50 protein-coding genes and 1 rRNA gene (1 of these 51 running past the window's edge) are annotated in these 57,671 nt (G+C 48.4%); 25 read left to right on the forward strand and 26 right to left on the reverse strand.

The features are described from left to right. Positions 1-93: ribosomal RNA gene (gene rrf / locus HC229_RS00005) — 5S ribosomal RNA — on the forward strand; the annotation flags it as partial. 74 nt (positions 94-167) lie between these two features. Here rrf and HC229_RS00010 read toward each other — a convergent pair. Next, positions 168-464, reverse strand: coding sequence for a hypothetical protein (locus HC229_RS00010; protein ID WP_191018392.1), 297 nt, complete (start codon positions 462-464; stop codon positions 168-170). A 78-nt stretch (positions 465-542) separates the two neighbouring features. On the opposite strand from HC229_RS00010, the gene HC229_RS00015 reads away from it, so the two are divergent. Next, the gene (locus HC229_RS00015) at positions 543-1,586 is read left to right on the forward strand and encodes a T9SS type A sorting domain-containing protein (protein ID WP_191018393.1); all 1,044 of its coding nucleotides are present in this window, start codon (positions 543-545) and stop codon (positions 1,584-1,586) included. A gap of 28 nt (positions 1,587-1,614) precedes the next feature. On the opposite strand, the gene msrB (HC229_RS00020) is transcribed toward HC229_RS00015, so the two are convergent. From msrB (HC229_RS00020) to HC229_RS00030, 3 genes are read right to left on the reverse strand one after another with little or no spacing between them, the layout of a single operon-like run. Continuing rightward, positions 1,615-2,004, reverse strand: a complete 390-nt coding sequence (gene msrB / locus HC229_RS00020; RefSeq protein ID WP_191018394.1) for a peptide-methionine (R)-S-oxide reductase MsrB — start codon at positions 2,002-2,004, stop codon at positions 1,615-1,617. 28 nt (positions 2,005-2,032) lie between these two features. Further along, positions 2,033-2,527 (reverse strand): peptide-methionine (R)-S-oxide reductase MsrB, encoded by a 495-nt coding sequence (msrB, locus tag HC229_RS00025; RefSeq protein ID WP_191018395.1) that lies wholly within the window; start codon positions 2,525-2,527, stop codon positions 2,033-2,035. Beyond that, positions 2,524-3,399, reverse strand: coding sequence for an alpha/beta fold hydrolase (locus HC229_RS00030; protein WP_191018396.1), 876 nt, complete (start codon positions 3,397-3,399; stop codon positions 2,524-2,526). The genes msrB (HC229_RS00025) and HC229_RS00030 overlap by 4 nt, the downstream gene beginning before the upstream one ends. A gap of 178 nt (positions 3,400-3,577) precedes the next feature. On the opposite strand from HC229_RS00030, the gene glgB reads away from it, so the two are divergent. Further along, positions 3,578-5,485, forward strand: coding sequence for a 1,4-alpha-glucan branching protein GlgB (gene glgB / locus HC229_RS00035; protein ID WP_191018397.1), 1,908 nt, complete (start codon positions 3,578-3,580; stop codon positions 5,483-5,485). On the opposite strand, the gene HC229_RS00040 is transcribed toward glgB, so the two are convergent. Continuing rightward, the gene (locus HC229_RS00040; RefSeq protein WP_223845475.1) at positions 5,486-6,517 is read right to left on the reverse strand and encodes a glycosyltransferase family 9 protein; all 1,032 of its coding nucleotides are present in this window, start codon (positions 6,515-6,517) and stop codon (positions 5,486-5,488) included. It lies immediately after the preceding gene. A gap of 184 nt (positions 6,518-6,701) precedes the next feature. Here HC229_RS00040 and HC229_RS00045 point away from each other — a divergent pair, with 184 nt between their 5' ends. The 3 genes from HC229_RS00045 to HC229_RS00055 all read left to right on the forward strand — a co-directional run bounded on the left by HC229_RS00045 (position 6,702) and on the right by HC229_RS00055 (position 11,450). Next, positions 6,702-9,098 (forward strand): glycoside hydrolase family 31 protein, encoded by a 2,397-nt coding sequence (locus HC229_RS00045; protein WP_191018398.1) that lies wholly within the window; start codon positions 6,702-6,704, stop codon positions 9,096-9,098. Positions 9,099-9,195: 97 nt separating this feature from the next. Further along, entirely contained in the window at positions 9,196-10,011 is an 816-nt protein-coding gene (locus tag HC229_RS00050) for a M48 family metallopeptidase (protein WP_191018399.1), read from the forward strand. Positions 10,012-10,127: 116 nt separating this feature from the next. Beyond that, entirely contained in the window at positions 10,128-11,450 is a 1,323-nt protein-coding gene (locus tag HC229_RS00055; RefSeq protein ID WP_191018400.1) for an MFS transporter, read from the forward strand. 100 nt (positions 11,451-11,550) lie between these two features. Here the strand turns inward: HC229_RS00055 and HC229_RS00060 are convergent, their stop codons facing one another. From HC229_RS00060 to HC229_RS00080, 5 genes are read right to left on the reverse strand one after another with little or no spacing between them, the layout of a single operon-like run. Next, on the reverse strand, positions 11,551-12,252 hold the full coding sequence (locus HC229_RS00060) for a head GIN domain-containing protein (RefSeq protein ID WP_191018401.1): 702 nt from the start codon (positions 12,250-12,252) through the stop codon (positions 11,551-11,553). Positions 12,253-12,255: 3 nt separating this feature from the next. Beyond that, positions 12,256-12,933 (reverse strand): head GIN domain-containing protein, encoded by a 678-nt coding sequence (locus HC229_RS00065; RefSeq protein WP_191018402.1) that lies wholly within the window; start codon positions 12,931-12,933, stop codon positions 12,256-12,258. Between the two features lie 32 nt (positions 12,934-12,965). Continuing rightward, positions 12,966-14,030 (reverse strand): hypothetical protein, encoded by a 1,065-nt coding sequence (locus tag HC229_RS00070; RefSeq protein ID WP_191018403.1) that lies wholly within the window; start codon positions 14,028-14,030, stop codon positions 12,966-12,968. Continuing rightward, the gene (locus HC229_RS00075; RefSeq protein ID WP_191018404.1) at positions 14,014-14,553 is read right to left on the reverse strand and encodes an anti-sigma factor; all 540 of its coding nucleotides are present in this window, start codon (positions 14,551-14,553) and stop codon (positions 14,014-14,016) included. Before HC229_RS00075 ends, HC229_RS00070 begins: the two co-directional genes overlap by 17 nt. Positions 14,554-14,579: 26 nt before the next feature. Continuing rightward, complete coding sequence (locus tag HC229_RS00080; RefSeq protein ID WP_191018405.1) at positions 14,580-15,131, reverse strand: RNA polymerase sigma factor; 552 nt, start codon at positions 15,129-15,131, stop codon at positions 14,580-14,582. 284 nt (positions 15,132-15,415) lie between these two features. Here HC229_RS00080 and HC229_RS00085 point away from each other — a divergent pair, with 284 nt between their 5' ends. The 6 genes from HC229_RS00085 to HC229_RS00110 all read left to right on the forward strand — a co-directional run bounded on the left by HC229_RS00085 (position 15,416) and on the right by HC229_RS00110 (position 23,154). After that, positions 15,416-16,306: a DUF6252 family protein gene (locus tag HC229_RS00085; RefSeq protein WP_191018406.1), complete on the forward strand. Its 891-nt coding sequence runs from the start codon at positions 15,416-15,418 to the stop codon at positions 16,304-16,306. A gap of 190 nt (positions 16,307-16,496) precedes the next feature. Next, positions 16,497-18,947 (forward strand): endopeptidase La, encoded by a 2,451-nt coding sequence (gene lon / locus HC229_RS00090; protein WP_191018407.1) that lies wholly within the window; start codon positions 16,497-16,499, stop codon positions 18,945-18,947. A gap of 89 nt (positions 18,948-19,036) precedes the next feature. Continuing rightward, positions 19,037-20,065: a type IX secretion system protein PorQ gene (gene porQ, locus HC229_RS00095; protein ID WP_191018408.1), complete on the forward strand. Its 1,029-nt coding sequence runs from the start codon at positions 19,037-19,039 to the stop codon at positions 20,063-20,065. An 89-nt stretch (positions 20,066-20,154) separates the two neighbouring features. Further along, positions 20,155-20,844 (forward strand): (d)CMP kinase, encoded by a 690-nt coding sequence (gene cmk / locus HC229_RS00100; protein ID WP_191018409.1) that lies wholly within the window; start codon positions 20,155-20,157, stop codon positions 20,842-20,844. Positions 20,845-20,957: 113 nt separating this feature from the next. After that, complete coding sequence (locus HC229_RS00105; RefSeq protein ID WP_191018410.1) at positions 20,958-22,331, forward strand: nucleoside permease; 1,374 nt, start codon at positions 20,958-20,960, stop codon at positions 22,329-22,331. 388 nt (positions 22,332-22,719) lie between these two features. Beyond that, on the forward strand, positions 22,720-23,154 hold the full coding sequence (locus HC229_RS00110; protein WP_191018411.1) for a hypothetical protein: 435 nt from the start codon (positions 22,720-22,722) through the stop codon (positions 23,152-23,154). Between the two features lies 1 nt (position 23,155). Here the strand turns inward: HC229_RS00110 and HC229_RS16700 are convergent, their stop codons facing one another. Beyond that, positions 23,156-26,503: a T9SS type B sorting domain-containing protein gene (locus tag HC229_RS16700; RefSeq protein WP_191018412.1), complete on the reverse strand. Its 3,348-nt coding sequence runs from the start codon at positions 26,501-26,503 to the stop codon at positions 23,156-23,158. A 242-nt stretch (positions 26,504-26,745) separates the two neighbouring features. Here HC229_RS16700 and rpsA point away from each other — a divergent pair, with 242 nt between their 5' ends. From rpsA to HC229_RS00130, 3 genes are all read left to right on the forward strand, one after another. Then, a complete protein-coding gene (gene rpsA, locus HC229_RS00120) occupies positions 26,746-28,512 on the forward strand; it encodes a 30S ribosomal protein S1 (RefSeq protein WP_191018413.1) in 1,767 nt (588 codons plus the stop codon). A gap of 153 nt (positions 28,513-28,665) precedes the next feature. Continuing rightward, positions 28,666-29,628, forward strand: a complete 963-nt coding sequence (locus HC229_RS00125) for a GlxA family transcriptional regulator (RefSeq protein ID WP_191018414.1) — start codon at positions 28,666-28,668, stop codon at positions 29,626-29,628. After that, a complete protein-coding gene (locus tag HC229_RS00130; protein ID WP_191018415.1) occupies positions 29,625-30,089 on the forward strand; it encodes a DoxX-like family protein in 465 nt (154 codons plus the stop codon). Before HC229_RS00125 ends, HC229_RS00130 begins: the two co-directional genes overlap by 4 nt. Before the next feature lie 174 nt (positions 30,090-30,263). Here the strand turns inward: HC229_RS00130 and fumC are convergent, their stop codons facing one another. The 3 genes from fumC to HC229_RS00145 form a co-directional block, all read right to left on the reverse strand. Continuing rightward, on the reverse strand, positions 30,264-31,667 hold the full coding sequence (gene fumC, locus HC229_RS00135; protein WP_191018416.1) for a class II fumarate hydratase: 1,404 nt from the start codon (positions 31,665-31,667) through the stop codon (positions 30,264-30,266). A gap of 611 nt (positions 31,668-32,278) precedes the next feature. After that, positions 32,279-34,732 carry a TonB-dependent receptor domain-containing protein gene (locus HC229_RS00140; protein ID WP_191018417.1) on the reverse strand — a complete coding sequence of 818 codons (2,454 nt, stop codon included), beginning with the start codon at positions 34,730-34,732 and terminating at the stop codon, positions 32,279-32,281. 91 nt (positions 34,733-34,823) lie between these two features. After that, a complete protein-coding gene (locus tag HC229_RS00145; RefSeq protein WP_191018418.1) occupies positions 34,824-35,162 on the reverse strand; it encodes an ArsC/Spx/MgsR family protein in 339 nt (112 codons plus the stop codon). Positions 35,163-35,230: 68 nt separating this feature from the next. Here HC229_RS00145 and HC229_RS00150 point away from each other — a divergent pair, with 68 nt between their 5' ends. Both HC229_RS00150 and HC229_RS00155 read left to right on the forward strand, forming a co-directional pair. Further along, positions 35,231-36,181, forward strand: coding sequence for a CPBP family intramembrane glutamic endopeptidase (locus HC229_RS00150; protein WP_191018419.1), 951 nt, complete (start codon positions 35,231-35,233; stop codon positions 36,179-36,181). Next, positions 36,156-37,202 carry an AMP-binding protein gene (locus HC229_RS00155; RefSeq protein ID WP_191018420.1) on the forward strand — a complete coding sequence of 349 codons (1,047 nt, stop codon included), beginning with the start codon at positions 36,156-36,158 and terminating at the stop codon, positions 37,200-37,202. Before HC229_RS00150 ends, HC229_RS00155 begins: the two co-directional genes overlap by 26 nt. A gap of 89 nt (positions 37,203-37,291) precedes the next feature. Here HC229_RS00155 and HC229_RS00160 read toward each other — a convergent pair whose 3' ends face one another. Continuing rightward, positions 37,292-38,917: a M1 family metallopeptidase gene (locus HC229_RS00160; protein ID WP_191018421.1), complete on the reverse strand. Its 1,626-nt coding sequence runs from the start codon at positions 38,915-38,917 to the stop codon at positions 37,292-37,294. A gap of 70 nt (positions 38,918-38,987) precedes the next feature. After that, entirely contained in the window at positions 38,988-40,616 is a 1,629-nt protein-coding gene (locus HC229_RS00165) for an acyl-CoA carboxylase subunit beta (protein ID WP_191019059.1), read from the reverse strand. 184 nt (positions 40,617-40,800) lie between these two features. Here HC229_RS00165 and HC229_RS00170 point away from each other — a divergent pair, with 184 nt between their 5' ends. The 3 genes from HC229_RS00170 (at position 40,801) to HC229_RS00180 (ending at position 43,513) form a co-directional block, all read left to right on the forward strand. Continuing rightward, complete coding sequence (locus tag HC229_RS00170; RefSeq protein WP_191018422.1) at positions 40,801-41,445, forward strand: DUF47 domain-containing protein; 645 nt, start codon at positions 40,801-40,803, stop codon at positions 41,443-41,445. Between the two features lie 20 nt (positions 41,446-41,465). Next, entirely contained in the window at positions 41,466-42,551 is a 1,086-nt protein-coding gene (locus HC229_RS00175) for an inorganic phosphate transporter (protein ID WP_191018423.1), read from the forward strand. Between the two features lie 65 nt (positions 42,552-42,616). After that, positions 42,617-43,513 carry a phospholipase A gene (locus HC229_RS00180; RefSeq protein WP_191018424.1) on the forward strand — a complete coding sequence of 299 codons (897 nt, stop codon included), beginning with the start codon at positions 42,617-42,619 and terminating at the stop codon, positions 43,511-43,513. Here HC229_RS00180 and HC229_RS00185 read toward each other — a convergent pair. The 3 genes from HC229_RS00185 to HC229_RS00195 form a co-directional block, all read right to left on the reverse strand. After that, on the reverse strand, positions 43,508-44,047 hold the full coding sequence (locus tag HC229_RS00185) for a DUF1697 domain-containing protein (protein ID WP_223845476.1): 540 nt from the start codon (positions 44,045-44,047) through the stop codon (positions 43,508-43,510). The two genes, HC229_RS00180 and HC229_RS00185, sit on opposite strands and share 6 nt — an antisense overlap. After that, the gene (locus HC229_RS00190) at positions 44,047-45,243 is read right to left on the reverse strand and encodes an outer membrane beta-barrel protein (RefSeq protein ID WP_191018425.1); all 1,197 of its coding nucleotides are present in this window, start codon (positions 45,241-45,243) and stop codon (positions 44,047-44,049) included. Before HC229_RS00190 ends, HC229_RS00185 begins: the two co-directional genes overlap by 1 nt. 74 nt (positions 45,244-45,317) lie before the next feature. Continuing rightward, positions 45,318-46,151, reverse strand: a complete 834-nt coding sequence (locus tag HC229_RS00195; RefSeq protein WP_223845477.1) for an endonuclease/exonuclease/phosphatase family protein — start codon at positions 46,149-46,151, stop codon at positions 45,318-45,320. Between the two features lie 149 nt (positions 46,152-46,300). Here HC229_RS00195 and HC229_RS00200 point away from each other — a divergent pair, with 149 nt between their 5' ends. Beyond that, complete coding sequence (locus tag HC229_RS00200) at positions 46,301-46,837, forward strand: pyridoxamine 5'-phosphate oxidase family protein (protein ID WP_191018426.1); 537 nt, start codon at positions 46,301-46,303, stop codon at positions 46,835-46,837. A 93-nt stretch (positions 46,838-46,930) separates the two neighbouring features. Here the strand turns inward: HC229_RS00200 and prfB are convergent, their stop codons facing one another. After that, positions 46,931-48,025 (reverse strand): peptide chain release factor 2, encoded by a 1,095-nt coding sequence (prfB, locus tag HC229_RS00205; protein ID WP_191018427.1) that lies wholly within the window; start codon positions 48,023-48,025, stop codon positions 46,931-46,933. A 179-nt stretch (positions 48,026-48,204) separates the two neighbouring features. Between prfB and HC229_RS00210 the strand changes: the two genes are divergently transcribed. Then, entirely contained in the window at positions 48,205-49,230 is a 1,026-nt protein-coding gene (locus HC229_RS00210; RefSeq protein ID WP_191018428.1) for a threonine aldolase family protein, read from the forward strand. A gap of 158 nt (positions 49,231-49,388) precedes the next feature. On the opposite strand, the gene HC229_RS00215 is transcribed toward HC229_RS00210, so the two are convergent. After that, a complete protein-coding gene (locus tag HC229_RS00215) occupies positions 49,389-49,712 on the reverse strand; it encodes a YbaB/EbfC family nucleoid-associated protein (RefSeq protein ID WP_191018429.1) in 324 nt (107 codons plus the stop codon). 129 nt (positions 49,713-49,841) lie between these two features. Here HC229_RS00215 and HC229_RS00220 point away from each other — a divergent pair, with 129 nt between their 5' ends. Next, positions 49,842-51,902, forward strand: coding sequence for a S9 family peptidase (locus HC229_RS00220; protein WP_191018430.1), 2,061 nt, complete (start codon positions 49,842-49,844; stop codon positions 51,900-51,902). Between the two features lie 78 nt (positions 51,903-51,980). Beyond that, positions 51,981-53,021, forward strand: coding sequence for a PLP-dependent cysteine synthase family protein (locus HC229_RS00225; protein WP_191018431.1), 1,041 nt, complete (start codon positions 51,981-51,983; stop codon positions 53,019-53,021). A gap of 304 nt (positions 53,022-53,325) precedes the next feature. Here HC229_RS00225 and HC229_RS00230 read toward each other — a convergent pair whose 3' ends face one another. Then, positions 53,326-54,045, reverse strand: coding sequence for a YebC/PmpR family DNA-binding transcriptional regulator (locus HC229_RS00230; RefSeq protein ID WP_191018432.1), 720 nt, complete (start codon positions 54,043-54,045; stop codon positions 53,326-53,328). Between the two features lie 156 nt (positions 54,046-54,201). Beyond that, positions 54,202-55,287, reverse strand: a complete 1,086-nt coding sequence (gene gcvT, locus HC229_RS00235) for a glycine cleavage system aminomethyltransferase GcvT (protein ID WP_191018433.1) — start codon at positions 55,285-55,287, stop codon at positions 54,202-54,204. Positions 55,288-55,649: 362 nt separating this feature from the next. Between gcvT and HC229_RS00240 the strand changes: the two genes are divergently transcribed. Then, positions 55,650-56,519 carry an NAD(P)H-hydrate dehydratase gene (locus tag HC229_RS00240; protein ID WP_332871616.1) on the forward strand — a complete coding sequence of 290 codons (870 nt, stop codon included), beginning with the start codon at positions 55,650-55,652 and terminating at the stop codon, positions 56,517-56,519. Here HC229_RS00240 and HC229_RS00245 read toward each other — a convergent pair. The 3 genes in view from HC229_RS00245 to thrC are tightly spaced (at most 15 nt apart) and all read right to left on the reverse strand, a layout consistent with a single transcriptional unit that may run on beyond the window. After that, the gene (locus tag HC229_RS00245) at positions 56,497-56,922 is read right to left on the reverse strand and encodes a class I SAM-dependent methyltransferase (RefSeq protein WP_191018434.1); all 426 of its coding nucleotides are present in this window, start codon (positions 56,920-56,922) and stop codon (positions 56,497-56,499) included. The two genes, HC229_RS00240 and HC229_RS00245, sit on opposite strands and share 23 nt — an antisense overlap. A 15-nt stretch (positions 56,923-56,937) precedes the next feature. Continuing rightward, entirely contained in the window at positions 56,938-57,105 is a 168-nt protein-coding gene (locus tag HC229_RS00250) for a hypothetical protein (RefSeq protein WP_191018435.1), read from the reverse strand. Continuing rightward, positions 57,102-57,671, reverse strand: partial view of a threonine synthase gene (gene thrC / locus HC229_RS00255; RefSeq protein WP_191018436.1) — the 3' end only. 729 nt of this gene lie beyond the right edge of the window; only the last 570 of its 1,299 coding nucleotides appear in the window; its start codon lies beyond the right edge, outside the window; its stop codon occupies positions 57,102-57,104. The genes HC229_RS00250 and thrC overlap by 4 nt, the downstream gene beginning before the upstream one ends.

The raw sequence follows: 57,671 nt of genomic DNA on the forward strand, positions 1-57,671 counted from the left end.
CGGGGCTCACCTCTTCCCATCCCGAACAGAGTAGTTAAGCCCGCCTGCGCAGATGGTACTGCAATTTTGTGGGAGAGTATGTCGCTGCCTTTCTTTTAGAAACCCTTCCCGGAAACAGGAAGGGTTTTTTGTTTTATACGGTTGCTCCAAATGTGACGGGAGCGTTGTCAGCGCGAACGGGCATGGCAAACAAAAGGATTTTTTGTAGAAAAATGACCGCCAACTTCTTGTGGCGCATCCGGACGGGTTGCTTGAGGGATGGAAGCGGCATCCTTTTGCCTAACCTCAAAGGTTTTTACCCGAAAAAGCGACGAAAAAGAGGCTGAACCTTTGCGGTTTGGCAAAAGATACAGCGGACAGCCCGACGGCGGCCCAACCGCTTCTTCCACTTGATGTGCTTGTGAAGACGCCGCCGGCACGCCAAAACTGCAAAATCCGATGCCAAAATCCGGGCATATATCCATCCCCAAAAAAATTAAATCGAAATAGCGTCGTTTTTGTTATTTTTATGACATTCCATCTTAACCAAAACACAACTATTTATGAAGAAAATCTACGATTACGCATCAATTCTCATTATCGTCACTACGACTTGTGGTTTAAATGCTAAAAATATTGCGGAATTTGATTTGTGTTTGCAGCAGCAGCCATTGCCTGGTGTTGTAGCAGCCGCATATCATTCGGTGTCGCTAACCGGATTCAACCACGATGTCGTTGCTAACGGAAGTGGCCAGGCAAACGCCACGACCACTGAGACGATTGACTATTCCAATGAATATTATTCTGCCGATTTTGTTCCGTCGACACCGTATAATGGAGCATCGGCCGCGGCGGTGGGAGGAGGACTTCCGGCTAACGGACAGGTGCAAAGTGCTGTAACTTCCGGCCTGACGTACCAACTCTCGGATTATAACGCCCCGAACGCACTGCTGTTGCGCCCGTTGACGACGGCTTCCGGAATGCTGAATTTTGCGTCCGGATACACGGCAAATTCCGTTTACATTTTATGGGTGGCCACAGAAGCACAGGCGAACAACGTAGGGGTAACCATTCATTTTGCTGACGGAACCACGCAAGTGTCCAATAACCAGATTGCCTACGACTGGGTCGGTGGAAATACCGGAATAGCGCTTAGCGGATTGGGACGGATTGGTGCCGGAGTAACCCAATGGGCACAATTGAATGAATTTTCGGAATTGGGTGCGTGCAAGCTTTTTGAAAAGAAAATCGACATCCTGGCCGAAAACCAATCGAAGACAATTACCGGCGTAAGTTTCAACTACGCACCCTCAGGAGACTACCAGTCGTTGGCCGTTTTCGCGATCAACGTATTTGGCGAGTCGTTGGGTGTGGCGTCGTTTAATCGAAATTCAGCTACGGTCTATCCGAATCCTTCGTCGGGCAAATTCAATGTAGCGACAGATCGCCCTATCCGAACGATTACCGTTTTTGATGCGATAGGGCGGGAAATAACGTCCGGAAAAGGAGCCGAAATTTCGCTCGGAAATGTTCCAAACGGTATTTATTATTTAAAGATAGAATCAGAAACCGGGGCGAGCCAAACGATAAAAGTGCTAAAAAACTAAAAAAAGGGCGGAGATTTACTCCGCCTTTTTACTCTTTGAAATCTACCGAGAGCGAATTGACACAATAGCGCTGACCGGTTTCGGTAGGACCGTCGTCAAAAACATGGCCGAGATGGCTTCCGCAATTGGCACAGACGATTTCTGTCCTGACCATTCCGTGTGAGGTGTCCTTTATATACTCGATCTTACCCGGGATCGCTTCGTCGAATGAAGGCCATCCACAATGGGAATTGAATTTAGAATCGCTTTCAAACAAGGGCTCCATACAGGCGCCGCAAACGTATGTTCCCTTTTCAAAATGCAGGTTGTATTTCCCGGAGTGCGGGAATTCGGTTTCTTTTTGACGCAGGATGCGATAGCGCTCAAGGCCGAGCTCGTCCCGCCAGTCATCCTCGCTTTTTTCTACTTTGTAATTCATGTTGTGTTGTTGTGGGTTGTGTTGGTGTTTATTTTTTTTGTGGGATGAATTTGACACTTACGGAGTTGGTGCAATAGCGCTGGCCCGTAGTTTCCTGTGGCCCGTCGTCGAAGACGTGACCCAGGTGGCCGCCGCATTTGGCGCACGTCACCTCGGTACGCGACATTCCAAGTGTGTTGTCCTGATGATAGTCGACCGATCCTTTAATGGCGGTGTCGAATGACGGCCATCCGCAATCGGATTTAAATTTCGATTCAGAATCGAATAGTTTGTTTCCGCAGGCTGCACAGGCGTAGTAGCCTTTCTCGAACGTGTTGACGTATTCTCCAGTGTGCGGCATCTCGGTTCCTTTTTCACGAAGCACCCGGTATTGTTCGGCTGAAAGCTCTTTTTTCCATTGTGCTTCTGTTTTCAGGATCTTCCCTTTCGACGCGGTCGTGCTCGACGTCGTGACTTCCTCTTTGCGCTGCGACTGGCACGAATACACCACCGTCAGCAATAGCAATATCATCAATTTTTTCATGTAGTTGTTTTTTTTAAAAAGTCAACAGTCCTTTCGATAACTCCAGGATCGCCAAGTATTTTGCGATGTCCGAGCCCTTTTGTGAGCAGCAGTTCGCCGTTTTTCAGGTGTTTATGGATGTGAATGGCGCACTCGGCAGGAACTTCGGCATCGTCGTTGTCGTGAATTACCAAGACCGGAATGCTTACCTCTTTTGCCGCTATATACGCGGAATAACTTTCCATGGTTTCATTGGAGAACCTTGCCTCGAAGTAGCGACGCAAATTGTCGGCAAGTTTTTGCCTGACGCGTAACCGATGCACGAAATCACGCAAAATATCGCTCACTTTATCGCCGCTTCCGATGATTACGAGTCGGTCGATGGCAAGTCCGCGTTTGACTGCATTGAGCAGCGACATACCGCCTAGCGAGTGTCCGACGGCCGCCTCAAAAGGCCCGAACCGTTTCTCTACTTCCAGGATCGCGGCAATGAATTCCGTCATCAATGTCGTGTGGCCCGGTGATTTGCCATGAGCCGGAGCATCAAAACTTACGATACTATAGCCATTTTCAAGGAGACGCTCTGCAATTTTTACCAATTGTGTTCCGCGTCCTGACCAACCGTGCACCAGCAATATTTTTTTTTCCGATGTTCCGAATTCATACGTTATGATTTCTTTCGAAAGGGAAGGTACGAACAGCGATGCCTGTCGGCTGTTGGCTTCCATTTCGAGTTCGCGTTTCGGAATTTTGTGACGAATGGGCGTCGTGAACAACCGCGCGGCAAACTTAGTCAGTAACTTCGGCGCAATCGCCTGTAAAAAAGTAGCGGTGTATATGATTATCCTAGGAATCTGCAATGAATTCGAGCGCTTCTTGGACTTTTTTGACATATCACTAAATTTTACCGCAAGTTATGACAAGGGCTTATTTTTCGATAAATTTAAATGCATAAATTATACTTAAATTCCATCGGACTGGCCGATCGCCGATTCCTCTCTGCTACCAGTCTTATCGAAACTATACGCCTTATTTGACATCGAACGTCGATTTCGGTAAACACGCCAAAACATGAACAACGTACAGCCTTATAGTTTATTGACCGATTTCGACATCAGCCTTTTTAAAGCCGGCAAGCACTTCCAGCTTCACGAAAAATTAGGCGCACATCTCGTCGATGTCGACGGCGTCAGCGGAACTTATTTTGCGGTTTGGGCTCCGTCGGCCAAATCCGTCTGCGTGATAGGGGATTTCAATTATTGGACCCAGAACGAGCACACGCTTTATGTACGCTGGGACGAGTCGGGAATTTGGGAAGGATTTATCCCGGGAATCCAAAAAGGGGCGTTGTACAAGTACAAAATCCAATCCCACAACCATGGAGTCGCCACTGAAAAATCCGATCCATTTGCATTTTTTTGCGAAAGGCCGCCTAACACGGCTTCCGTAGTTTGGAACCTGAATTACAAATGGAAAGATCAAACCTGGATGGGAACGCGGGCGGTAAACAATCAACTCGATCGCCCTATTTCGGTTTATGAAGTCCATTTGGGATCTTGGAGGCGGGAAGTAGCGCAAAAACGCTTTCTTACTTACATGGAACTGGCCGACCAGCTCGTCGATTATGTGAAAGAGATGGGTTTTACCCACGTCGAATTCATGCCGGTCATGGAATATCCTTACGATCCCTCGTGGGGCTATCAGTTGGTGGGCTATTTCGCCCCGACTTCCCGCTTCGGCAAACCACAGGAACTGATGTATCTCATCGACAAATTGCACATTGCAGGCATCGGCGTGATCCTCGACTGGGTGCCGTCCCATTTCCCTTCGGATGCGCACGGCCTCGGATTTTTCGATGGCTCCCATCTCTACGAACATCCCGATATCCGCAAAGGTTATCACCCGGACTGGAAATCCTTGATTTTCAATTATGGCCGAAATGAGGTGCGCTCTTTCCTGATATCGAACGCTATATTCTGGTTGCAATATTATCATGTCGACGGGCTCAGGGTCGACGCCGTCGCGTCCATGCTATATCTCGATTACTCCAGAAACGACGGCGAATGGGAGCCGAATGTTCACGGAGGTCGGGAAAATCTCGAGACGATTTCATTCCTCAGGGATTTTAACGAAGCCGTGTATGCCAACTTCGACGGCGTCCAGACGATAGCCGAGGAAAGTACTTCGTTCCCCATGGTTTCGCGCCCGACCTATCAAGGCGGTTTGGGTTTCGGCATGAAATGGATGATGGGCTGGATGCACGACACGTTGCATTACTTTGAAAAAGAGCCGATTTATCGGTCATATCATCAAAATGACATCACGTTTTCGATGACGTATGCCTTCACGGAAAATTTCATGTTGCCGCTCTCTCATGATGAAGTAGTCTACGGAAAACGCACCATTTTAGGACGCATGCCTGGAGACGACTGGCAACGCTTTGCCAATTTGCGGCTGCTTTACGGATACATGTTCACGCATCCCGGTGCCAAACTGCTTTTTATGGGCTGCGAATTCGGCCAAAGCGAAGAGTGGAAATTCGACAGCAGCCTCGATTGGCACCTGCTCCAGCACGACTCACATAAAGGGATTAAGCGCCTGGTAAAAGACCTGAACGCGCTTTATCGTTCGGAACCTGCGCTGTTCGAAAAGCAATTTGAAGAAAGCAGTTTTGAATGGATCAACTATTCCGACACTCAAAATTGTGTCATCAGCTATATCCGGAAAGGCAATGATCCCAAAGATTATGTAGTGGTCACATGCAATTTTACACCGGAACTTCGCGCTAATTACCGCATCGGTTTACCTAAAGGCGGTTCGCTTATCGAAATCTTCAACAGCGATAAAAAAGGGTATGGCGGAAGCGAAAACCTGAACTCGGAAGCAATAGAAATCGCGGATTCTCCATGGAATGGCCGCCATTTTTCGGCGGAAGTCATCCTGCCGCCTCTCGGAATCGCGGTGTTTAAATTTAAGTGATCAGGCTGCGAGCATACGGTTGAGCATGACGAACCATTCTCGTGGATGCGTGTTGCGCGTGTCAAGACCGATGCTTCCTTTGTTGAACGGTTCGTATTTTCCAAGGTCGGTTACCGAAAAAAGCCCCAACGTCGGCGTGTGGGATGCGCTCGCCAGGTGCATGATTCCACTGTCTGCGCCTACGAACGCCTGTGTAGAGGCGATCACGGATGCGATTTCCCTTATGTCGTTACTGTAAAACGTTTTGGCCTTGAACCCGATTTGGGAAACGTTTTCGGCTGGCAAAATCTCCAAAATGTTGTAATCCACATAACGTGCCTTGAGCTGCTCGTAAAATTTTCCCCACCAACCTTCGCAATAGCATTTGCGACCGGTCGCGTAGGTGAACACGCAAATCGTTTTCTTGTCGTTTGAAAACATCGCGTCCAGCAGATCCTTACCGTGCTGCCGCTCCGCATCGGACAATTTAAGGTCGAGCGGTGCGATTTCGCGGTGCGGAATTTCAATCCCCATGCGCGTGACAAGGTTGCGGAAGTTGTAAACCGGTAATTTGGCGATATGGCGCCCGTCGGGATATTGGACAAAAGCCGGTTGCCCATAGAATTTTACGCGTGCCCTCGAGAATTTTGTCGAAAGTTTTCCGGAAGACGATTTCGGATCGACGTTGATCGCGATGTCATAACGCCTGAATCGCAACCGAAGCCAGCACCCAAAATAGCGGAACAGGTGTGAGAACGGCTTTTTGGGCAAACCGATGATCGTGTCGACGGTATTGAAATTGGTGAAGATCGCATTGGACAGACCTCCTTTTACGAAGAGATCCACCTTGGCGGCTGGAAAAGTGGCAGCGATGTCGTCAATAAGCGGCGTCAACAATAATTGGTTGCCCAAGCGGTGGTTCGGGCGGCAAACCAAGATCCTTTTTATAGGCTTTTCGACGGGCCAGGCGGCAACGGTATCACGTCCGACATTCCTGGTCAGCGTCTGCATGAGGTTGCGCCTAAAATTGTTGACGGCAATAGGTATCTTCATAGTGGTGGGCGATTGGGACATCAATAGGACGAAAAAACGCGGCTATTTCCGATTTATTTTATTGTAACAGTTAAGTTATCAATTTATTAACAAACCGAAAACGTTCTCGTAGAAATAAGTGTAAAATATTGATATACCCTTGTCTTTTTTGTACGTTTGGAGCCCTACCTCAAACTGTCCATCGATGATTACCAATACCGAATTAGAATACAAAGGAGACATTTATCCGTCCCGCATCCTATCGTTCAACAAGGAAACCGACACCGTTTTTTTTCATACCGATAACGACGTAATCCTCCAGGTGACGGTACTTCGCGATAGCATGGTGCGTTTTCGCTACACGACAAAAGGATATTTCAGCCCGGATTTTTCGTATGCGATAGATAAAAGCCAGTCCCACGGCTATAACGAGTTGGTCTTTTCAGAGAAGGACGAGCATTTCGAGATACAGACCAGTAAAATTTTGCTGAAGATCCGCAAATCGGATATGCACAAAACCATCTATGATTTGCACGGAGAAGTGCTGTTGGACGAAGAGATCGGATTTCATTGGGAGGAGAGCTACCATTGGGGCGGCAACATCGTCAAGATGAGCCTGGCGTCACGTGAAGGTGAATCCTACTACGGGATGGGCGACAAACCTACCCATTTGAACCTCAAAGGCAAGCGCATCGAAAACTGGGCTACCGACCAGTATGCGTTCCACAAAGATCAGGAGCCGCTTTACAAAGTCGTTCCGTTTTACATCGGATTGCATCAAAAGACGGCTTACGGCATTTTCTTCGACAACACATTTCGGACATTTTTTGATTTTGCCCAGGAAAGGCGTGGCGTGACAAGCTTCTGGGCAGAAGGTGGCGAAATGAACTACTATTTCATTTACGGCCCAAAAATGGACGAGGTCGTCACCACTTACACCCACTTGACGGGCAAACCCGAACTTCCTCCGTTGTGGACGCTTGGATATCATCAATGCAAATGGAGCTATTACCCGGAATCGAAAGTAAGGGAAGTCGCCTCGAAATTCCGCGAACTGCAAATTCCCTGCGATGCGATCTATCTCGACATCGATTATATGGATGGATTCCGCTGCTTTACCTGGAACAAAACGCATTTCCCGGATCCGAAAAAGATGGTTTCAGAACTGGCCGAAGACGGGTTCAAAACAGTAGTCATCATCGATCCCGGCATCAAGATCGACAAGAATTATTCGGTTTATAACGAGGCGATCGCCAACGATTATTTCTGCAAAAGAGCCGACGGCCCGTATATGAAAGGCAAAGTCTGGCCAGGGGAATGCAACTTCCCGGACTATACGAATCCCGAGGTGCGCGAGTGGTGGGCCGGATTGTTCAAGGAATTGATAGGCGAAATAGGAGTGAAGGGCGTCTGGAATGACATGAACGAACCTGCCGTAATGGAAGTTCCCGGCAAAACCTTCCCAATGGACGTGCGTCACGATTACGACGGGCATCCGTGTTCGCACCGGAAAGCGCATAATATTTACGGAACCCAAATGGCGCGCGCCACTTATGAAGGCGTCAAGCGGTTTGCGTATCCCAAGCGACCCTTTATCATTACCCGATCGGCCTATTCGGGAGCGCAACGTTATACAAGTTCCTGGACAGGGGACAATGTAGCAAGCTGGGAGCATTTGTGGATCGCCAACATACAAATGCAGCGCATGTCGATCTCGGGTATGGGCTTTACCGGATCGGACATTGGCGGTTTTGCCGAACAGCCGTCGGGAGAATTGTATGCACGCTGGATACAGCTTGGCGTATTCCATCCGTTCTGTCGGACGCATTCCTCAGGCGATCACGGCGATCAGGAACCTTGGTCTTTCGATGACGAAGTAGTGCACATCACGAGAAAGTTTGTTTCCCTGCGCTATGAATTATTGCCCTATCTCTATACGATGTTCTGGAATTACATCAACGATGCCGTGCCCATGCTCAAACCTTTGGTGTATTTCGATCAGGAAGATCCGCAAACCCATTATCGCACGGACGAGTTTATTTTTGGCGAAAACATCCTGGTTTGTCCGATACTCGAGCCGAACTCACAGGGACGTCGCATGTATATCCCGTCGGGCAATTGGTACAATTACTGGACGGATGAAGTCGTGACGGGCAAGCGGGAAATCTGGGTGGCTACCGATTACGACCAGATTCCGTTGTTTGTGAAGGAAGGCGCGATCATTCCAAAATATCCCGTTCAGCAATTTGTTGGGGAAAAGGAGATTGAGCAGGTTACCTTAGAAGTTTACTTTAAGTTGGGCAAGGAGCGTTCTTTCCTATATGAAGATGCCCAGGATGGATACGACTACAACAAAGGGCGGTTCAGCTTATTGTCGTTCACGTTGAACGGAAAGGAAAACCAGCTTGTGATCCAACAGTTCAAAGAAGGTAAATTCGATACTGCGTATTCTACCTTCCGCATCAACCTTCACGGGTTGCCGTTCAAGGTAAAAAACATATATGTTGACAACGAAAGACGGAACCTGGAGACTATATCGTTCGACGGAACATCGCTGATTTTGGAAAAAGAGTTTTCGGAGATTCACATCATCGGCGAATGAACCGACGCCAAGCGACGATAAATGCAAAAAATCCGACCAATCCTATAAATGGATTTTACCATTTTAAAATAACTTTACGCTGTTAAAATCCTTAGCCATGAAAAACAAAATTTTGCTCGCCGCCTCCGTGCTTCTACTGTCAACAGCCTGTTCGACAAATCCGATCACGGGTAAAAAAGAGTTCAATATCGTTTCTAACGAACAATTGTTTCCTGCGGCATTCGCCGAATACAACACATTTCTCTCCCAAAATAAAGTCATTACGGGAACGGCTCAATCGCAAATGGTGGAGCGCGTCGGAGTCAAGATCCGCCAGGCTGCCGAAAAATATTACGCATCCAAGGGCCTCAGCAACTTGCTCGAGGGTTACAAATGGGAATATAAACTCGTAGACGACAAAGCGATCAACGCCTGGTGCATGCCCGGCGGCAAAATCGTCGTCTATAACGGAATTTTACCCGTGACCAAAGACGAAGCAGGGCTTGCGACCGTAATGGGGCATGAAGTCGCCCACGCGCTGGCCAATCACGGCGCCCAACGTATGAGCGCATCCCAGGCGCAAGCGATCGGGGCGGCTGGTCTGGCGCTCGCAACAAGCGGCCAGAGTGCCGAGCGACAGGAAATGTTCCAACAATATTACGGGATAGGATCCCAGGTAGGCGTAATGTTGCCGTTTAGTCGCAGCCACGAGAGTGAAGCTGACCAGATCGGGCTTACGCTGATGGCCATCGCCGGTTATAATCCGGATAACGCCATTACATTTTGGCAGCGCATGTCGGCACAGTCCGGCGGAGGTTCCACCCCTGAAATCCTGAGTACGCACCCGTCTGACGCTACGCGTATAGCCAATATCAAGAAGCTTGCGCCCCAGGCCAAATCCGAAGCGTCGAAACTGGGCGTTAAGTTTAATTGATACTTAGTTATCAATAATGCGTAGGTGGTGTTGGAAGATGGTTTGACATTTGACAATTTCCATTATATTCGAGCTGTCCAAACGGGCAGCTTTTTTTATAGACAAAAACCGCGTTTATGAGCCAACTTCAAAAAGGTGACAAAAAACTGCTCAATGCATGGGCATTCTACGATTGGGCCAATTCGGTGTATTCACTTACGATAGCATCGGCCATCTTCCCGATTTTTTACAACTCGCTTTTTGAGTTGAGAAGCGGCTACCTGACGATTTTTGGCATGTACCTCAAGAGCACGGCATTGATCAGCTTTATTACGGCCGCGTCGTTCCTGTTGGTGGCGGTGCTTTCGCCATTGTTGTCGGGCATCGCGGACTATGTCGGCAATAAAAAGATGTTCATGCGTTTCTTCAACTATTTGGGTGCGTTTTCGTGTATAGGATTGTATTGGTTCAACCTTGATTCCATCTACATCGGCCTGATCTGCTATTTTTTCGGGCTGGTAGGATTTTGGGGAAGCCTCGTGTTCTACAATTCGTATCTGCCTGATATTGCGTTCGAGGAGCAACAGGACGCCATCAGCGCAAAAGGGTATTCGCTCGGTTATATCGGGAGCGTTTTGTTGCTTGTGGTCAATTTGGCCATGGTGATGTTCCCGTCCGTTTTTGGAATTTCCGGTTCCGAAGACGAGGCCCGCGATACTGCCATGCGGATTTCGTTCATCGCGGTAGGCCTCTGGTGGATCGGCTTCAGCCAATATACCTATGCTTATCTTCCGAAAGGGAACTCGAACTCGGGGAAATTGACCAAGTCGGTCGTCTTCAATGGATTCAGGGAACTTCGAAAAGTTTGGGGACAACTCGGGGAAAACGTCAGGCTTAAACGCTACCTCGGCGGGTTTTTCGTTTACAGCATGGCCGTGCAGACCGTCATGCTCGTCGCGACCTATTTCGGAGCCCAGGAAATCAAATGGGAGTCCGAAAAACAAAGCACGCTAGGGTTGATCATTTGCATTTTGCTGATTCAACTGGTGGCCGTGCTCGGGGCTTTCCTGACCTCACGCGCCTCGTCGAAGTTTGGGAATATCCCGGTTCTTATCGGCATCAACGTGTTCTGGGTAATATTGTGCGTTGGGGCTTACGTTATCGACCAGCCTGTCGAATTTTACGTAATGGCATCGTTTGTCGGCCTCGTCATGGGTGGCATCCAATCGCTTTCGCGTTCGACCTATTCCAAACTGCTCCCGAAAACCGACGACACGGCTTCGTTCTTCAGTTTCTACGACGTAGCCGAAAAAATCGGAATCGTCATTGGAATGATCGTATATGGCGTGATCGACCAATATTGGGGCCCTCGCTATTCGATCATGTTCCTCGCCGCGTTTTTTATCATCGGGATCGTGTTGCTGATGCGCATCCCAAAGTCAACAGAACGTTCCTTGTAAGCACTCAATCGAACAAATGGATATTAAAAAAAGGACGCCCTATCCAATCAAGATAAGGCGTCCGCGCTAACTTTCAACTTACTTCGTAAATCAAAAGGATTTATTGCCTAGCCGCAATAAGGCCCGTTCCGATGATGGTCTGCTGTTCGATTTTCGGATTCCCCGTGTAACTGATGCGTCCTGATCCTGCGATTTGAGCATTTAGGGTTTCGGTCGAGTTGACTTCACAAACTCCCGATCCTATAATCGTGGCTTGGGTCGTAGCCGACTGTAGGGCATAGGCTTGCAGGTCGCCATCTCCATTGATGTTTGAATAAAGCCGGCCTGTGCTCCCGCTGAGCTTTATCTTGCCGGATCCGCTGAGGAAGACTTCCGTTTCATTGGTTTGCACCTCAATGGCGATTTCCCCGCTGCCGGAAAGCTGCGTTTTGAACCGGTTGGCTTTCAAGGCGACTTCCGAAACGATTTTTCCGGTTCCCGCCAGTATGATCTCTTCAAGATTTTCCACCGGGACGACCACCGTGAGGTTTTTCATGTCGCCACACCAATCGCGAAAGTTCTTTTTGGGATAGATGCGCAATATATTGCCTTCGGTAAGGACATTGAGATGATTGACGTCGATGCGGTCGCCTTCGATAAAAATCGCCCCTTCTGTTCCTTCAACCAACTTCACGGTAAAGTCGCCCGAAACCATGATGCGGTCATAGGTACCCGTTTTTACCTTGCGGACTTTCAATGAAGGTCCGGCCACGCTTGCCGAAACAATCAGCAAGGCGGCAATTGTTGCCAGTATCGTTTTCATGACTTAGGATTTTTTGATGCGGCCTGAACCGGACACTTTGGTATCTTCTTTTTGTGGACTGCCCTTGTATTCGATGTTGCCTGATCCGGAAATGCGCGCTTTGAGCTCATCGGAACAGTGAACTTCACAATGGCCCGACCCTGAAATATTGGCGTCCATCACGGAGCTTTGCAACTGGAAAGCAAGGATTTTCCCGGATCCCGAAAGGTTGGCTTCGGCATTTTTGGCCCGTCCTTCAAGTTTTATCGTACCGGAACCGGCAACCACCGCCTCCAATTGCTTCGTTTCGAGATTTAGGTCGATCAATCCGGAGCCTGAAAGCGCCACCTCGAATTCATTGGCGCTGATCTTGTCTTTGGAGGTGATGCTTCCCGAACCCGCCAGTGCGACTTCCGTGATTTCCTTGAACGGAATCATGATTCTTACCGGTTGGTGCCTGAGCCTGACTTTCTTCCTTGGTTTGATGACGAGGTTGCCGCCATCTGATGTAATTTGGACGTTCTCGACGTCTGCCTGTTCACCGGAAAGCTGGATTTCGCCTTCGGTTCCGTCGAAGAGCTCCACGATATACGGGCCCGAAACCGCGATTTCGTCATAGCTTGCCACATTTATCTTTGTGGAAGTTTGAGCTGAGGAAAGACCTGATATGGCCAAAAGTCCTGAGAGAATGAGTTTTTTCATAATTTGATTGATGATTTATGGCTTGCGCCGGTTTAACGATTGCTTTTCAGGGTTACGTTGCCATATTGACCCAATACCTGTATTTTTTTTCCTCCGGCCTTTCTGTTGTGGCCTTTGTAGATTTTGTCGCGGTTGTTTTCAATTTTTGAATTGATGGTAAGCTCGTCGTCGATTCGCATGTTGGTATACTTTCCGGCGATTTCAAAATCGAAATTGTATGCGCTGCTGTATTCGAGGCTCGTCGTATTGTAATCGCCAGAAATTTGGATGTTTCCCGCCGAAGCACCGACATTGGCTACTTTGATGTTCGTGTAGTCGGCATTGATCTTGAGATTTCCCGTCAATTCATCTGCGAACACGGTAAGGTAATCGCCTTTGCCCTCAATGTTGTTGATTTTCGCGAAACTTAACTTGCCGTAATTGCTGTCGTAGACGAGATTGCCTCCTCCGGTTGCCTTGACATCCGTATAATTGGTCTCGAGCGTCAGCGCATCGAAATCCCCTACGGTAAGTTTGGAGTAATCAGCGTCGATGTTGCCCGCTTTTATTTTCTCGATGGAAACCGATCCGCAATATTGAAGGTCCAACACATTGCTGGAATTGTTGAGGCGGGACAGTTTTACATTGCCATATTGAACGTTGAGGCGCACGGGTCCGTTGATTTCGGTAGAAATTACATCGCCGTATTTGTTGGTCACCTTCATCGAGCCGCGTTTGGGAATTTTGACCGTGTAGTTGATCTCCATCGTATTTCCATTTCCTGATCGGCCTGAAATGTGTCCGATACGGGTCTTTGCAGAAACCAGGTTCACCAGGGCGTTGATATCCACATCGATGGAATTCAAGCGTTTGTCTACCCAATCTTCGTTGTTGCCGCTTACCTTGATTACGATGTCGAGCTCGATTTTGTCCTCGTCCCAGGTCGTGACGAAAACGGGCCCGAATTGGGTATCGATGTCGATTCCCGCATCGTCATTGACTTTGTACGCCTTTGTGATGCGTTTTTGCTTGTTGTGCTTGCCTTCTTCGATTCCTGTGGCCGAGGCCAAAAACGGAATCATCATCAGCAGCAATACCATATTACATAACGTTTTCATTCTTGTCGGTGTTTAATTGTTCGTTTGCCTCGAGTCGTGAAAGCACGTTGTCGAGAAAAGAAATCTGGGTTTTGAGATTGGCGACCAACGCATGGATGAGTTGCTTGTTCTCACCGCCTTTGGCCAGGTCTGATTTTATTTTGTCGTAATCGGCATCCATCGCCTTAAGTTGGACCAGCGCATCCTGGATGATAGGTTTGTTGAGTTCGGAATCCTTGGTTTTCATGCGCGCCATTTCATATTTGATGATGGACGTAAAAACGGAGTCGGTCTCCCTTGTCTGTTTGGACATTTCTGCCAATTGCTGCGGACGTGAACTCCCCTTGTCGTAAAAGGTGAACAATCCGAAGAGCAAGACCACGGTGGCGGCAATCGCAAGGGGCTTCATATAGGCCGGTTTGCTTTTCTTGCGGGCTTGTTTGTCGAGAAAGCGACCTGAATGGCCACGGCTCGGTTCATACAGGTCCCACTGGCCGTCCAGTTGGGCAAACAGGTTGTCGATGCTGTCATTTTCCTTTTTCATAGCTGCTTGTTTAATCTGTCTCAGGGTCATAATTCCTGGAGTTTGTTTCTTAGACTTTCTTTTGCCCGGCTCAACAACGTCCTGCAGTTGCCGTAGTTGATGCCGAGGATGTCGGTAATCTCTTCATGGTCGTAGCCTTCGATGAAAAACAGGGTGAGTACCATCCTGTAACTGTCTTTGAGGCCTTGGATGCTTTCGAAAACCTGATTTGCCTTGAGGTGGATAAAATCCATTTCGCTTTCCTTAAAGTCTCCATCTTCCAGTTTGTACAACGTTTTTTCAAGATCTTCCTGGACGAACCGGCTGTTCTTTTTATAGAAATCGATGCTGTAATTCACAATGATTTTCTTGAGCCACGCTCCAAAAGCCACTTCCTGACGGTAATCGTCAATTTTGGTAAAGGCTTTGAGGAAACCTTCCTGCATGACGTCCTCTGCGTAATGCTCGTCCTTGACGATCCTCAGAGCCACATTGTACATCGCCCTGCAGTAGCGGTTGTACACCTCAAATTGGGCACGTTGGTCACGCCTCCTGCAAAGGGAGACGAGGTCTTCGATTGTGTGGCTGGCTAGGCTCAAGTTTTTGATTGATTTGTGTTAAGGACAGATGCCGTTGGCCAATGTTACACTTTTTTTCGAAGTCAAGGATCATTATGGGCAAAAGTGCCAACGAATCCCAGTGATAACAAGGGCTCGCGAAACTTGTTTTTTTCAATATTTGTTTTTCTTTCGGTGAAGTCCCGGGAAATCGTCTTATAGCAAAGGGTTTTTTCCGACACATTTTTGCCGGAACCGTAAAAACTTCAGTCTATTGGCACTTTCCACTTGAGCACATTTACTATATTTGGCGCAAACTAACAACTATGAAAAACAAGCTCCTAATTGGCATTTTTGCCATGTTATCGGTACTTAACCTTACCTCATGCGATACCGAACCGATCGATCCCAACATTGTGGTCCCCGATCCTACAGATCCTGTCGAGGCCGGTTCCTTCAAGGTAAAGATCGATGGCGTACAATACACGGCCCTTGCAACGCAAGCTTATATTTCGGGCGGCTCCATCCTCATGACCGCGACGCGCGCCAATGGTGACAGCTTCGGGTTTATCATCGGAGGGACGACCGAAGGGACTTACGCCGCTAACCAAAACATCCTGGCCTTCACGCAAGGTGGCTCGGAATTCGGGTGGGAGGGAACCAATCCGGCCAATGCAGGGGAGAATACGGGCGCGATCACGATATCGTCGGTCAACGCCACAACCCGAACCATTTCCGGAACATTCCAGTTCAAAGGCTATTGGAGCGATACTACCAATACGACGGTTGCGCCTAAAGAATTTACCGAAGGCGTTTTTACCAATATTCCGTATACCGATCAAAGCCCGACGGGCGATACCTTCACGGCCAATGTCGATGGAGCCGCTTACGATGCGTCCGATATTTTCGTGACCGAGGCAGGATCCGGTGGAACCAACATCATCAGTATTTCGGCCCCAAGCGGAAACGCTAACCTTACCGTTGCTGTAATGTCCGATATTACCGTTGGAAATTATCCGATAACGGGATCTATCGCAACGGACGACGTCCAGGTCATGTATATGAATACCTCGGGAGCAGGCGGACCCGCTACTTCCGGTGCTGTCAATATTACCCAAAAAACCGCCGATCGTATTAGAGGTACCTTTACGGCCACGGTTACGAGCGGATCGACGACCTTCCAGATCACGCAAGGCAATTTCGATGTGGCATATTAAACCGACGCCTGCACTTTAAAGTATAAAATCCGCACTTCGCGGATTTTTTTATGGCACAGTTTTGGGCGTACCAATCGTGTAACGAATTAATCGGTCATACGTCGATTTTGCGTTTTCCTAATATATTGATAACCTATCTTTGTACATCGAGGCAGTTTTTTTGGACTGTCAACATGACACCTACCACCGCATGTCACATCACAAGATTTTAACATTTGACAGTTTGTCATTGCAGGATTTTGAATCCGATGCCGAACTCATACCACTGCTTACTCCCGAAGACGAGGAGGAAATGAATAGGGAAGAACTGCCCGATTCACTTCCGATATTGCCATTGCGAAACACCGTATTGTTTCCTGGAGTCGTGATCCCGATCTCGGCCGGACGCGACAAATCCATAAAACTCATCAACGATGCCAATGCCGGCAACAAAATTATCGGCGTGGTCGCGCAAAAGAACGAAGAAGACGAGGATCCGACCAAAAACGACATCCATAGAATCGGTACGGTCGCCCAAATCCTTCGCGTCCTTAAAATGCCCGATGGCAATGTGACGGTGATCCTCCAAGGGAAAAAGCGGTTCGAGATCGACGCGATGATTGCGGAGAAACCCTATATGCGCGCCAGCGTAAAGGAAGTAGAAGAAAAACGCCCGGGCAAGCACGATACCGAATTCGTAGCAATCGTAGATTCCATAAAAGACCTCGCAATTAAAATCGTCAAGGAAAGCCCCAATATCCCTACTGAAGCAACGTTCGCGATCAAGAATATCGAAAGCCATTCTTTTTTGATCAATTTCGTCTCATCGAACATGAACTTGCCTGTGGGCGACAAACAAAGCCTGTTGTCGATCAACGTGCTCAAAGAAAGGGCGCTCGAAACATTGCGTTACATGAATGTGGAATTGCAAAAGCTCGAGCTCAAAAACGACATCCAATCCAAGACGCGTTTTGACCTCGACCAGCAGCAGCGCGAATATTTCCTGCATCAGCAAATGAAGACGATACAGGAAGAATTGGGCGGTGTTTCCTCCGAGCAGGAAATCGACGAAATGCGCCAAAAGGCAAAAGCCAAAAAGTGGGACGAGAAAACTGCCCAACATTTTGAGAAGGAATTGGCCAAAATGCAACGCATGAATCCCCAGGCGCCAGATTTCGGTATCCAGAGAGGCTATCTCGAATTGATCCTGGAATTGCCCTGGAGCCATTACAGCCAGGATTTGTTCGATTTGAAACGCGCACAAAAAATACTCGATCGCGACCATTTCGGGTTGGAAGACGTTAAGAAGCGCATTATCGAATATTTGGCGGTACTCAAATTGAGAAACGATATGAAATCGCCGATCTTGTGTTTGACCGGGCCTCCCGGTGTGGGTAAAACCTCTATCGGAAAATCCATTGCCGAAGCGCTGGGACGCGAATACGTCAGGATTTCCCTTGGCGGATTGCGCGATGAAGCGGAAATACGCGGACACCGAAAAACCTATATAGGCGCCATGCCGGGACGCATCATCCAAAGTATAAAGAAAGCCGCGACCTCGAATCCGGTGTTCGTGCTCGATGAGATCGACAAATTGTCGAACAGCCACCAGGGCGATCCTTCCTCAGCGTTGCTCGAAGTGCTCGATCCGGAGCAGAACAATGCGTTTTACGACAACTTCCTCGAAATGGGCTACAATTTGTCGAAGGTGATGTTTATCGCTACCTCGAATAACATGAATGCCATTCAGCCAGCTTTGCGCGACCGTATGGAGGTAATCCGGATGTCGGGCTACACCATCGAGGAAAAAGTAGAGATCGCGCGCCAGCATTTGGTCCCGAAACAGTTGAAAGAGCACGGCCTTACGCCAAAAGATTACACCATCGGGAAGAAACAGCTGGAGAAAATCGTAGAAGGTTATACGCGGGAATCCGGTGTTCGCGGTTTGGAAGGGAAGATTGCGCAAGTCGTCCGGAATGCCGCCAAGTCGGTCGCGATGGAAGAAGAATACAACAAAAAAGTAACCGATGAGGACATCGTAAAAATACTCGGCGCACCACGCATGGAACGCGACAAATACGAAAGTAACGATGTAGCGGGCGTGGTCACGGGATTGGCCTGGACTTCCGTCGGCGGTGATATCTTGTTTATAGAATCGCTGATTTCCAAAGGGAAAGGCTCGATGAGCTTAACCGGAAATTTAGGTAATGTGATGAAAGAGTCGGCTACGATTGCCTTGGAATACATCAAGGCTAATCCTGAACTCATGGGTGTTGATTCCGAAATTTTTTCCAAGCACAATATCCACATCCATATCCCGGAAGGCGCCACGCCAAAAGATGGCCCGAGTGCCGGTATCGCGATGCTGACGTCGCTTGTTTCGCTTCTGACCCAAAGACGCGTGAAAAAGCATCTCGCGATGACGGGAGAGATTACCTTGAGAGGAAAAGTACTTCCGGTAGGCGGAATCAAAGAAAAGATACTCGCTGCCAAGCGCGCCGGGATCAAGGAGATCATCCTTTGTCATGAGAACAAACAGGACATAGACGATATCAAAGCCGAATACCTCGATGGGCTCGAATTTCATTACGTAAAGGAAATGAGCGAAGTCGTAAAGCTTGCGGTGACCGATACCAAGGCGAAGAACGCCAAAACCCTATAATAAAAATAACCCTTGTGAAAGCGAGGGTTATTTTTTTTAAAAATAATATCTTCGCATTGGCGTTATAGGATTGTTAACGCCGCTAAAATATGCTTAGAAAACTCCTTTTTGTCCTTGTCGTTTCGTATTGCGCGCCCGCATTTGCGCAGATCGGAGGGAAAGGAGTTTATCAGTTCCTGAATCTTGTCACTTCTCCGAGGCAGGCGGCCTTGGGCGGTAAGGTCATTACGATTTACGACGAAGATCCGAACACGGCCCACTTTAACCCGGCAACGATAAATCCGGAGATGGACAACCGGTTGGCGCTCAACTATGGCAGTTACTTTGGGGAAGTCACTTACGGCACTGCTTCCTATGCCTATGTATACGACCGACATGTACAGACGCTGCACGGCGGTGTCAACTACGTGAATTACGGAAAATTCGAAGGATACGATGAGAATGGCAACAAAACGGATGATTTCAGCGGAAGCGAGATCGCCCTCTCGTTAGGCTATTCCTATAACGTGCCTTGGACGAGCCTTTATATCGGCGCTAATGCCAAACTGATCTCCTCTTCGCTCGAAAGCTATCAATCGTTTGGAGGCGCACTCGATCTTGGCGCAATTTACGTGGATGAGGACAACGATATCAACTGGGCGGTTTCCGTGCGCAACCTCGGCACGCAATTCACCACCTATGCCGGCGCAAACGAACGCGTGCAAATGGAAGTACTCGCAGGCGTTTCCCAAGAACTTGAACATGTCCCGTTGCGTTGGCACCTCACGCTCGAAAACCTGCAGCAATGGGATGTTTCGTTTTCCAATCCGGCGCGTTCCGAAAATGGCATAGATGGCGGATCATCTCCTGAAAAGGTTTCGTTCTTCAACAATGCGCTGCGCCACGTCATCGTAGGGGCGGAGCTGTTCCCTAAAAAAGGGTTCAACATTCGGTTTGGGTATAATTTCAGACGGTCAGAGGAACTCAAGATTCTAGAGAGGCGAACTTTTGCAGGGCTTTCGGCAGGATTTGGGCTCAAAATCCGCAGGCTTAAATTCAACTATTCCTATTCCAGGTATACATTGGCCGCCAACACCAGTCTTTTCGGGTTGACAATCAATTTTGGAGAGGATTTTTAATTGCAGTTTACCGTCGGTCGATAACGTTATGTTCGGATTCCAATTGCGACCCTGATCCGATTTCAATAAAAATATTTGATATTTGCCGAATGCGCACGGACAAAAAAATAACAATCGCCATTGACGGCTTCTCGTCAACCGGAAAAAGCACCATAGCCAAGCAACTGGCCAAGATTCTCGGATATGTTTATGTCGATACCGGAGCAATGTACCGCGCCGTCACGTTGTATGCGATGCAACATCACTATATCGACGGACATCATTTCGACGTCGGGAAACTCATTGCCGATCTTCCGAAGATAAAGCTGCATTTTGTATTCAACGCCGAATTGGGCTTTGGCGAAATGCATCTCAACGACCGCAATGTCGAATGGGAGATACGCACGATCGAAGTTTCGAATTTTGTAAGCAGGGTGGCCGAGATTTCCGAGGTGCGCCACAAACTCGTCGAGCAGCAACAGGAAATGGGGCGCAACAAAGGCATCGTAATGGATGGGCGCGACATCGGAACCGTCGTTTTTCCAGATGCGGAACTTAAGATTTTCATGACTGCGAGCTCCCAAACGCGTGCGCAAAGGCGCTTCGAAGAACTTACCGACAAAGGCCAGACGGTTACTTTTGATGAGGTGCTACGCAATGTCGAGGAACGCGATTATATTGACACTCACCGCGATGATTCCCCTTTGCGCAAAGCCGATGACGCGATTGAGATCGACAATTCGCATCTGACGCGTGAAGAGCAACTCGATAAAGTTCTCGATTTGGTTTATGAAATTTAAAGTTGAGGGTTAGCGTTTCAACCCATGGATGGACTGGACTCAAATCCGCACATAAAAAACCAACAAATCAACAATTTTGCTAGCTTTACCGCCAAACCAACCCTAAACCATTTATGAGTATCAAATTACGATTGACGGCCATGAGCTTCATGCAATTTTTTGTGTGGGGCGCCTGGCTGATTACCATTGCAAACTATTGGTTCGGAACCAAACAGTGGGAAGGCACGCAATTCGGGCTTGTGTTCGCCACGATGGGATTCGCTTCCCTTTTCATGCCGACCGTTACCGGAATCATCGCCGACAGATGGATAAACGCCGAAAAACTCTACGGATTTTTGCATTTGGCGTATGCCGCCGTTTTATTCAGCCTACCGATGGTCGAGGATCCGACGACGTTCATTTACGTCATGTTCCTCGCCATGTGTTGTTACATGCCGACGATTTCGCTCTCCAATTCAATTTCGTATGCGGCGCTGAAGCAGGGAAACCGAGATGTCGTCAAGGATTTCCCACCAATCCGCGTCTGGGGGACCATCGGCTTCATCGTCGCCATGTGGATTACCAACCTTACCGACAGCAAAGCCACCGCGAACCAATTCTATATTGCTGGAATCGCGGCGATACTCCTGGGATTGTACGCCTTTACATTGCCAAAATGTCCTCCAAAATATGGAACGGTGTCCGAAGATGCGCTCAACGAGAAAAAGACATCCGCCTTTAAATTGTTCGCCAACTACAAGATGGCGTTGTTTTTTATATTCTCCATGTTTCTTGGAGGAGCGCTTCAGCTTACCAATGCCTATGGGGACGTCTTTCTAAGCGAGTTCGAGAATTTCCCGAAATATGCCGAATCTTTCGTGGTCAAGCGCTCGACGATCATAATGTCAATTTCACAAGTTTCCGAGACGTTGTTTATCCTGGCTATTCCGTTTTTCCTGAAGCGTTTCGGGATTAAACAGGTAATGCTTATCAGTATGTTCGCCTGGGTGTTGCGCTTTGGGCTTTTTGCTTATGGCGATCCCGTCGATGGCTTGTGGATGATCGTGCTCTCGTGCATCGTTTACGGAATGGCGTTCGATTTTTTCAACATATCAGGCTCGCTTTTCGTAGAAGGGAACACCGATGCCAACACGCGTTCGTCGGCCCAGGGGTTGTTCATGATGATGACCAATGGAGTGGGAGCCGTACTGGGAAGCGTCATTTCGGGTTGGGTGATCCAAAACTATTTCACGAAGGCCTACACAACGGTTTCCGATCTGGCGCTTCACCTGCAAACCGAAACATCGAACGCTCACCTGATGGCATTCGTAAAAAATAAAGGTGCCGAGGTACTTTCTGACGGAGGCCTCAGCAAAGCGATCGAAATGAAGGACTGGCCCAACATCTGGCTTGCGTTTGCCGCTTATGCGCTAGTAATTGCGATTGCCTTTGCATTTATGTTCAAACACGAACACGACCCGGCCGAAGTCGCGACTATTTCGCATTGATAACTATTTTGTCAATAGCCATCCTTTAGGGTGGCTTTTTTGTTTTTGGAAATTTGGGCGTTAAACTTTTTAGGTTAGATAATGGTTTAACATTTTTGGAGGAAAAACTGTATGCAGGATGTTGTTTGGCGGTTTAACTTTGATAGACCTAACAAATCTCAAAGATTTGTTAGGTCTGGGGGAAAAAGGCTTTGTTGTTCCCAGACGGTATACCCGGCAAACGCGCGCAATCTCGGCGCTCTCTTGATTTAACAAATAGTACAGAAATTCTGTACAATGGGAAAATTGCTGCCTCCTAACTTTGCGAGACCTAACAAATCTCAAAGATTTGTTAGGTCTGCAGGAATTAGATACGATACAGAATTTAAACATCGCAAAATCAACCAACATGAATCCGCCAAATTTAGTCGTGAAAAGCGATCCGTTTCTCCCGGGTAATCTTTACCTGATCCGCAATACAGGAAACAACTTTGAAGACATCTTTATCGAGGATCGAAACTATCCCTATTTTCTGGATCTTTTCCACAGGCACGTCGGGCAAATCGCCTATTTACTCTCTTTCAGGCTTTTTCGCAACGGCTTTGAATTGCTCATCGAATTAAAGAATATTTCTGATATCCCGGAGAAATACCGGCAAAAGCTCTACTTGCCATTTTCCAATTTTTTCAACGCCTACACCAAGTCGATAAACAAAGCTTATGGTCGCTCCGGAAGCCTGTTCCGCGAACATTTCTCTCGCACGAAGGTCAACAGGATACAGGCAGCCAACTTAAAAACCGGCATGGAATACAACGCCTTTCACCCAAAGAACCTGAGCTTTTGAATTACCGCTTCATCGCGAAGTGGCCTCTCATCTCTTTCCCATCCTGTCGGACTACCAAAAACCAGTAATCGGTAGACGGAAGCAGTTTTCCGTTGAGGGTTCCATCCCAACGACCGCCGACGGGAAAACCGGTAATGAGTTTACCGTAACGGTCAAAAATGTAGGTTTGGATTCCGGGCTCGTACTCGTCGAACTTCACTTTCCAATAATCATTATAACCGTCTGCATTTGGCGTGAAAAATCTCGGATACATGAGCAAATGCGCCACGTCATCGTCCGATCCGCAATCGCCGAGATCCTTTACGACCACATGGTATTCTCCGGGAAGCAATCCGTTGAAGGTGTTGGATTGCTGGAACGTCTGCCCGCCATCTGCCGAATACAGGAAATCGCCCGTGTCCGGTTCGTTCGTATGGACGATAAGCGTGTTGTCTTGATCGGTCCAATCGTGATATTCCACACTTTGGATTGTCGGTGCGACAAGCGGAAAAACCTCAATTTCATAAACGCCAGTACAAATCATGCCTTGGTAATTCTTGGTCACGGTCAACGTGTAAATTCCCGCTTCCGATACCGTGATCGACTGTGTATTGGCGCCATTTGACCACGAATAACTGTCCATTCCGGCATCTGCTGTTATCGTGCGGTTCGAGTTTGGGCAAAGCGCATAGCGCAACTGCATGTGCAAAACCGGGTAAGGATTTACTACAACGTCTACGGAAACGATGTCGTAGCAATCGCCGGCATTGTATTTCAGGCGCCCGTATAGCGTCGAGGTGGCGCCGTAATAAGGAATGCTCAACGGTGCGTCCCCCGAAGCAGCGTCTGATTGATTCAAGTGGTAAGTGAGCGTGAAGTCGGAAGGATTTTGGGATCCGATGATCGTCGCATTGAAAGAGGCAAGATCGAAATCCGCCTTTCCGTCGTTGTCGTCCCCGTCACATTCGACGATAGGATCGGATGGAGTCGTGGCTTCGATTAAGGACGGGAGTGAGGCGATATCGACGATTTTCACGACTGTCTGTCCGCAAAAATGTTCTACGGAAAATTTATAGACAGCCGGCTCGAGCCCGGTAAAGGTGTCGTTAGGGCCATTGTCGATCACGAAAGGCGAACCATTTTTTTCGACGATCTTAAAAACAAATGGAGGAACGCCGTCTGCAATGACTTTGACGTCGGCCGTCGCACCGTCGCAGGTAAGCTTGACCACGTCGACGATCTCGACTTCTCCGGTGTTGTCAAATTCCGTCAGTGAAATGTAGCAGTTCTTTGATGAGCTTGGCGGCAGGATATCTCCATTTTGGTAGGCTTGGAACGTTTTGACGACCCTGAAATGCCCCATGAACAATTGATTGATGTTGTTGAAATTGTTGGTCAATTGGATGGCGTTCGCATTGGTCAGCGGCGTATTTTCGATGTAAACGATTCCCGTTGCCGGATGCGTCCATTGACCCGTGCCTTCATTCAGCCGCTGTAACCAAAACGTTTGGGCCGTGGAATTCGATGTGTGGTTGATCTGAATGTCAAAGGCAGCACAGTGCTTGGTTACCGTGATATCGTTTATGTCAACGACGTAAGGAAGGATTTCATACGGTTTCACGTAAACCGTTCCGCAGTTGTTCGTGAGCGTGAATTCGTATAGTCCCGGCGGAAGGTATTCCATTGAGAAAATCCCGCCTCCTCCGATATAAACCGAGGCGTCGAACGGAATTTGTTCGGAAAATGCCGATGGGGCCGCCGTGATTACAACCGATACCAGCGTCGTCGAATTCCCTGCGCGTATCCTTACGCCTCCGAACCCTTCGTTGCAGTCGGCTCTCGTGGAGAGCGAAGGATCGTTGTGGACGTCCATATCGTCAATCGTAAAGTCGTATTCGTGCGCTATGCCGCAAGTGTCGTAAATGATGACGTGATAGTCTCCGGCGGGAAGGTCGTAAATCCAGATTTCCTGAGCGTCAACCTGGTTCTCTTCAGGAACCGTGTGCGGAAGCGTCTCGGTAAATTCCGAAGGCGCTTCAGTAATTACGACGTAGTCGATATCGAAGCTGATGGTCTGGATTTGGAGATCGGATAAAATCGCGTCGCATCCCGGATGAGGTACGGCGTTAAAGGTGGGAGGCAACTCATTGGGTTCGATGTCTTGTTCAAAATCGACGGAATTTCCGCAGGCGTCGGTCAATGTGCCCGCATAATGCCCCATGGGAACGGTGTTTTCAGGATCTCCGAAATATGTTTTTCCGCCTGAAAACGGTCCCGGCCATTCAGAATTGAAACTGGAGGGATCAAAATCGGCAGGAGCAGACGTGAAGACGATATCATAGGGCGGAACGTAAACCGAAGGCGTGATCGCAAAAAAGTATTCGCCGCATTCCCCGAGTTCGGGATCGAGGCTCCCGAAAAGCGAAAGATCGATGGGATTGTGCGTCCATCCTTGTTCTTGTCCGCATCTGTCGATGACCTTGATATCGTAAAAATACAGCTGGTCGTAATAAAACGGAATATCGTGCACCACCGTGAGGACATCGAGGTTTCCCATCGGCTCCACATAAGTCAGCGTCACCGGAGCGCCTCCTCCGGGAGGATAAACCGTATAGACGACCGTCAATGGGTACAACAGATCGTCCTCATCTGAGTTGGTAATGGCGATCGGATGCGTAAGCGAAATCTCGTTACAGGCCGGAAGCTGCGGAAGAAATCCCATCGAACCTACCGTAAACGGAGCGTCGTTATGCGGAACCGTATACGAATGCGCCTTTACGTTTCCGCAAGCGTCCGTTGCGTGCACAACATACGTTCCGGAAGGCAGGTTGTCAAAAAAAGGCGAAGGATGCGGGCCGCTCGTGGTTACAGGGCCGGAAAACAGCGAATAGTTCACCGCCGCGCCCGAGGTGACCGCAACGGTAAGGGTCCCGTCGTTGCAATGTTCATCCGTATGTGTGATTTCGAAGTCGATGGGTGCTATCTGGTTCGCGATCGTTATGGTTTGGGGCGGAAGCGTGGTAGTCGTGCCGTTGACGGTCTCGATTGCCACGACCTGGTAATTTCCGGCGTCGAGCCCGGTTACCTGGCCATTGGCGTTGAGTTCGGCAATGGGCGTCGTGGTGTTCGGCAGTTGAAAAACCCTGAAAATGACGGTTCCGCCGGGAGTAGGGTCGGTGAGACTAAAGTAGATGATGCCGCCTCCGTCGCACGTTTCGTCGACTTTGGTAACCGTCAATTGGGGAGGCAAGGCCGATGCCTGTACGGAAAGTGTGACCAGCAAAAAAAAAGGCAACAGAAATGCAGACAGTCTTATCGCTAAGATTCTGTAAATGAAAATAATGCGGGAATAGGGTAGTGGTCCTTTCACGTCTTCATCAGCAATTTGTTGTCGGACAATTTACGTAAAAATAATATGGGTGTTTTTGATTTAACATTTAAGAGAATATTTGCGTTAGTTGTTTGTCTGATAAATAAATATGCCTTACTTTTGCGCACCTTTTTGACGGAGTAGAGTTTCCAGGAAGGTATACGAAAAACACAAAAAAACCACTTCTGTTTTTAATCTGTGTCAGAAACTCGGCAAAAGCAGGATACAAATTATTAATCAGCATGTCTGAATTATTAAAAACACAAGAAGACTTTTTGAACAACTTCAACTGGGACAATTACCAGGAAGGTATCGACGCCGTTGACGCGACGAACCTTAAGGAATTTGAGGACCTCGTTTCAAAAACCTTCATCGCAACAGATCAGGAAGAAGTAGTAGACGGAACTGTCGTTCGCATGACAGACCGTGACGTGATCGTCGACATCAACGCCAAATCAGAAGGTGTTATCTCGTTGAACGAATTCCGCTACAACCCGAACCTGAAAGTTGGAGACAAAGTAGAAGTTTTGATCGACGTTCGCGAGGACAAGACAGGACAACTTGTACTTTCTCACAGAAAAGCTAGAACCATCAAATCATGGGATCGCGTCATCAATGCTCATGACACTGGCGAAATCGTAAACGGATTCGTGAAATGCCGCACTAAAGGTGGTATGATCGTTGACGTGTTTGGAATCGAGGCGTTCCTGCCAGGTTCACAAATCGACGTGAAGCCAATCCGTGATTACGACGTTTACGTCAACAAAACCATGGAATTCAAAGTGGTGAAAATCAACCACGAATTCAAGAATGTCGTCGTTTCCCACAAAGCGCTTATCGAGGCGGATATCGAAGTACAGAAGAAAGAGATCATCGGGCAGTTGCAAAAAGGCCAGGTTCTCGAAGGTGTCGTCAAAAACATCACTTCTTACGGAGTATTTATCGACCTTGGCGGCGTAGACGGTTTGATCCACATCACGGACCTTTCATGGTCGCGCATCAACCACCCGAGCGAAGTATTGGAGCTTGATCAGAAACTGAACGTCGTAATCCTCGACTTCGATGACGAAAAGACCCGTATCCAGCTAGGTTTGAAGCAGCTTAACGCTCACCCTTGGGATGCTCTTGACACGAACATCGCAGTTGGTGACAAAGTAAAAGGTAAAGTGGTCGTTATCGCTGACTACGGTGCTTTCATCGAGGTTGCCGAAGGCGTTGAAGGATTGATCCACGTTTCTGAAATGTCTTGGTCAACGCACTTGCGTTCGGCTCAGGATTTCGTAAAAGTAGGTGATGTTGTCGAGGCTCAGATTTTGACCCTTGACCGCGAAGACCGCAAAATGTCTCTTGGTATCAAGCAATTGTCGCAAGATCCTTGGACAGACATCACGTCCAAGTATCCAGTTGGCTCGAAGCACACAGGTATCGTCCGCAACTTCACTAACTTCGGCGTTTTCGTTGAATTGGAAGAAGGAATCGACGGATTGATCTACATTTCTGACCTTTCCTGGACCAAGAAAGTGAAGCACCCATCTGAATTCGTGAACGTTGGTGATAAATTGGAAGTCGTTGTTCTTGAACTTGATGTTGACGGACGCAAACTTTCCCTTGGTCACAAACAAACGCAACCGAATCCTTGGGACAAGCACGAAGCTGCTTTCGGAGTTGGAACCGTACACAACGGAACGATCGCTGAAATCGTCGACAAAGGCGCTACCGTAGATTTCGGTGATGACGTTGTCGCTTTCATCCCTGCACGTCACCTTGAAAAAGAAGACGGCAAGAAGTTGAAAAAAGGAGAAGTGGCAGACTTCAAAGTAATCGAATTCAACAAGGAATTCAAGCGCGTTGTCGCTTCCCACACGGCTACTTTCCGTGAGGAAGAAGAGAAAAACGTTCGCCAGTCGCAGGAATCGAACAACAACAACGCTTCGGCGCCAACGTTGGGAGACAACAACGACATCCTTGCTGGTTTGAAAGCCAAAATGGAGAAGAACGAAAGAAAATAATTCTTATCGTAATTGATAGAAGCCTCGTGGAAACACGGGGCTTTTTTTATCCGATAACTTCATCACCCAATTTAAAAGAAGATAGTTCGTCGAAATGACGATCTATAAAACAGGGCATTCGCGCCAAATCCCTATCTTTAAAAAAAACTTCTGATGAAACTAGGCATCCTGCTCACATCCGAACACCGGCTTTTAAGCGTCGCTGCCATGCTGGACGTATTCCAAACCGTCAACCGATTCTACGAAGAAGCCGGGCTTGAGCCGTTTTTTGACATCCGTCTGCTACAGTTGGGCGAAGGCGAATCGATGTATTCGGGATACGCGCCTGCTTCCATCCGGGCAGGTGAACATTGCGACCTCATACTGGTTCCAGCTTTCAAACCCGAAGCAATGCCGACGCTGTTGTCGCAAAACCGCGAATGGTTTCCGTGGCTTGTCAGGCAATATTCCAAAGGGGCGCATATCGCGAGTTTTTGTACGGGCGCTTTTTTGCTGGCCGCGACCGGTTTGCTCGACGGAAAACCTGCCACGACTCACATCAATGCGGAATATGCGTTCGCTTCCTCATTTCCCAACGTCCAGATCCAGGCCGATGCGGTCGTAACCGAGATGGATCGGATTTATACAAGCGGAGGGGCCACGAACAGTTTCCATTTAATGATTTACCTGATTGAGAAATTCTGTAACCGCTCCGTGGCGGTGCGAACGGCAAAGGTTTTTTCAGTCGACATTGACCGTAAACAGCAGACCTACTTCGGGACGTTTCTTCCGATAGAAGATCACGGGGACGACCTGGTAAAACAGGCGCAGTCGAAAATCAAGAAAAGTTTTCGGGAAGCGAACACCATAGAAGAAATTATCGTGGACGTCCCTGCGAGCCGCCGAAACCTTGTACGACGGTTTAAGCAAGCCACGGGCATCACGCCAATCGAGTACCTGCAAAAAACGCGTATCGAGGCGGCCAAGCAGTTACTCGAGCAATCGCGACAAAGCGTCCAGGAGGTAATGCTCGATTCGGGTTATAACGATCTGAAATCATTTCGCATCCTGTTCAAGAAGAACGTTGGCATGACGCCGACTGCTTATCGCGATAAGTTCAACGCTTTTGCATCATGATCAAGCGCAATGGAATAGGCATACTGACGGTTTCGGTCGGATTGGTATTTTTTTGGTTCGGGTTCCTCAAGTTTTTCGGCAGCCTGAGTGCCGCCGACGAAATCGCCTCACGCACGATCTCGTGGCTTACATTGGGCTACCTCAATGAAGAAATAAGCATGCCTGTTTTGGGCGTGATCGAATGCGTAATAGGACTCGGTATCCTGACGCGCAAGTTTATGAAATACGTGATCCACCTGATGTATTTCCAGATGGCCGGCACGCTTCTGCCACTTGCGATTTTTACATCTGATACCTGGAAGCAGCCGTTTGTCCCGACGCTGGAAGGCCAGTATATCATCAAGAACAGCATTTTGATTTCGGTGGCCATCGTGCTTCACGTCATTTCAAAAGGAGGGAAGCTCATCGCAGATCCGGAAGTGGCGCAGAAAGCAGAGAAAGATGAGGAGCGGAAGAAGTAGTTTGGGTTTTAACAATTTCGGTGGTTTTTCTGTATGGAAATTGTCGTTTTGTAGAGTAACTTGCGTATGGGTGGGCACGCTAAGGCCGTGTCTCCAAAAAGTCAAAAAAAAGAGCCGCAACTCTCACTTTTATGCGAATTGCGGCTCGTCCCAACATCGTTGAAATTCCTGAATCTAGACGGTTTTCAAGCTTCCAACCATTTCCTCAGGTTTTACCCATGCGTCGAAATCGTCTGCCGAAACATAACCCAAACGAACAGCCTCGTCCTTCAACGTCGTGCCGTTTTTGTGGGCTGTCTGTGCGATTTCAGCAGCTTTGTAGTATCCGATTTTGGTGTTCAGCGCCGTGACCAACATCAGTGAATTGTCTACCAATTCCTTAATGCGTTTATGGTTGGGTTCTATCCCTTGAGCACAGTGTTCGTCGAAAGAAACGCAAGCGTCGCCTATCAGTCGCGCTGACTGAAGGAAATTGGCCGCCATCAACGGCTTGAAAACGTTGAGTTCATAATGACCTTGCGTCCCGCCGATGGTGATCGCCACATCGTTGCCCATGACCTGGGCGCAAACCATCGTGAGGGCTTCACATTGCGTCGGATTTACTTTTCCAGGCATGATCGACGATCCCGGCTCGTTTTCAGGAATAAAAATCTCGCCTATTCCCGAACGTGGTCCCGATGCCATCATGCGGATATCGTTCGCAATCTTGTTCAAAGAAACCGCCAACTGTTTCAATGCTCCGTGCGTCTCCACAATCGCATCGTGGGAAGCGAGCGCCTCAAATTTATTGGGAGCCGTAACGAATGGATGTCCTGTGAACTTCGCTATGTATTCTGCTACTTTCACATCGTAACCGTCGGGCGTATTCAATCCTGTTCCTACCGCTGTTCCGCCAAGAGCCAATTCGGAAAGATGTGCCAATGTATTTTTTACGGCTTTGAGACCGTAGTTGAGTTGGGCCACGTAACCGGAAAGCTCTTGTCCCAAAGTCAGGGGAGTAGCATCCATCAAATGCGTGCGTCCGATCTTAACGACGTCCATGTAAGCTTCCGATTTTGCCTTGAGGGTATCGCGCAATTTCTCGACGCCCGGAATCGTAACTTCCACGACGGCCTTATAGGCGGCGATGTGCATTCCTGTCGGATACGTGTCGTTTGAAGATTGGGATTTGTTCACATCGTCATTGGCTTTTACGACGGCTTCGCCTTCCCCGATTTTAAACCCGGCCAACACCTGTGCGCGATTGGCGATCACTTCGTTGACGTTCATGTTCGACTGCGTTCCCGAACCAGTTTGCCAGATCACAAGCGGAAATTCGCTGTCGAGCTTACCTTCGAGTATTTCATCGCAAACCGAGGCAATGGCGTCGCGTTTTTCAACAGAAAGCACGCCAAGGTCATGATTGGCGTAGGCCGCCGCTTTTTTGAGGTAAGCAAATCCCTCGACGATTTCTGTCGGCATGGAACCCGACGGGCCAATTTTGAAGTTGTTGCGCGAACGCTCGGTTTGGGCGCCCCAGTACTTGTCTGAAGGGACTTTCACTTCGCCCATGGTGTCTTTTTCTATTCTGTATTCCATCATTTGTTAATTAGCGAATTTAATAATTAGCGAATTAGCGAATGAAAGGCTACCATTCGCTAATTCGCTAATTGACTCATTATCTCATTGTCCAAATTTACGCCGAAATCTTTGTTAATAAAAATGAAACCCAGCCTTGGACAGCAAAAATACTATCGCTACATTTGCGTATAATTCAAAAAATTCCGGAACACATGTTTGAATTTCAACAATACCTAGGCTTTTTGATGTTCCTGTGTATCTTCACCATGGGATTTTGGCTGATGCTTTTCCTTGTCAACTTTGTATTTTACTGGGTTGCGGGAGCCAGCTGGGAACTTTGGAAAGAGAAGAGAGCCGCTAAGAAACTAGGTGATCAGTAAATCGGTAGTCTAGAAACCGATTTTGGGAAAGGAGGTCTTTTGGCTTCCTTTTTTTATTTGTGGATTTTTGGGTTCGCAAAAAAGCCGCCACCACCCACCCGTAAATTTACCGCCATCATCAATAACCCAAATACAGAAAAACTGTATATTTTCTTAATAATACATGCCACACGTCCAATAATCCCAAACCAAATAAAAAAAAACGCCAGACAAATTGCCTGGCGTTTTTCATTAAGTAAAAGATGATTCTTAACCCGGGAACTCTTCCGAGCCTCCGCCTTCGCCATCACGCGGCTGGCGATCGCGTTCCCGCTCGTTTTTGGCTTTGTTGAAGCGATAGGTGAGTGACAAGGTAATTTGTCTCACACGCCATTGCATTTCGCTATAGGAATCGAGCCTTCCCGGAAGGTAGGTCTCGTTGATGCGTTTGCGTGAATTGAAAACGTCCTGTACGTTTAGCGCAACGGTCCCTTTTTCTTTCAGGATGTCTTTGCTGAAGCCGAGGTTCATGCTCGGTACGCCGCGGCTTTTCCCTTGGGCATTGGTTTGTGGACCGTTGTAGTTGAAGTTCGTCTGCCAGTCGATCTTGTACGGAAGATTGACTTTCGAAGTAAGCCTCGTCGACCACGAATACGCCACGTTGTCGAAATCCTCGGTAAAGGCGTCGCCGTTCGAAAGCACATAACTGTAGTCACCTTGGGTTTCGTTGCGGAAGACGTTGAAGTTGCTGTTGAGCTTCCACCACTTGAACGGTGAATAGTTGAGCGTGAATTCAAATCCGGCGCGATATTCCTTGCCGAGGTTGATTGGCGTCGTCAGGATGACCGGCGTCGAGGTGCCGTCTCCGTTGTCGACTGTTTCCCCAGAATCACGTCGGACAAACTGGAACGAGTCGGTGGTGACGTTGACGAACAACGAAGTACTGAACGTAAGCTTTCTCCAACGCTTCAAATAACCCAAATCGAAAGAGTTGCTGAACGCAGGGTCGAGATCAGGATTTCCCTGGAACAAGTTGATGTTGCTCGAGTAATTCGAAAACGGGTTGAGCAGGCGACCGCGCGGGCGCGAAATACGTCGGCTATAGCTGAGTGACACGTTGCTTTCGTCTCCCAGTTCATACGTCAGGAAAAGGCTCGGAAAGAAGTTGTTGTAATGTTTGTTGTTGTAATCCTGCGTATACAATTGGTTGATGTCGATATTGGAATCTTCCCAACGCAATCCCGCCAAATACGAGAATTTCCCGTATTTGGAACCATACTGCATATAGAGCGCGTTGATTTTTTCTTTGTAATCCAACTTGTTCGTGAAGTCGTAATCGAGGACGTAAAGGCCCGTATCCGTATCGAGTTGGCCGACGCTGTAATCAGTCAGCACACGGTTGAATTCGCCTTTGTAACCTGCTTCGAATTGGCTGTCTTTCCCAATCGGAAGCACATAATCGGCCATAAAGACGTTGCGGTTCTGGTCCTGTATATTCGTCGTACGCTCGTCCCCGAAATTGATGTTGGCGATATCGTTGTCCTGATTGATCGAAAATTGTCCGTTAAGCGTGAGTTTATGGCCTTCTTTCTTGAAATTTTTGGTGATGTTCGTCGAATACTCGAAGTTCTCATCCTTTCCTTCTTCATCGCTGAATCGGGTCGTCATTCCGGTAAAATTCCGGTCTGCGTCATAATTGTAGAACTTTACGGTTTCCGGATTGTTGTTGTTGAAGATGCGCAAGTTGATCTGGTTGGTCCACGTCAATGACTTGTCGATATACCAATCGAAACCGGTAGTGGTGTTGTAACCTTTGTTGAGGCGCTCGTTCTCGCGTCTTTCGTTAGTATAACTCCTCGTCGAGTTGTCTGCGTTGAGATAACGGGTGTCCGTAAGGGAATTTCCAGGACTTGTGCGGTAATTGTAACCCGTTGTGGTAAAGACATTGATCTTGTCTGACTTAAAGTTTAAGTTGCCCGACAACCCATAGTTTTCAGGATCGCCGACGGTTCCGATAAACGTGCCGTTGACACCTTGATTCTTGCCCTTCTTAAGGATGATGTTGAGCAAACCGCCACCGCCTTCAGAATCGTATCGGGCCGACGGGTTGGTTACGACTTCGACCTTTTCGATGGCGTCGGCCGGAATCAGTCGCAATGCGTCGGTGATGCTGATGGCGTTCGAAGGCTTCCCGTCGATCAGGATGCGGACGTTCTCATTTCCGCGAAGGCTGATCGTACCGTCCTGGTCTACGGAAACCGATGGGATATTGTCGAGGACGTCGCTGACAGTTCCGCCTTTTACGAGTAGATCCTGGCCGACGTTGTAGACTTTTTTGTCAAGTTTTATCTCCACCGTGGTGCGCTCGGCGCGAACGACTACCTCGTTTAGCAATTGCGAGTCTTCAGACAATTCCACATTCTGGAGCCTGGTTTCTTTGGTAATGCTTTGGTTCTTGAGTTCGTATGATTTGAATGAAATAAATTCGAATCGGATGTCATACACACCTTGGGCGACTTCTATCGAGTATTCACCTTTGCTGTCGGTGATGCCGCCTGCTACAGGTTTGGTATCTCCAGGCTTGAGAAAAGTGACGGTAGCGTATTCAAGAGGTTGCTTGGTGGTCTTCTCGGTAATTTTCCCCGATACCTTGACCTTTTGGGCATTGGCGGTCGCGAAACCTAAAGAAAGGACGGCCACCAAAAGCCATTGGAATAATTTCATACAAAAAGTGGGTTTAATTTGCGGTGTTGGAATGCAAAAGTAGCCTTTGGTTTACCCAACGAATCACAAGGTTTTGTTAAACTGGATGTGGTCAGAACACTTCCGAGGCGGCTTCGGCAGGGCGGGCGACAACCGCTTTGTTGCCGTTGATGACGATAGGGCGCTGGATCAGGACAGGATTTTTGACAAGTATCCTCACAATATCGTCATGCGATAATTCGAGTTTCCGGAACGGCTGCCAATCGGCTTCGTTCGTCCTGACGATCTCGATGGGCCTGAGTTTCAGTTTTTTGAGCAAGGCTTTCAGTTCCCGGAATTTGAGCGGCCTCTTTAAATAGTCGACGATTTCATATTCGCACCCTGAAGCGTCTAAAAACGCCAGGCATTCGCGCGACTTTCCGCATCGGTTGTTGTGAAGTATCTGAATCATTTAAGCTGCTTTTCTAAAATCCGATGCAAAATTAAACTAAATTAGAAGTCCTCAAACAAACGCGCCATATGTTCATCGAACAAGCATACAAAGGTGACAACACGCCTTGGAAAGTGTTGATTACGACATTTCTGACAACGGGGATTTTCCTGGTCAACGTTGCCGTGTTTTTCTTCGTGCCGCGGGAACGGACAGACGCAATGTACGAAGCGCTGAAAAAGACACCGAAACTGCTTGGGATGGTCGTCAACCTGCTGCCGTTCGTCCTGCTGTTGGGATTGTTGTTGTTCCTGGTGGTTTACCTCCACGAGAGAAGCGTGACGAGCCTGACGACCTCGCGCCCGCGAATTGACTTCCGACGGGTACTATTCGCCTTTTTGTGCGTGACCACATTGATCGTGTCAACGTTTTTCATCGGCTATGCCATCGACGACAGCAACGTGGCCTGGAATTTCCAGCCCGAAAAATTCGCTGTCTTGTTCGTGCTTGCCATTATTTTGTTTCCGATACAGATCGCCTTCGAGGAATACCTGTTCCGCGGTTTCCTGATGCAACAAATCGGCATTGCGACCCTGAGCCGTTTCGCGCCGCTTTTGACCACCTCTGTGTGTTTCGGGATTTTCCACGGCGCCAACCCGGAAGTGAATGAGCTCGGCTACGGCATCATGGCGTTTTACATCGGTACGGGATTCCTGCTCGGCATCATGACGCTTATGGACGAAGGCATCGAGTTGAGCCTTGGCTATCATTTGGCGAACAACCTCATGGCCGTGTTGCTGATATCGTCTGATTTCTCGGCCATTCAGAGCGACGCCTTGTTTCGCCTTACGGAAGAAGCGCCTCCACAGGAAACCCTTAACGAAATGATTGTCTCAATGCTGGTCACGTATCCGCTGCTACTTTTCATTTTTGCCAAACGATACAAGTGGCACGACTGGAAAGGAAAACTTTTCGGAAAAGTCGCAACCCGTTTAATCCAAACCACTGGAAATTATGAAAACGATTCCAACTTACAATAGCGTCCACCACCGCTTCCGCCTGAACGGATTCCATCTCGATCGGGACGATCTGTGCCGCATCGCCTACAGTTTCATAAAGGAAGGAGACGATTACGAGAAACACTGCGGGCTCTTTCTTTTGGACTGGTTCGACGACAAACCGGACATCGAAATCAATACCTCCGGGACTACGGGCGTGCCAAAAACGATACGGGTGAGCAAGCAGGCAATGGTAAATTCGGCATTGGCTACTGGCTATTTTTTCGATTTGCAACCCGGCGACCGCGCGCTGCATTGTCTGCCGACGAAGTTCATAGCCGGCAAGATGATGTTCGTACGCGGCTTTATCCTTGGCCTGGACTTGGATTTTGAGGTCCCGAGCGCGAATCCGCTAAAATACAACGACAATCGCTATGATTTCGCGGCGTTGGTTCCGCTTCAGGCCGAAAATTCGCTAGAAGGCTTGGAGCGTCTGAAAAAAATCATCATCGGAGGTGCGAAAATCAATCCGATACTCGAAAAAAAACTCGAAAAGATTCCGTCGAAAATTTACGAAACTTACGGTATGACCGAGACCATTACCCATATCGCGGCCAAACGGGTAGGGGAAAGCGCATTCACGGTTTTGCCCAACGTCACGATTTCGTACGACGACCACAATTGCCTGGTCATCCACGCTCCGAGAATTTCCCGGGACGTCATCGTCACCAACGACCTTGTGGAACTCGTCAACGAAAACCAGTTCGTTTTCCTTGGAAGGCGTGACAACATCGTCAACAGTGGCGGGATAAAACTTATTCCGGAGCAAATTGAAGCCAAACTGGCCGACCGCATCGACAGCCGCTTTTTCGTTGCGGGAATCCCCGATGAGACATTGGGAGAAAAACTCGTGCTTTTCGTCGAAGGAGACCAAAGACAGTTCCCTGAAGATATGTTCTCGTCTCTCGGGAAATACGAACGTCCGAAAGAGACTCGCTTTGTCCCTGAATTTCCCGAGACGGGCAGCGGAAAGATCATGCGCCGGGAATTGCTCGTCCGATAAAAAAAGCCCCGATTAAGGAGCTTCTTTAATTTTTACGGATTTACCGGTTCAATGTTTATCGAATTTTAATCATTCGGGTATCTTTATTGTCAGATTCCCTTAACGTCGATAAGGAAGTGTTCCGGAATGGCTTTCACATCCGAAAGTTTTGTCGCTGCTTCCAGTTCCAGGCTTTTCGCTGATGGCGTAATACGCTTCTTTTTGCCGTTTACCAGGATATCGACCGGCATGTCGAATCCCGGCTCAATGTTGTCATATCGGTAGGATACTTTTCCATCTTTCTCTTCAAATGATAGCACCGGAATTTTGACCGATCTTAAGTATTGATCGAAAACCGGCGTGAGATCCATTCCCATTTCCTTGCTGAAGTAATCGTCGACGTCTTGAGTGGTAATGATCTTGTGTTTGAAGTGTTCGGAATATTTCAGCAGCATTTTCCACCATTTCGCGTCGTTGTCGACCACATGTCGCAGCGTATGCAGCACCCAGGCGCCCTTCGGATACATATCGCCCGAACCCTCGTTGTTCACGCCCAACTTTCCGATCACCGGATCGTAATTGTGGATGTTTTTGCGGATGCCGTTCATGTATTGCACCGCTTTTTCGTATCCGAGCGTGCATTCCACGTACACGGCTTCGGAATACATCGTGAAACCTTCGTGTATCCACATATCGGCAATGTCCTGGGACGTAATGCTGTTGCCGAACCATTCGTGACCGGTTTCGTGGATGATGATGTAATCGAAGCTCATCCCGATTCCCGTTCCGGACAAATCGTTCCCGCGATATCCTTTGAGGTACCAGTTCCCGTAAGCTACGGCACTTTGGTGCTCCATCCCGAGATAAGGCGTTTCGACGAGTTTGTAACCGTCTTCGGAAAAAGGGTATTTCCCGAACTTCGATTGGAAGCAGTCCATCATCGGCTTGACTTCCTGGAAATGCTCCCTGGCCTTTTGCTCGTTGTATTTCAACACATAATAGTCCAGATCCAAGCCTTTGTAAGTATCGTGGATATGGGCGTAATCGGCTATGTTGACCGTGATGTCGTAAGTGTTGATAGGACTTTTTACTTCCCAATCCCAGCGCGTATAACCGTTTCCAAGGTCTTCGGAGCCTTTGAAGCGACCGTTGGACACGTTCATCAATCCATTCGGGACGGCTACTTTTATAGATGCGCCTTTGTCCGGCTCATCCGTCTGCGAGTCCTTTACCGGATACCAAAGGCTGGCGCCCGTTCCCTGCACGGCAACTCCTACGAAATGCTTGCCGTTCCTGTCCTTTTTCCAGTCGAAGCCGCCTTGCCATGGCGCGCGTGGTGCCGCGATTGGCGTCCCGGAGTAGTAAAATCGGATCGATTGGCTTGAGCCCTTTTTGAGCGTCGAAGGAAAATCGAGGAACACAGCGTTGAACTCTCGTTTGTACTGGAGTTTTTTGCTGTCAAAGACGATGCTGTCGATTTTCATGTTGTCGAACAGGTCGACCTGGATTCTCGACGTTGGCGCCACGACTTTGAATCCGATATCATTAAAGCCGACGATGGTCTTCGCTTCGGGATCGATCTTGATATTGAGGTCGTAACGTTGGACGTCGTAACTGGTGCGCTCCGGACGCAATCCGCCGTGGAGCGAATCCTTGCGGGTGAAGCTGTGTTCCGAGAAGATCTGGGCCGATGCCGCCGATGTCACCACCAACAACAGGAGAGTTGCCTTTTTCATTTTAGAGGGTTTTCGTGATTGGTCTACCGATATTGGAAAACGTATCACAAAGTAGCAACTTTTTTGGTGCTCAAACCTGGATCACGCCCAAATTGAACTTTTTTTCGATAGGGGCGTGGTTGGCCGCCTCGATTCCCATCGAAATCCACGTCCTTGTTTCCAGCGGATCGATGATCGCATCGGTCCACAGACGTGATGCGGCGTAATACGGCGACACCTGGGCGTCGTATTTCGCCTTGATCTTGTCGAAAAGCTCGGTTTCTTTGGCTTCATCGACGGTTTCTCCTTTGGCTTTGAGCGATGACGCCTCGATCTGCACGAGGACTTTTGCGGCTTGGGTTCCGCCCATAACGGCGAGTTCGGCGCTTGGCCAGGCGAATATCAACCTTGGGTCGTAAGCCTTTCCGCACATGGCGTAATTTCCGGCTCCGTAGGAATTTCCGACGACGACCGTAAATTTCGGCACGACCGAATTCGAAACCGCATTGACCATTTTGGCCCCGTCCTTAATGATGCCGCCGTGTTCGGACTTTGATCCGACCATGAATCCGGTAACGTCCTGGAGGAAGACCAATGGGATTTTCTTTTGGTTGCAGTTGGCGATGAACCGCGTGGCTTTGTCGGCGGAATCGGAGTAAATCACGCCTCCAAACTGCATTTCTCCTTTTTTAGACTTGACCACTTTGCGCTGGTTTGCGACGATTCCTACCGCCCACCCGTCAATCCTTGCATAACCGGTAATTAGCGTTTGACCGTAACCGGCTTTGTATTCGTCGAATTCGGAATTGTCCACAAGGCGCTTGACGATTTCCATCATATCGTATTGCTCGTTTCGCGCTTTTGGCAGAATCCCGTAAATCTCTTTTTCGTCCAATGCCGGTTTGGCGGGTTTTTCGCGATTAAAGCCCGCTTTTTCGTAATCGCCTATTTTCGAGATGATATTTTTGATCGTGTCGAGCGCGTCTTTATCGTCTTTGGCTTTGTAATCGGTCACGCCCGAAATTTCGCAATGCGTCGTAGCGCCACCAAGGGTTTCGTTGTCTATGGTTTCCCCGATTGCCGCTTTGACGAGATAACTTCCGGCAAGAAAAATACTTCCCGTTTTATCGACGATGAGCGCTTCATCCGACATGATCGGAAGGTATGCGCCGCCCGCCACACAACTTCCCATTACGGCCGCGATCTGGGTGATGCCCATGCTGCTCATGATGGCGTTGTTGCGAAAAATGCGCCCGAAGTGTTCCTTATCTGGAAAAATTTCGTCCTGCATCGGGAGATAGACGCCCGCGCTGTCGACGAGATAGATGATAGGCAAGCGGTTTTCCATCGCGATTTCCTGGGCGCGCAGGTTTTTCTTGCCCGTTATCGGGAACCACGCACCTGCTTTTACCGTCGCATCGTTTGCCACGACCATGCATTGCTTGCCTTTTACATATCCGATCTTGATCACGACACCGCCCGACGGACAGCCGCCGTGTTCCGCATACATCCCGTCACCCGCAAAAGCCGCGATTTCGATGCTCGGCGCTTTTTCGTCGAGAAGATAATCGATGCGTTCGCGCGCGGTCATTTTGCCTTCGGAATGCAGTTTGGCGATGCGTTTTTCGCCTCCGCCGAGTTTGACCTTGGCGAATTTCTGTTTGAGTTCCGAAAGTAAAAGCTTGTTGTGGTCTTCGTTCTTGTTGAAGTTCAAATCCATAGGTGAGATGCGGTTCTTGTTGTGAAATAATGTCGGATGCGGCCGTAATCGGGACATCGCACGCAAAAGTACGAAAACGTTTGAAATGGCAATATTTACGGGAAAATGTAGTAAATTGGATCGGGTTAAACTTAATATTAGCTTAACATTGGATGTCTACCTTTGCACCATCAAAATCAGCTAGATGAATCTGAACAGCATTTTCCAGTTTTTAGTTCCGAAGGACAAAAAATTCTTCCCACTTTTCGAACAGGCGTCTTTCAGCCTGATCCTTTTGGCGGAAGCGTTGCACGAGGCCATCAACGTTCCTAAGGAGCAGCGCGAAGAGTACTTCCGCAAGATTGAAGAGCTGGAAGCCCGCATCGAAGACATCACTCACAGGACGCACCTCGAACTGAGCAAGAATTTCATCACGCCTTTCGACCGCGAAGATATACACTCTTTGATCAAATCCATAGACAACGTAGCCGATTATATGCACGGAGCCGCGAGCCGCATGCGTCTGTACCAAGTGGAGAAAATTACCAAATCGATCCGAAAACTGACCGAGATCAATCTCGAGGCCTGCCAGCTTATCGGAGTCGGGATCAAGGAATTGAAAGACTTGAACAACCACAAAGCCATTACCGACGCCTGCAAGAAAATCAACAAACTCGAAAGCAAGGCCGATACGGTTTTCGACAAGGCGGTCGCCGATATTTTCGAAAACGAGACGGACGCCAAAAACATCATCAAGTACAAAGAAGTGCTTTCTGCGCTTGAGTCTGCTTCGGACAAGTGCAAAAGCGTCGCCAACGTGATGGAACAGATCGCGGTAAAACACTCATAAGTAATCGGTAACACTATTTTATGGATCTTACCTTACTGATCGTCATCATCGTCCTGGCGCTGATTTTTGACTACATCAACGGATTTCACGACGCGGCGAATTCAATTGCGACGATCGTGGCCACAAAAGTACTCACGCCGTTCCAGGCCGTACTTTGGGCGGCGATGTTCAACTTCGCGGCTTATTTCATTTCCAAGTTCTGGATTGGGGAATTCAAGATCGGAAACACGATTGCCAAATCGGTGGACGAGAATTTCATCACGCTCGAAGTCATCCTGGCCGGATTGGTCGCGGCCATTATCTGGAACCTTGCAACCTGGAAACTAGGCATTCCATCGTCTTCGTCCCACACGCTTCTCGGCGGATTCATGGGCGCGGCCCTGGCACACGCAGGAGCGTTTTCTGACGTAGTCAACGGAAGGGAAGTGGACGTTATCAATTATGCCAAAGTACTCCCGACGTTCGCTTTCATTTTCTTTGCGCCGTTGATCGGTTTGCTCATGGCGTATTTCATTACGATTATCATTCTCAACGTCTGCCGCAAGGTCAATCCGCACAAAGCAGACAAATGGTTTAAGAAATTGCAGCTCGTTTCTTCCGCCTTGTTCAGTTTGGGACATGGAGGAAACGACGCCCAAAAGGTTATGGGTATCATCGGTGCGGCCGTTATCTGCTACAAGCTCGATATGGGAGACGCGGCTTTTGTCGCTGCCGATTCATCCCAGCGGTTCAAGCTCTTCGTAAACGATGATTTTTGGTGGTGGGTGCCGCTTGCGAGTTTCGTGGTGATCGCGCTCGGAACGTTATCCGGAGGTTGGAAGATCGTAAAGACAATGGGATCGAAAATTACCAAAGTGACGCCACTCGAAGGTGTGGCTGCCGAAACTGCGGGAGCCGCAACGCTCTATCTTACCGAACATATGGGGATTCCGGTTTCGACGACACATACGATTACGGGAAGTATCATCGGTGTCGGAATCACAAAGCGTATCTCCGCCGTGCGGTGGGGCGTTACGATCAACCTGTTGTGGGCCTGGATCTTGACGATACCGGTTTCTGCCGTTATCGCAGGAATCTTTTATTATATCCTGAAAATCTTCATTTAAATTAAATGGGAATCATATAAGCCGCTTCGAGCGGCTTTTTTTATGCCGTTTCGTAACTTCCGGCCATGAAAAATGTATTCTGCATCCTTTTGTTTCTCGGATGTTCCGCCTATTCGCAAATCGATGCCTTAATTAGAAGCTCAGATCGCCCGCGCACGCTGAGCCAGCGTTGGGAACTCGATTCTACCGCCACTCGGGGCACATTTCGGGTAACGCCTTACAAACCGATTTTCGTCTTGCCGTTCCGATGGTCGAACAAGCCAAACGAAAGGCCGCGTTCCGGCAACGGTAGCGAAGAATACATCGTAGAGGAAGGCGACCGCTACAACCGCGTAGAGACGAAGTTCCAGATCAGTTTTAAAACCAAGGTAATGCAGGATGTTTTTTGGGGAAAGGGAGACCTATGGGTTGCCTACACCCAGGCTGCGCACTGGCAGGTTTACAACGGTTCGATCTCGCGGCCGTTCAGGGAAATAAACTATGAACCGGAACTGATCCTCAATTTCCCGGTTAAATTCAAACTTTTTGGATTCAACGGGCGCATGGTCGGGATGGCGTTCAACCACCAATCGAATGGGAAAAGCCTTCCGTTTTCGCGCAGTTGGAACCGCATCATCTTTCACGCCGGGCTTGAATATAAGAACTGGACGGTTTACGCCCGTCCCTGGATCAGGATTCCGGACAAGGAAGACGACAACCCGGACATTGCCGACCAGCTTGGCCGTGCCGATCTCAACGTGATTTACACCAGCGACGGCCATATCTTCTCGCTCATCGGCAGCCATAATTTGAGCTTCGGGACGGCGGTAAAGGGCAACCTTACATTCTCGTATTCGTTTCCGATAAAGGGAAATTTGCGCGGGCATCTGCAAGCTTCCCATGGTTACGGGGAAACGCTCATCGATTACAACCACCGCCAGACGACCGTGGGAATCGGATGCTCGCTTGTGGAATGGTTATGAGGAAAGTTCGAGCAACTTGTGGACGGTTCTCCAGTTGCGCGCCGTCGAAACCACTTTGAGTTTGCGTTCGATGACGGTATTGCTGAGCTTGGTCTTTCCCGCCGAATCTCCATACCAGATGTAAATGCGCTTGCCGATGACGCGAAACTCGTCGTTTGCGAAATCGGATTCTTTGAGCGCGGCTACGGCTTCCGCCGACGGAATTTCTGATAAAAAACCCACATAAGGTTGCGGGGAATTTTCAGGCGTCCTTTCCGAAAACGGGTTTTCCGCAATCGCAGTTTCAAGTTCACCCGCCTCGATAGAGATAACCGAAACGTCAAACCCAAAATCCGATAGGATCGCTTTTGAAATCAGCCGGGAAAGGGTCGCGACGTCGGTTTCCGGATAACGAAAAAGGATGTTTCCACTTTGTATGTAAGTGGAAACATCCTCAAAGCCTAATGTGGCGACTGACTCCCGCAAACGCTCCATCTTGATGAGCTTCTGTCCGCTGACGTTGATGCCTCTGAGCAAGGCGATGTATTTTTTCATCAGAATATGGCGTAGCTGACCGTAAGTGATAGCTTATTGAATTTTCCGTCGGCTGTCTGAAAAAGGCGTTGGGGAGCGTAATATCTGATCTCAGCATTTAATTTTTTGTAACTCAAACCGGCTCCAATCCCGAAGTTATAGGAATTGCCTTCAAAATAAATATAGTCGAAACGGTCGGCACCGCCATTGTAGACCACTTGAGAATCTTTGTTCATGAAATTCAGGACGACCAATCCGGTGGCAAAAAATTTCATGTTATCTGAAAGATGGGTATAGTATCTTGCGCCAACGGGAATCTGTATGGCCGAATATTCGATCTCGGCGCGTTTGTCGATGGTCGAAATCCCATCGGGCAAATCCAGTTTGTCTTTTAGCGTGTTGTACTCCAACGCAACCAAAACGGCCCATTTGTTCTTGTTCGTTGGCAAAATGTACTCGAACTCAAGACCGTAAGCCACTGATGATTTTTTCGATGAAACTTCGGCATTTCCCTGGCCTCCTGGATCGGCATTGAGTTTCATGTTTTTGATGCCGACGAAAGGGCGCAGGTTAAAATCGCCTTTCGCGCGCTTTTGCACGACCGCTTTTTCTCCCTTGCATTCCCCGGTTTTCCTGTAGTAATCAGTAAGGCTGGATATTTTATACTCCAGTTTTCCGAATGATGACAGCGTGGCGTCCGGGCAGGAAAACTCATTCAAGAGCTGGCTGTGAAAATGGTTGTATTTGCGCAACACCCTGTTTTGGTCGATATACTCAATATAGATGAGTTGACTGAATTCGCCCGATGGCTTTCTGTCAAAAAACTTCAACAATCCGCTCTCTTCCAACACATAAAGAGAGTGCTGGCCGGTGTAGAGATTGCGTAGGAAATGCGTTTCGGACACCAACTTATACTTCGCATCGCGTTGCTGTTTCCCGACTTTTACAGACGAACGCTCCATGTCGACCGTCGCACGGGTGTATTTTACATCGCCTTCGATCCCGAACTCAGCGATGTTCTGAAGGTCGCCATCGATTACCGAAGCTTCCGCAGACAATTTGTATTCAAACTTCGTAGGGTTGTTGTTCCATCCCCGGTTCCGGATGAGGCAATCGGTTCGTTTGCCGTCATTTGCTATGATGTAACCGTTCTCAAATTTGATTTGGGCAATAGCAGCCAATGGCAACAGCAGCGCCATTGCAAGTAATTTTTTCATAAAATATTGTCGTTTGGTGGTGCAATAATACGACAATCGTCCAAAATCCAAGCGACGGAAACCAGTGGTTGGTATTAAATTTTGATTTCGGCCAAAAGCGGCAAATGATCAGAAGGATATCGGCAATCTTTTGAATCGCTAAGCACCGCAAAGTTCAGCACCTCAATCTTGCCGGACGTGAAAATGTAATCGATGAGCAACGTCACCGGTTGATTATGCTTGAATCCACTGAACGTACCGGAAGGCCCGAACGGTTTCGATTTGCTAACGTTGCGCGCATCGTTGAAATGGGCCGTGATGTTTTTGTAAGCGCCCGTGGTCATCTCGCTGTTGAAGTCGCCAGTCACGATCACAGGCAGGTTTTTCGAATTGATCTCCGCAATTTTTTTGAGGATGAGTTTCGCGCCGTTTTCACGCGCCAATTCGCTGACATGGTCCATATGCGTATTGAAAACGTAGCATTTTTTTCCGGATTTCCGGTCTTCGAACAATCCGTAGGTGCAAATGCGCGGATAGGCGGTTTCCCAACTTTTGGACTCAGGCACGTCGGGCGTCTCGGATAGCCAAAACGTATTTTCGGACAGGAGTTTAAAGCGGTTTTTATCATAAAGTATTGCACTGAATTCGCCCTGGTTTTCCGAGTTGTCGCGTCCGCGTCCGATCCTTCCGTATTGGGGCAACCCGGCTTCGATGAATTGTAGCTGGTGCAGTTTGCCTTCCTGCGTTCCGATGAAATCTGGTGCGTAATACCGGATTTGGTCCACGAGAAAATCGCGTCGGAATTCCCAGTTGTTTTCGCCGTCTCCTCCAAAATCGACACGTATGTTGTACGACATGATTTTCATAGACTGGCTATTGGCGAGGCTTGACGTAAATAAGATCACAAGCAGGAGCAGGTTGCGTTTCATAATTGAAATTTTTCCAAAGATAGCGATTCGACGGCGGACACTTTGAAAATGCTGTAACAAACCAGCCCAATCTTATAAGCGATCTGAACGCCCGTCTGTCTAACTTTAAACTTCAAATGTTAAACTTTTCAACTACAAACTACAGAACTATGGACAGCATCAACAAAAATCAACCGGAGGACAATTTTGAAGACCTCTTTGGGCCGGAAGCTATAGAAAAAATCAAGTCACTTGCAGGAAAAGCAGGCTCGTGTTTCATGTGTACGAAAATCGAAACGGGAAAAAGTTTTTCGTCCCGTCCGATGGCACCGGAAAAAATTGACGACGCCGGAAACTTTTGGTTCCTGAGCGCTTCGGACAGTCACAAAAATATCGAACTCGAGCAAGACCCGTCGGTTCAACTGTTGTTCCAGGGATCGAGTTACAGCGATTTCCTGTCAGTTTACGGAAAGGCAGAAATTTCCCGCGACAAAGCTAAAATCGACGAATTGTGGGATGCCCAGATGAAAACCTGGTTTACCGAAGGCAAGGACGATCCCAGAATTACCGTCATCAAGGTACGTCCGACCGAGGGTTACTACTGGGATATAAAGACCAACATGCTTGTTGCGATGGCCAAGCGTATGTACGGAGCCGTGGTAGGCGAGACGTACGACGATTCTATCCAGGGCAAGATAAACCCGTAAAACGGTTCAAATTTTCAAGCACAAGTTAGCGCGATAAAAAAAAACGTTTCAATAGAATGAAACGTTTTTTTTGTACCTGATTTTTACGATGAACTATTCCTCCTTTTGCCCCATCTGCATGAGGTAGGCTTTCAGGAATTCGTCGATCTCGCCGTTGAGCACGCCATCGGTATCGCTGGTCTCGTAAGCCGTTCGGACGTCTTTGACGAGTTTGTACGGATGAAGGACGTAATTCCGGATTTGCGATCCCCATTCGATCTTCATTTTTCCGGCTTCGATATCGTTGCGTTGCTCCAATCGTTTCTTGAGCTCGATTTCATATAACTGGGATTTCAGCATCTGCATGGCGCGCTGCCTGTTGTCGTGCTGGGAACGCGTTTCCGAACATTGGATGTGGATGCCCGTCGGTTTGTGAACCAAATGCACCTTGGTCTCTACCTTGTTGACGTTTTGTCCGCCTGCACCGCTCGAACGCGCTGTCGTGATTTCGATATCGGCAGGATTGATCTCGATCTCGATCGTGTCGTCTACCAACGGATATACGTAAACCGACACGAATGACGTATGGCGCTTGGCATTGCTGTCGAAAGGCGAAATGCGCACCAGGCGATGCACACCGTTTTCCCCTTTGAGATATCCGAACGAAAAATCGCCTTCGATTTCGAGTGTTACGGTTTTTATTCCTGCGACGTCACCTTCCTGGTAGTTGAGTTCTTTTACCTTGTAACCGCTCTTTTCGGCCCACATCAGATACATGCGCATCAGCATTCCGGCCCAGTCACAGCTTTCGGTTCCACCGGCGCCGGCCGTGATTTGGAGCACCGCGCTCATCGAATCGCCTTCGTCCGAAAGCATGTTGCGCAACTCGATGTTTTCGACATGGGAATTCGCTTTGTGGTAGGCCTCGTCAAGTTCTTCTTCAGAAAGTTCGCCCTCTCTGTAGAATTCCATGGCGAGCGTCAATTCATCCGAAAGCGATACCGCTTTGTCGTAATCTTCTACCCATTTTTTCTTTCCGCGCAATATCTTGACGAACGCTTCGGCATCTTTAGCGTTGTTCCAGAAGTCCGGGGCAAGCGTTTTTTCTTCGTCGTTCGAAATCTCGATCTGTTTGCGTTCGATATCTAAGTAGCCTTTGAGTGCAGTGACGCGTTCGGCTATATCTCTAACCTGTTCGGTATTGGTCATATTCAGAAAATTGTCGCGCAAAATTAGGTAAATAAGCTCATTTTGGCAATTATTCGTCAAGGAGAAACAAAGCCGCATAATCGTATTTTTACCAAAATTTTAAATGCCCTTATTTCGCGAGGATTTTTTTTTGGCCGTATTTTGCAGTAGCCGAACGGCAGTAACAACGAACATTTTTTATGGAAATAAACCTGGTTAGCGATACCGTCACCAAACCAACGCCAGAGATGCTGGAATTTATGTTCAAGGCAGACGTAGGCGATGATGTCTACAAGCAAGATCCGACGGTCAATACGCTGCAGCGCATGGTCGCGAACATTTTCGGGATGGAAGACGCATTGTTTTTTCCGTCGGGAACCATGGCCAACCAGGCAGCGATCAAATTGCATACGCAACCTGGCGAACAACTCATCGCAGACAAATATGCCCACGTCTTCAATTACGAAGGCGGAGGCGTCTCGTTCAACAGCGGCGTCTCGTGCAGCTTGCTCGACGGCGACCGCGGCATGATCAACGCCCGCCAAGTAGAGTCGGCGATCAACCCGCCCGATTTTTACCACGCGCCGCTGACGTCCCTGGTTTGCGTCGAAAACACGACCAACAAAGGAGGAGGCGCTTGCTACGACATCGCCGAGTTGCAGAAGATACGGCAGGTGTGCGATAACCATAACCTGAAGTTCCATTTAGACGGTGCCCGAATCTGGAACGCTTTGGTGGCCAAACGCGAGAATCCCAGGCTTTACGGCGAAACGTTCCACACGATTTCAGTTTGTTTGTCGAAGGGATTGGGCGCGCCTATCGGATCGCTGTTGATTTCCGATAAGGAAACGATAGAGAAGGCCCTGAGGGTTCGCAAGATCCTCGGCGGCGGAATGCGCCAGGTGGGCTATATGGCCGCTGCCGGAATTTACGCACTTCAACACCACGTAGGGCGACTGGCCGAAGATCACAGGCGGGCAAAGGAACTCGCGTACATTTTGAGCCAGAAATCGTGGGTACACAAGGTGGAGGCCGTGGAGACGAATATTTTGATATTCACGATAAGCCCCAGGATTTCCGAAGCCGGTTTCCTGGACAAGCTCCGGCAAAAAAACATACAGATCAGTTCAATGGGGCAGGGGAAGTTGCGCATCGTGACGCATCTCGATTACCGCGAAGTAATGCACAGTTATGTGGTGGAAACGCTTCAGAAGTTGGAACTGTAGCGAATTTTGAGCGTTAGGGATGGAAGCGGCATCCTTTTGCCTGACGGGATACGTCGTCTTGACGATGGCTTGAGGCAAAAGATACAGCGGACAGCCCGACGGCTGCCAGGGCAAATGCGATCAGCTTTTGCCTGGCAGCCGTAACGCCCTAACCTTTTTTACTTAAACAAATCAAGTCCCGGAATGTTCGGCATCCCGTCCTTAGCGGCCGCCGCGAGTTCCGCTTCGTTGACGTTCGTTGCTTTTTCTATCGCTTTATTCAGCGTCAAAATCAGGTAATCTTCAAGTTGTTCTTTGTCTTCTAGCAGCGAATCGTCTATGCTGATCGCCTTAATTTTCCTGTTGGCCGTCAGCGTGACCGAAAGCAGGCCGTCGTTGCTTTTATCGTCAACCAAAACAGTGTCAAGACGTTGCTTGGTTTCCTCTATTTTTTTTTGGGTTTCCTGTAGCTTTCCCATCATTCCCATCAAATCTCCGAACATAATTTTTAATTTTTAAAATGTAGACGAATTTAGTAAATTCGTGCTAAAGGCAATAGTTAAGATATGCCAAAAAGCCCGTAAAATCGGGCAGATTACGCTATTTTTGCCGCTTCAAAAACCTAAACTAAAATGCCAGAACAATTAAAAGCCCCGGTTGCCGCGGTTCGCCCGCACCAATTGGAGAAACACGGGGACGTTCGCATAGATAACTACTATTGGCTCAACGACAGGGAAAATCCTGAGGTCATCGACTACCTGAACCGGGAAAACGATTATTACCGTGAGATGACAAAGGCCGAAGAGCCGCTGAGAGCGGCTTTGTTCGAAGAAATGAAGTCGCGTATCAAAGAAGATGATGAATCGGTGCCCTATTTCTACAACGGCTACTGGTATATCACCCGATACGAAACGGGTAAGAATTATCCGATACATTCCCGCAAGAAAGAATCGCTTGACGCACCAGAGGAAATTTTGTTCAATTGCAACGAAATGGCAGAAGGGCATTCGTTTTTTCAACTTGGTGGCGTAAGCATAAGCCCGGACAACAGGTTCGCGTCTTTCGGAACCGATCTCAAAGGGCGTCGCATTTATACGATTCGAATCAAGGACCTTCAAACCGGTGAGATTTTGCCGGATACGATTTCGAATGCGGCTCCGAACTGCGTTTGGGCCAACGACAACAAAACGTTGTTCTTTACGCGTCAGGATCGGAAAACGCTGCGGTCTGATACTATTTTCCGACACAGTCTGGGAACTCCTGAGAGCCAGGATGTCGTGGTCTTCCATGAAACCGACGACACTTTCCACGTTTCCGTTCACAAAGAAAAGTCGCGCGAATATATCGTCGTTCATTCCTCTAGTACGATGACGACAGAATCCCGCATCCTGAAATCGGATGATCCGCAAGGGAAATTCAGGGTTTTCCAGCAACGCGAGCGCGGTCTCGAATACAGCATTTCGCATTATGGCGACAGTTTTTACGTGTTGACCAACAAAGATGGAGCGACGAATTTCAAGCTGATGAAAACGCCCCAAAATGCAACTTCGAAAGAAAATTGGACCGAGCTGATAGGGCATCGCGAAGAAGTCTTGCTCGAAGGCATCGACATTTTCAGGGATTATCTTGTGATTGAGGAGCGTTCGCAAGGACTGAACAAAATCCAGATTCGCCGTTGGGATGGGCAGGAGTCGTATTATTTGCCGTTCGATATCGAAACCTATACGGCTTATACGACCACGAACGTCGATTTTGACACGGAAATTCTGCGCTACGGCTATCAGTCGATGGCGACGCCTTCATCTGTGATCGATTTCAACATGCGGACCAAGGAAAAAACCGTGCTCAAGGAACAACAGGTTCTCGGCGGAAAGTTCGACAAATCGAATTATATAGAGGAAAGGCGATGGGCAACGGCCCAGGATGGTACGAAAATACCGATCTCACTCGTTTATGGTAAGGCGCTTGTGAAAGACGGGAAGAATCCGTTGCTGCAATACGCCTACGGTTCTTATGGAGCGTCGATGGACCCGTATTTTTCCTCAACGCGACTGTCATTGCTCGACCGCGGCTTTATTTATGCGATCGCTCACATCCGCGGAGGCGAAGACCTCGGGCGTCAATGGTACGAAAGCGGAAAGCTGTTGCAGAAAAAAAATACGTTTACCGATTTTATAGATGTTTCGAAATTCCTGATTGCCGAAGGGTATACGTCTGCAGCGCATTTGTATGCCGAAGGTGGATCTGCGGGAGGATTGCTGATGGGAGCCGTTGCCAATATGGCGCCAGAGCTTTACAACGGCATCATTGCACAGGTTCCGTTCGTGGATGTGGTCACGACCATGCTAGACGAAGACATTCCGCTTACGACAGGAGAATATGACGAATGGGGCAATCCCAACGAAAAAGAATTTTACGATTACATGAAATCGTATTCACCTTATGATAACGTTACGGCGAAATCATATCCTAACCTATACGTTTCCACAGGATTACATGATTCTCAGGTGCAGTATTGGGAGCCGGCGAAATGGGTGGCAAAGTTAAGGAACGTTAAAACCGATGACAACCTGCTTTTCCTCGATACAAATATGGAAGCAGGCCATGGCGGGGCTTCGGGGCGGTTCGAAGCGTTGAAAGAACTGGCACGCGAATTCAGTTTTTTGCTGACACTTGAAAAAATTGGAAAGTGAAAAGATTTTTTTTGTTAAATTTGCAAGGTTTCAAGGTATGCCCAAACGGCATGCTCGCCCTTGACTAATTATTTTTTTATGAAAGAAGAAATAAAAGCTTACAATAATGTCCTGGAACTTATCGGAAACACGCCTCTCATCAAGCTGAATCGTGTTACCGAAAACCTCAAAGGAAATTTCTACGCAAAGGTAGAGGCTTTCAACCCGGGACACTCCACCAAAGACAGGATTGCCCTTTACATTATTGAAGAAGCTGAGAAAAAAGGAATTCTTTCACCTGGTGATACCATCATAGAAACGACGTCGGGCAATACCGGTTTCAGTTTGGCGATGGTAAGCATCATCAAAGGCTATAACTGCATTTTGGCGGTTAGCTCGAAATCATCGCGCGACAAGATCGACATGTTGCGTACCATGGGAGCCAAGGTTTATGTTTGCCCGGCCCATGTTTCGGCAGATGACGAACGTTCGTATTACAACGTCGCCAAGAGACTTCACGAAGAAATCAAAGGTTCGGTTTACATCAACCAGTATTTCAACCAACTTAACATAGACGCGCATTACAAAAGTACCGGGCCTGAAATCTGGGAACAGACGAACGGCAAAATCACGCACCTCGTGGCGTGTAGCGGGACAGGCGGAACGATTTCCGGAGCGGCTAAATTCCTCAAGGAGAAAAATCCGAATATCAGGATTCTCGGTGTGGACGCGTTCGGATCGGTTTTAAAGAAGTACCATGAAACCAAGGAGTTCGACAATAAGGAGATTTATCCGTACAGGATCGAAGGCTTGGGTAAAAACCTGATTCCATCGGCTACTGATTTTGAACTCATCGACAAGTTCATCAAGGTTACCGATGAAGAAAGTGCACACGTGACGCGCGAAATCGCCAAGAAAGAAGGGTTGTTCGTAGGATATACGTCGGGAGCCACGCTTCAGGCCATCAAGCAATATGCAGAGGAAGGCGAATTTGACGAGAACAGCGTTGTCGTCGGTATCTTCCCTGACCACGGATCGCGCTACATGAGCAAAGTCTTTAGTGACGAATGGATGAGCGAGCAGGGATTCTTCGACAGCGTGAATGCCGAGGAAGCTCAAAAAGTAGAATTTATCAAATAAAAGTTGATATCCGATAAAATAAGGACGCCTTGAGAAATCAGGGCGTTTTGTTTTTTCGCGGAAATCGGTTAATCAAAATCGTTTAGCAACCGATTGACAGATTTAATTCCTGTACGTGTTTATCAGCCGAAGATTTGCAGATTGATAGGATTATGATGGGTTTTTCGATATATGCAAGCCGCTACCGGTTCCGCGGAAATCCGCTAATCCGCGGAAAAACCAAATAGTTCCCACCCAAAAAACATAAGCAACAATACGAAGCAAAAAAAAGGGCTCCAAACGGAGCCCCATTATTAATCATTACTTATTCACTTTCCTCCATCGTGTGATACACGTTCATCACGTCGTCGTCTTCCTCGATTTTCTCCAGCAATTTTTCGACATCGGCCACTTGATCCGGCGTTAGTCCGGGCTTGGTTACCTGCGGAATCCGTTCAAAGCCCGAAGAAAGAATCTCAATACCGCGGTGCTCGAGTTCCTTCTGCATCGATCCGAAACTTCCGAACGGCGCATAAATCAAGATGCCGTCCTCGTCTTCAAAAACCTCTTCGGCACCAAAATCAATCAATTCCAGTTCGAGTTCTTCAGGATCGAGGTTGCCTTTCGCGATCCGGAAATTGCAAGTGTGGTCGAACATAAACTCTACCGAACCCTGCGTTCCGAGCGTTCCGTTGCATTTGTTGAAATAGCTGCGGATATTGGCCACAGTGCGATTGTTGTTGTCGGTAGCGGTTTCGATCAGGATGGCGATGCCGTGAGGCGCGTAGCCTTCGAACAATACCTCTTTGTAGTTGGCCGTATCTTTGTCGGTGGCCTTCTTGATTGCGCGCTCCACGTTGTCTTTCGGCATGTTCGCCGATTTGGCGTTCTGGATCACCGCGCGCAGGCGGGCGTTGGCTTCCGGGTTCGGGCCGCCTTCTTTCACCGCCATGACGATATCTTTACCAATTCTCGTAAACGCTTTGGCCATGGCCGCCCAGCGCTTCATTTTTCGTCCTTTTCGGAACTCAAACGCTCTTCCCATTTCTATAAAACTTCAAAATTTGTAATTCAAGTGGCATTTCCCGACGGTTGTGGAACGTTTAAAGTTTAAAGTTTAAAGTTTCGTTTTTGTCTGGAACGCAAAAATAAGCCTTTCGGCAGATTTTCAAAATTATTTGGAATACCAGATCATACTTTGTTATTGCACCTTGTAAAAAGGCAACTTGACAACTTTAGCCGCCACATCGTTTTTGCGGATACGGATAAAGATTTCAGAATCGGCTGCCGCGAACTCCGTTGTAACGTAACCCAACCCGATTCCCTTGTTCAAAGAAGGAGCCTGTGTGCCTGAGGTCACGTTTCCGATGACATTTCCATCCTTGTCCACGATTTCATAGCCTTGTCTCGGCACGCCGCGATCGATCAACTCGAATCCGACGAGCTTTCTCGAAACGCCGGCCTCCTTCTGGTCTTTCAAATTTTCCGAATTCGTGAACTCTTTCGTGAATTTAGTGATCCAGCCCAAACCGGCCTCGAGAGGCGAGGTCGTATCGTCGATGTCATTTCCGTAAAGGCAAAAGCCCATCTCGAGACGCAGCGTATCGCGGGCCGCAAGTCCTATCGGTTTGATGTCCCAGTTTTTCCCGGCTTCGAAAACCTTGTTCCAGATCGTTTCGGCCTGTTCGTTTTTGCAGTAAATTTCGAAACCTCCGGAACCAGTGTAACCTGTGGCAGAAATGATCACGTCGTCAAATCCGGCGAAATCGCCCACCTCAAAATGGTAATATTTTATATCGGAAAGGTTGGTCGAAGTCAGCGATTGCATGGCTTCTGCCGCTTTCGGCCCCTGGATGGCGAGAAGCGAGTAGTCGTCGGAAGCATTCGTCATTTTCACATCCAGGTCGTTGTGAGAAGAAATCCAGTTCCAGTCTTTTTCGATATTGGAAGCATTTACAACCAATAAATACTTCTCGTCGTTGAATTTATAGACGATCAAATCATCCACGATGCCGCCTTCGTTGTTCGGCAGACACGAATACTGCGCGCGTCCGTCGGTCAAAACCGAAGCATCATTCGAGGTCACTTTTTGGATCAAAGCTAGTGCATTGGGGCCTTCCAAAAAGAATTCACCCATGTGCGAGACGTCGAAAACACCAACCGATCGCCTCACCGATTCGTGCTCGGCATTCACGCCTTCGTACGTGATAGGCATGTTGTAGCCCGCAAAAGGAAGCATCTTCGCCCCAAGTTGTTCGTGAATGTGTGTCAGCGCCGTATTTTTCATTATTCGTAAGAATTAGGTTTCGAGGCGCTAATTTAGCAATTAGATGATTGAGATAATTAGATAATTGAGATAATTAGATAATTAGTTTCGTCTTTTCACTTTTGATATATCGGTAGCTGTTTCCGGCTGCCTGCTGCAAGGTTGCGCCCAAAGCCCGGCTGTCGCAACGCACAAAATGAGCTTCCGTTGGTCGCTCTTTTGTCGCGGCTCTAGCTCGTGATTTGGTCGGCAACGCTTTTCACCGCATCCGGGCTAGGGCAAATGTTTCCATAAAAACTTCGGTTTCTTCAAGCCAATGCGTAACTTTAAGAACGGAGGGAAAATCAAATCCGAGACTGCACCCGTTTTCAATACGTACGATCGTGGCACAAAATCCAACACAAAAACTGACCAAGGCTTTTATACGAAACATCTACAGACCCGCCAAGCCGAATGCGCACAAAGGGACTCAGGGGCATGCACTGCTGATCGGCGGTAGCTACGGCAAAATAGGTTCAATCACGTTGTCGGCCAAAGCGGCGCTTCACTCTGGCGCAGGCCTGGTGACGGCCTTCATTCCGCAATGCGGCTACGATATCCTCCAGATTGCCATTCCGGAAGTCATGGTGCTGACAGACGTCGCCCAAAAGCATTTGTCAAACATCACTTTCGAGTTGGAGCCATCGTCAATCGGGATTGGGCCGGGAATCGGGCAGGAGCCGGCCGTCGAGAAGGCGTTTTCGCATTTTCTGGACCAGGTCAAGGCGCCGCTCGTGATCGATGCCGACGCATTGAACCTTCTTTCCAAACACCCGGATTGGCTCGGTCGCCTGCCCAAAAAATCGGTTCTTACGCCTCATCCGAAAGAGCTTTCCCGTCTCATAGGGGAATTCGGATCGGATCAGCAAACGCAGGAAGCCGCAATGGAATTCGCATCGACGTACAACTTGATTTTGGTTATGAAAGGCGCCCCCACCCAAATCACAGATGGGGATGCGTTGTTTGTCAACACCACAGGGAACGCGGCGCTGGCAACTGCGGGATCGGGCGATGTGCTTACCGGAATCATCACGTCGTTGCTCGCCCAGGGCTACGAGCCGTTGCAAGCCGCACAATTAGGCGTCTATCTGCATGGCCTGACGGCCGACCTGGCATTGCGCGAGACAGGTACGGAAGCGTTCGTGGCTTCGGATATTATTCGCTATCTCGGAAAGGCTTTTTTATCGCTGGCTAAAAGGCCGCTGCCAAAATAAGATGGGTTGCGCTGCCAAACGCCTTTTTGTAGACCTCGATTTTCCGAAAGCCGTTTTGATAGAGCATTGCCCGCAGTTCCGGTTCGGAATACAGGTAAACCATCGTACTGCTCTGGCCGTCGCTGGAACTTTGCCAACCGGAATTTTCGTAGTCTCCTTCAATCGCAGACAGGTACAATTTCCCGTTGTCCGAAAGCAACTTTTCACAATCGGCAATCAATTTCGACAATTCGGCCTGATTGAGATATGGCGCGATGAAACCACAAACTATCCCATCGAAAATTTCCCCTAGAGACAGGACTTCTTTTGCGTTTAACACGCGAAATTCGGCATTTGGAACGTTCGATTTCGCGAGTTCGATCATTCTGGGTGAAAAATCGGTCTCCAGGATTTTAACATCCATTCGTTTTTGGAGGAGCTATCGCGTAATATTTCCCGGGCCGCAACCAAGCTCGAGTAACTTGGCACCATGCGGCAGTTCGGCGAGAAACGCGTCGTAGGTGTCGTCGTAAAGGTCGAGATCCATATACTTCGTCTGATAAAGCAACGCATTGTATTCGAATGTATCAAGTGCGGTTTTCTTCATTTTTGCTTTAATAAGAAAGATTTCAATTGGCCATAGTCGCCTATTCGAGAAGACACTTTTTTTAACCGCATCAACTCTTCGATTTGGGCGGGAACTTCGATCGGGAAAGACAGAATTTTCTCTGCAATTTCGCGAAACTTGACGGGATGGGCGGTTTCGAGGAAGATGCCCACCGCATCGGGAAAACGTGCCAATTCCTTTTGCAGCCCAAGATATGCAACGGCTCCATGAGGCTCGAGCACGTATCCGAACCGTTCGAAAATGATTTGAATCGCGTCTGAGGTTTCTTCGTCCGAGAACGGATAAGATGAAAATTCCGTATCGAATTTTGATTTGTCGTCTCCATACAATTCGCGTATTCGTATGAAATTGCTGGGATTTCCTACATCCATGGCATTCGACAACGTCTCAACCGACGGCTTTGGGTCGTATTCCCAACTTTTCAAAAACCGCGGCACGGTGTCGTTGGCATTCGTAGAGGCGACAAAATGCGCGATCGGAAGGCCGAGTTTTTTGGCCAGCACACCGGCGCAAATGTTTCCGAAGTTTCCGCTAGGGCAGGAGAC

This window comes from Flavobacterium selenitireducens, from assembly GCF_014748335.1.
Taxonomy (GTDB): Bacteria; Bacteroidota; Bacteroidia; order Flavobacteriales; family Flavobacteriaceae; genus Flavobacterium; species Flavobacterium selenitireducens.

Coding starts and splice junctions, on each gene's coding strand:
- HC229_RS00010 (WP_191018392.1), bottom strand. CDS start 464: ATGGATATATGCCCGGATTTTGGCATCGGATTTTGCAGTTTTGGCGTG.
- HC229_RS00015 (WP_191018393.1), top strand. CDS start 543: ATGAAGAAAATCTACGATTACGCATCAATTCTCATTATCGTCACTACG.
- msrB (WP_191018394.1), bottom strand. CDS start 2,004: ATGAATTACAAAGTAGAAAAAAGCGAGGATGACTGGCGGGACGAGCTC.
- msrB (WP_191018395.1), bottom strand. CDS start 2,527: ATGAAAAAATTGATGATATTGCTATTGCTGACGGTGGTGTATTCGTGC.
- HC229_RS00030 (WP_191018396.1), bottom strand. CDS start 3,399: ATGTCAAAAAAGTCCAAGAAGCGCTCGAATTCATTGCAGATTCCTAGG.
- glgB (WP_191018397.1), top strand. CDS start 3,578: ATGAACAACGTACAGCCTTATAGTTTATTGACCGATTTCGACATCAGC.
- HC229_RS00040 (WP_223845475.1), bottom strand. CDS start 6,517: ATGAAGATACCTATTGCCGTCAACAATTTTAGGCGCAACCTCATGCAG.
- HC229_RS00045 (WP_191018398.1), top strand. CDS start 6,702: ATGATTACCAATACCGAATTAGAATACAAAGGAGACATTTATCCGTCC.
- HC229_RS00050 (WP_191018399.1), top strand. CDS start 9,196: ATGAAAAACAAAATTTTGCTCGCCGCCTCCGTGCTTCTACTGTCAACA.
- HC229_RS00055 (WP_191018400.1), top strand. CDS start 10,128: ATGAGCCAACTTCAAAAAGGTGACAAAAAACTGCTCAATGCATGGGCA.
- HC229_RS00060 (WP_191018401.1), bottom strand. CDS start 12,252: ATGAAAACGATACTGGCAACAATTGCCGCCTTGCTGATTGTTTCGGCA.
- HC229_RS00065 (WP_191018402.1), bottom strand. CDS start 12,933: ATGAAAAAACTCATTCTCTCAGGACTTTTGGCCATATCAGGTCTTTCC.
- HC229_RS00070 (WP_191018403.1), bottom strand. CDS start 14,030: ATGAAAACGTTATGTAATATGGTATTGCTGCTGATGATGATTCCGTTT.
- HC229_RS00075 (WP_191018404.1), bottom strand. CDS start 14,553: ATGAAAAAGGAAAATGACAGCATCGACAACCTGTTTGCCCAACTGGAC.
- HC229_RS00085 (WP_191018406.1), top strand. CDS start 15,416: ATGAAAAACAAGCTCCTAATTGGCATTTTTGCCATGTTATCGGTACTT.
- lon (WP_191018407.1), top strand. CDS start 16,497: ATGTCACATCACAAGATTTTAACATTTGACAGTTTGTCATTGCAGGAT.
- porQ (WP_191018408.1), top strand. CDS start 19,037: ATGCTTAGAAAACTCCTTTTTGTCCTTGTCGTTTCGTATTGCGCGCCC.
- cmk (WP_191018409.1), top strand. CDS start 20,155: ATGCGCACGGACAAAAAAATAACAATCGCCATTGACGGCTTCTCGTCA.
- HC229_RS00105 (WP_191018410.1), top strand. CDS start 20,958: ATGAGTATCAAATTACGATTGACGGCCATGAGCTTCATGCAATTTTTT.
- HC229_RS00110 (WP_191018411.1), top strand. CDS start 22,720: ATGAATCCGCCAAATTTAGTCGTGAAAAGCGATCCGTTTCTCCCGGGT.
- rpsA (WP_191018413.1), top strand. CDS start 26,746: ATGTCTGAATTATTAAAAACACAAGAAGACTTTTTGAACAACTTCAAC.
- HC229_RS00125 (WP_191018414.1), top strand. CDS start 28,666: ATGAAACTAGGCATCCTGCTCACATCCGAACACCGGCTTTTAAGCGTC.
- HC229_RS00130 (WP_191018415.1), top strand. CDS start 29,625: ATGATCAAGCGCAATGGAATAGGCATACTGACGGTTTCGGTCGGATTG.
- fumC (WP_191018416.1), bottom strand. CDS start 31,667: ATGGAATACAGAATAGAAAAAGACACCATGGGCGAAGTGAAAGTCCCT.
- HC229_RS00140 (WP_191018417.1), bottom strand. CDS start 34,732: ATGAAATTATTCCAATGGCTTTTGGTGGCCGTCCTTTCTTTAGGTTTC.
- HC229_RS00145 (WP_191018418.1), bottom strand. CDS start 35,162: ATGATTCAGATACTTCACAACAACCGATGCGGAAAGTCGCGCGAATGC.
- HC229_RS00150 (WP_191018419.1), top strand. CDS start 35,231: ATGTTCATCGAACAAGCATACAAAGGTGACAACACGCCTTGGAAAGTG.
- HC229_RS00155 (WP_191018420.1), top strand. CDS start 36,156: ATGAAAACGATTCCAACTTACAATAGCGTCCACCACCGCTTCCGCCTG.
- HC229_RS00160 (WP_191018421.1), bottom strand. CDS start 38,917: ATGAAAAAGGCAACTCTCCTGTTGTTGGTGGTGACATCGGCGGCATCG.
- HC229_RS00165 (WP_191019059.1), bottom strand. CDS start 40,616: ATGGATTTGAACTTCAACAAGAACGAAGACCACAACAAGCTTTTACTT.
- HC229_RS00170 (WP_191018422.1), top strand. CDS start 40,801: ATGAATCTGAACAGCATTTTCCAGTTTTTAGTTCCGAAGGACAAAAAA.
- HC229_RS00175 (WP_191018423.1), top strand. CDS start 41,466: ATGGATCTTACCTTACTGATCGTCATCATCGTCCTGGCGCTGATTTTT.
- HC229_RS00180 (WP_191018424.1), top strand. CDS start 42,617: ATGAAAAATGTATTCTGCATCCTTTTGTTTCTCGGATGTTCCGCCTAT.
- HC229_RS00185 (WP_223845476.1), bottom strand. CDS start 44,047: ATGAAAAAATACATCGCCTTGCTCAGAGGCATCAACGTCAGCGGACAG.
- HC229_RS00190 (WP_191018425.1), bottom strand. CDS start 45,243: ATGAAAAAATTACTTGCAATGGCGCTGCTGTTGCCATTGGCTGCTATT.
- HC229_RS00195 (WP_223845477.1), bottom strand. CDS start 46,151: ATGAAACGCAACCTGCTCCTGCTTGTGATCTTATTTACGTCAAGCCTC.
- HC229_RS00200 (WP_191018426.1), top strand. CDS start 46,301: ATGGACAGCATCAACAAAAATCAACCGGAGGACAATTTTGAAGACCTC.
- prfB (WP_191018427.1), bottom strand. CDS start 48,025: ATGACCAATACCGAACAGGTTAGAGATATAGCCGAACGCGTCACTGCA.
- HC229_RS00210 (WP_191018428.1), top strand. CDS start 48,205: ATGGAAATAAACCTGGTTAGCGATACCGTCACCAAACCAACGCCAGAG.
- HC229_RS00215 (WP_191018429.1), bottom strand. CDS start 49,712: ATGTTCGGAGATTTGATGGGAATGATGGGAAAGCTACAGGAAACCCAA.
- HC229_RS00220 (WP_191018430.1), top strand. CDS start 49,842: ATGCCAGAACAATTAAAAGCCCCGGTTGCCGCGGTTCGCCCGCACCAA.
- HC229_RS00225 (WP_191018431.1), top strand. CDS start 51,981: ATGAAAGAAGAAATAAAAGCTTACAATAATGTCCTGGAACTTATCGGA.
- HC229_RS00230 (WP_191018432.1), bottom strand. CDS start 54,045: ATGGGAAGAGCGTTTGAGTTCCGAAAAGGACGAAAAATGAAGCGCTGG.
- gcvT (WP_191018433.1), bottom strand. CDS start 55,287: ATGAAAAATACGGCGCTGACACACATTCACGAACAACTTGGGGCGAAG.
- HC229_RS00245 (WP_191018434.1), bottom strand. CDS start 56,922: ATGGATGTTAAAATCCTGGAGACCGATTTTTCACCCAGAATGATCGAA.
- HC229_RS00250 (WP_191018435.1), bottom strand. CDS start 57,105: ATGAAGAAAACCGCACTTGATACATTCGAATACAATGCGTTGCTTTAT.